Annotated in this window: 48 protein-coding genes, 3 pseudogenes and 2 riboswitches (2 of these 53 cut by a window edge); of the genes and pseudogenes, 22 read left to right on the top strand and 29 right to left on the bottom strand. The window is 71.1% G+C overall.

All coding sequences use genetic code 11. The features are described 5' to 3' along the window. Positions 1 to 145 carry the start of an SDR family NAD(P)-dependent oxidoreductase gene (locus tag ACZ58V_RS08010; RefSeq protein WP_471288960.1) on the bottom strand. 515 nt of this gene lie to the left of the window's left edge, so the window shows 145 of its 660 coding nt (coding positions 1–145); it begins with the start codon at positions 143 to 145; the stop codon falls past the left edge of the window. A 167-nt stretch (positions 146 to 312) separates the two neighbouring features. Here ACZ58V_RS08010 and ACZ58V_RS08005 point away from each other — a divergent pair, with 167 nt between their 5' ends. From ACZ58V_RS08005 to ACZ58V_RS07995, 3 genes and pseudogenes are all read left to right on the top strand, one after another. Further along, complete coding sequence (locus tag ACZ58V_RS08005; protein ID WP_471288958.1) at positions 313 to 1,662, top strand: MFS transporter; 1,350 nt, start codon at positions 313 to 315, stop codon at positions 1,660 to 1,662. A 24-nt stretch (positions 1,663 to 1,686) separates the two neighbouring features. Next, a complete protein-coding gene (locus ACZ58V_RS08000; protein ID WP_471288957.1) occupies positions 1,687 to 3,270 on the top strand; it encodes a PucR family transcriptional regulator in 1,584 nt (527 codons plus the stop codon). Between the two features lie 561 nt (positions 3,271 to 3,831). Further along, positions 3,832 to 4,464: pseudogene (locus ACZ58V_RS07995) on the top strand (acyl-CoA dehydrogenase family protein); the annotation flags it as partial. A 9-nt stretch (positions 4,465 to 4,473) separates the two neighbouring features. Here the strand turns inward: ACZ58V_RS07995 and ACZ58V_RS07990 are convergent. Continuing rightward, positions 4,474 to 5,472, bottom strand: coding sequence for a 2-hydroxyacid dehydrogenase (locus ACZ58V_RS07990; RefSeq protein ID WP_471288956.1), 999 nt, complete (start codon positions 5,470 to 5,472; stop codon positions 4,474 to 4,476). A gap of 110 nt (positions 5,473 to 5,582) precedes the next feature. After that, a complete protein-coding gene (gene nac, locus ACZ58V_RS07985; protein ID WP_471288955.1) occupies positions 5,583 to 6,530 on the bottom strand; it encodes a nitrogen assimilation transcriptional regulator NAC in 948 nt (315 codons plus the stop codon). A gap of 256 nt (positions 6,531 to 6,786) precedes the next feature. Between nac and ACZ58V_RS07980 the strand changes: the two genes are divergently transcribed. The 7 genes from ACZ58V_RS07980 (at position 6,787) to ACZ58V_RS07950 (ending at position 13,374) form a co-directional block, all read left to right on the top strand. Next, on the top strand, positions 6,787 to 7,569 hold the full coding sequence (locus ACZ58V_RS07980; RefSeq protein WP_468185589.1) for a LamB/YcsF family protein: 783 nt from the start codon (positions 6,787 to 6,789) through the stop codon (positions 7,567 to 7,569). A 1-nt stretch (position 7,570) separates the two neighbouring features. Next, positions 7,571 to 8,284 (top strand): 5-oxoprolinase subunit B family protein, encoded by a 714-nt coding sequence (locus tag ACZ58V_RS07975; protein ID WP_468185591.1) that lies wholly within the window; start codon positions 7,571 to 7,573, stop codon positions 8,282 to 8,284. Next, complete coding sequence (locus tag ACZ58V_RS07970; protein ID WP_468185594.1) at positions 8,277 to 9,263, top strand: 5-oxoprolinase subunit C family protein; 987 nt, start codon at positions 8,277 to 8,279, stop codon at positions 9,261 to 9,263. The genes ACZ58V_RS07975 and ACZ58V_RS07970 overlap by 8 nt, the downstream gene beginning before the upstream one ends. 95 nt (positions 9,264 to 9,358) lie before the next feature. Next, positions 9,359 to 10,669 (top strand): MFS transporter, encoded by a 1,311-nt coding sequence (locus tag ACZ58V_RS07965; RefSeq protein ID WP_193481380.1) that lies wholly within the window; start codon positions 9,359 to 9,361, stop codon positions 10,667 to 10,669. 46 nt (positions 10,670 to 10,715) lie between these two features. Beyond that, positions 10,716 to 11,459 (top strand): SDR family oxidoreductase, encoded by a 744-nt coding sequence (locus ACZ58V_RS07960; protein ID WP_471288953.1) that lies wholly within the window; start codon positions 10,716 to 10,718, stop codon positions 11,457 to 11,459. A 4-nt stretch (positions 11,460 to 11,463) separates the two neighbouring features. Beyond that, positions 11,464 to 12,690 carry an aspartate transaminase gene (locus ACZ58V_RS07955; RefSeq protein ID WP_471288952.1) on the top strand — a complete coding sequence of 409 codons (1,227 nt, stop codon included), beginning with the start codon at positions 11,464 to 11,466 and terminating at the stop codon, positions 12,688 to 12,690. A gap of 9 nt (positions 12,691 to 12,699) precedes the next feature. After that, complete coding sequence (locus ACZ58V_RS07950) at positions 12,700 to 13,374, top strand: 4-carboxy-4-hydroxy-2-oxoadipate aldolase/oxaloacetate decarboxylase (RefSeq protein WP_471288951.1); 675 nt, start codon at positions 12,700 to 12,702, stop codon at positions 13,372 to 13,374. Positions 13,375 to 13,393: 19 nt separating this feature from the next. Here ACZ58V_RS07950 and ACZ58V_RS07945 read toward each other — a convergent pair whose 3' ends face one another. Continuing rightward, positions 13,394 to 13,843 carry an ATP-binding protein gene (locus ACZ58V_RS07945; RefSeq protein ID WP_471288949.1) on the bottom strand — a complete coding sequence of 150 codons (450 nt, stop codon included), beginning with the start codon at positions 13,841 to 13,843 and terminating at the stop codon, positions 13,394 to 13,396. A gap of 173 nt (positions 13,844 to 14,016) precedes the next feature. On the opposite strand from ACZ58V_RS07945, the gene ACZ58V_RS07940 reads away from it, so the two are divergent. From ACZ58V_RS07940 to ACZ58V_RS07925, 4 genes are all read left to right on the top strand, one after another. Continuing rightward, positions 14,017 to 14,382 (top strand): STAS domain-containing protein, encoded by a 366-nt coding sequence (locus tag ACZ58V_RS07940; protein WP_468185609.1) that lies wholly within the window; start codon positions 14,017 to 14,019, stop codon positions 14,380 to 14,382. After that, complete coding sequence (locus ACZ58V_RS07935; RefSeq protein ID WP_471288948.1) at positions 14,379 to 15,257, top strand: alpha/beta fold hydrolase; 879 nt, start codon at positions 14,379 to 14,381, stop codon at positions 15,255 to 15,257. Before ACZ58V_RS07940 ends, ACZ58V_RS07935 begins: the two co-directional genes overlap by 4 nt. A 69-nt stretch (positions 15,258 to 15,326) precedes the next feature. Then, entirely contained in the window at positions 15,327 to 15,974 is a 648-nt protein-coding gene (locus ACZ58V_RS07930; protein WP_471288946.1) for a hypothetical protein, read from the top strand. Between the two features lie 102 nt (positions 15,975 to 16,076). Continuing rightward, complete coding sequence (locus tag ACZ58V_RS07925) at positions 16,077 to 17,258, top strand: Rieske 2Fe-2S domain-containing protein (RefSeq protein WP_471288944.1); 1,182 nt, start codon at positions 16,077 to 16,079, stop codon at positions 17,256 to 17,258. A gap of 68 nt (positions 17,259 to 17,326) precedes the next feature. On the opposite strand, the pseudogene ACZ58V_RS07920 reads toward ACZ58V_RS07925, so the two are convergent. From ACZ58V_RS07920 to ACZ58V_RS07910, 3 genes and pseudogenes are all read right to left on the bottom strand, one after another. Further along, a pseudogene (locus ACZ58V_RS07920) lies at positions 17,327 to 17,542 on the bottom strand (hypothetical protein); the annotation flags it as partial. Between the two features lie 79 nt (positions 17,543 to 17,621). Then, complete coding sequence (locus ACZ58V_RS07915) at positions 17,622 to 18,035, bottom strand: SRPBCC family protein (protein ID WP_468185619.1); 414 nt, start codon at positions 18,033 to 18,035, stop codon at positions 17,622 to 17,624. Between the two features lie 114 nt (positions 18,036 to 18,149). After that, on the bottom strand, positions 18,150 to 19,646 hold the full coding sequence (locus ACZ58V_RS07910; protein ID WP_468185621.1) for an MFS transporter: 1,497 nt from the start codon (positions 19,644 to 19,646) through the stop codon (positions 18,150 to 18,152). Between the two features lie 284 nt (positions 19,647 to 19,930). On the opposite strand from ACZ58V_RS07910, the gene ACZ58V_RS07905 reads away from it, so the two are divergent. Next, on the top strand, positions 19,931 to 21,334 hold the full coding sequence (locus ACZ58V_RS07905) for an MFS transporter (RefSeq protein ID WP_468186199.1): 1,404 nt from the start codon (positions 19,931 to 19,933) through the stop codon (positions 21,332 to 21,334). Positions 21,335 to 21,353: 19 nt separating this feature from the next. Here the strand turns inward: ACZ58V_RS07905 and ACZ58V_RS07900 are convergent, their stop codons facing one another. The 3 genes from ACZ58V_RS07900 to ACZ58V_RS07890 all read right to left on the bottom strand — a co-directional run bounded on the left by ACZ58V_RS07900 (position 21,354) and on the right by ACZ58V_RS07890 (position 25,365). Beyond that, positions 21,354 to 22,109: a hypothetical protein gene (locus tag ACZ58V_RS07900; protein ID WP_471288943.1), complete on the bottom strand. Its 756-nt coding sequence runs from the start codon at positions 22,107 to 22,109 to the stop codon at positions 21,354 to 21,356. Positions 22,110 to 22,181: 72 nt separating this feature from the next. Further along, positions 22,182 to 23,843 (bottom strand): amidohydrolase, encoded by a 1,662-nt coding sequence (locus ACZ58V_RS07895; RefSeq protein ID WP_468185627.1) that lies wholly within the window; start codon positions 23,841 to 23,843, stop codon positions 22,182 to 22,184. A gap of 25 nt (positions 23,844 to 23,868) precedes the next feature. Further along, a complete protein-coding gene (locus tag ACZ58V_RS07890) occupies positions 23,869 to 25,365 on the bottom strand; it encodes an APC family permease (RefSeq protein ID WP_471288940.1) in 1,497 nt (498 codons plus the stop codon). A 148-nt stretch (positions 25,366 to 25,513) separates the two neighbouring features. On the opposite strand from ACZ58V_RS07890, the gene ACZ58V_RS07885 reads away from it, so the two are divergent. Continuing rightward, the gene (locus ACZ58V_RS07885) at positions 25,514 to 26,221 is read left to right on the top strand and encodes a TetR/AcrR family transcriptional regulator (RefSeq protein ID WP_468185631.1); all 708 of its coding nucleotides are present in this window, start codon (positions 25,514 to 25,516) and stop codon (positions 26,219 to 26,221) included. Positions 26,222 to 26,442: 221 nt separating this feature from the next. Here the strand turns inward: ACZ58V_RS07885 and ACZ58V_RS07880 are convergent, their stop codons facing one another. Then, positions 26,443 to 26,625, bottom strand: coding sequence for a hypothetical protein (locus tag ACZ58V_RS07880; RefSeq protein ID WP_471288938.1), 183 nt, complete (start codon positions 26,623 to 26,625; stop codon positions 26,443 to 26,445). A gap of 987 nt (positions 26,626 to 27,612) precedes the next feature. Here ACZ58V_RS07880 and ACZ58V_RS07875 point away from each other — a divergent pair. Next, a complete protein-coding gene (locus ACZ58V_RS07875) occupies positions 27,613 to 29,556 on the top strand; it encodes a tetratricopeptide repeat protein (protein ID WP_471288937.1) in 1,944 nt (647 codons plus the stop codon). 361 nt (positions 29,557 to 29,917) lie between these two features. Further along, a pseudogene (locus tag ACZ58V_RS07870) lies at positions 29,918 to 30,342 on the top strand (MmyB family transcriptional regulator). A 324-nt stretch (positions 30,343 to 30,666) separates the two neighbouring features. Here the strand turns inward: ACZ58V_RS07870 and ACZ58V_RS07865 are convergent. The 7 genes from ACZ58V_RS07865 to ACZ58V_RS07835 all read right to left on the bottom strand — a co-directional run bounded on the left by ACZ58V_RS07865 (position 30,667) and on the right by ACZ58V_RS07835 (position 38,096). Further along, complete coding sequence (locus tag ACZ58V_RS07865; RefSeq protein WP_471288935.1) at positions 30,667 to 32,481, bottom strand: ABC transporter ATP-binding protein; 1,815 nt, start codon at positions 32,479 to 32,481, stop codon at positions 30,667 to 30,669. A gap of 204 nt (positions 32,482 to 32,685) precedes the next feature. Continuing rightward, complete coding sequence (locus ACZ58V_RS07860) at positions 32,686 to 33,438, bottom strand: hypothetical protein (RefSeq protein WP_471288934.1); 753 nt, start codon at positions 33,436 to 33,438, stop codon at positions 32,686 to 32,688. A 228-nt stretch (positions 33,439 to 33,666) separates the two neighbouring features. Next, positions 33,667 to 34,314 carry a dihydrofolate reductase family protein gene (locus ACZ58V_RS07855; RefSeq protein WP_471288932.1) on the bottom strand — a complete coding sequence of 216 codons (648 nt, stop codon included), beginning with the start codon at positions 34,312 to 34,314 and terminating at the stop codon, positions 33,667 to 33,669. A 133-nt stretch (positions 34,315 to 34,447) separates the two neighbouring features. After that, positions 34,448 to 34,780, bottom strand: coding sequence for an STAS domain-containing protein (locus tag ACZ58V_RS07850; protein WP_468185660.1), 333 nt, complete (start codon positions 34,778 to 34,780; stop codon positions 34,448 to 34,450). Further along, on the bottom strand, positions 34,777 to 36,099 hold the full coding sequence (locus tag ACZ58V_RS07845; RefSeq protein ID WP_471288931.1) for a PP2C family protein-serine/threonine phosphatase: 1,323 nt from the start codon (positions 36,097 to 36,099) through the stop codon (positions 34,777 to 34,779). The genes ACZ58V_RS07850 and ACZ58V_RS07845 overlap by 4 nt, the downstream gene beginning before the upstream one ends. After that, a complete protein-coding gene (locus ACZ58V_RS07840) occupies positions 36,099 to 36,902 on the bottom strand; it encodes an alpha/beta fold hydrolase (RefSeq protein WP_471288929.1) in 804 nt (267 codons plus the stop codon). The genes ACZ58V_RS07845 and ACZ58V_RS07840 overlap by 1 nt, the downstream gene beginning before the upstream one ends. A gap of 180 nt (positions 36,903 to 37,082) precedes the next feature. After that, positions 37,083 to 38,096, bottom strand: a complete 1,014-nt coding sequence (locus ACZ58V_RS07835; RefSeq protein WP_468185667.1) for a LacI family DNA-binding transcriptional regulator — start codon at positions 38,094 to 38,096, stop codon at positions 37,083 to 37,085. A 44-nt stretch (positions 38,097 to 38,140) separates the two neighbouring features. Between ACZ58V_RS07835 and ACZ58V_RS07830 the strand changes: the two genes are divergently transcribed. Both ACZ58V_RS07830 and ACZ58V_RS07825 read left to right on the top strand, forming a co-directional pair. Further along, a complete protein-coding gene (locus ACZ58V_RS07830) occupies positions 38,141 to 40,024 on the top strand; it encodes a glycoside hydrolase family 2 protein (protein WP_468185670.1) in 1,884 nt (627 codons plus the stop codon). Between the two features lie 117 nt (positions 40,025 to 40,141). After that, complete coding sequence (locus tag ACZ58V_RS07825) at positions 40,142 to 41,935, top strand: FAD-binding dehydrogenase (protein ID WP_471288927.1); 1,794 nt, start codon at positions 40,142 to 40,144, stop codon at positions 41,933 to 41,935. A gap of 214 nt (positions 41,936 to 42,149) precedes the next feature. Here ACZ58V_RS07825 and metE read toward each other — a convergent pair whose 3' ends face one another. The 10 genes from metE to ACZ58V_RS07775 all read right to left on the bottom strand — a co-directional run bounded on the left by metE (position 42,150) and on the right by ACZ58V_RS07775 (position 53,732). After that, positions 42,150 to 44,477: a 5-methyltetrahydropteroyltriglutamate--homocysteine S-methyltransferase gene (gene metE / locus ACZ58V_RS07820; protein WP_471288925.1), complete on the bottom strand. Its 2,328-nt coding sequence runs from the start codon at positions 44,475 to 44,477 to the stop codon at positions 42,150 to 42,152. A gap of 166 nt (positions 44,478 to 44,643) precedes the next feature. Beyond that, positions 44,644 to 44,863: riboswitch (cobalamin riboswitch) on the bottom strand. A gap of 27 nt (positions 44,864 to 44,890) precedes the next feature. Continuing rightward, positions 44,891 to 45,742, bottom strand: coding sequence for an energy-coupling factor ABC transporter ATP-binding protein (locus ACZ58V_RS07815; RefSeq protein ID WP_468185678.1), 852 nt, complete (start codon positions 45,740 to 45,742; stop codon positions 44,891 to 44,893). Then, entirely contained in the window at positions 45,739 to 46,488 is a 750-nt protein-coding gene (cbiQ, locus tag ACZ58V_RS07810) for a cobalt ECF transporter T component CbiQ (RefSeq protein ID WP_468185681.1), read from the bottom strand. Before cbiQ ends, ACZ58V_RS07815 begins: the two co-directional genes overlap by 4 nt. Before the next feature lie 3 nt (positions 46,489 to 46,491). Next, a complete protein-coding gene (locus tag ACZ58V_RS07805; RefSeq protein ID WP_468185684.1) occupies positions 46,492 to 46,836 on the bottom strand; it encodes an energy-coupling factor ABC transporter substrate-binding protein in 345 nt (114 codons plus the stop codon). Next, the gene (locus ACZ58V_RS07800; RefSeq protein WP_193481353.1) at positions 46,833 to 47,534 is read right to left on the bottom strand and encodes an energy-coupling factor ABC transporter permease; all 702 of its coding nucleotides are present in this window, start codon (positions 47,532 to 47,534) and stop codon (positions 46,833 to 46,835) included. The genes ACZ58V_RS07805 and ACZ58V_RS07800 overlap by 4 nt, the downstream gene beginning before the upstream one ends. Before the next feature lie 30 nt (positions 47,535 to 47,564). Then, positions 47,565 to 47,749: riboswitch (cobalamin riboswitch) on the bottom strand. 78 nt (positions 47,750 to 47,827) lie between these two features. Continuing rightward, positions 47,828 to 49,255 carry a serine/threonine-protein kinase gene (locus ACZ58V_RS07795; protein ID WP_471288924.1) on the bottom strand — a complete coding sequence of 476 codons (1,428 nt, stop codon included), beginning with the start codon at positions 49,253 to 49,255 and terminating at the stop codon, positions 47,828 to 47,830. Positions 49,256 to 49,516: 261 nt separating this feature from the next. After that, positions 49,517 to 50,815 (bottom strand): MDR family MFS transporter, encoded by a 1,299-nt coding sequence (locus tag ACZ58V_RS07790; protein WP_471288923.1) that lies wholly within the window; start codon positions 50,813 to 50,815, stop codon positions 49,517 to 49,519. Further along, positions 50,812 to 52,617: an ABC transporter permease subunit gene (locus ACZ58V_RS07785; RefSeq protein ID WP_471289924.1), complete on the bottom strand. Its 1,806-nt coding sequence runs from the start codon at positions 52,615 to 52,617 to the stop codon at positions 50,812 to 50,814. The genes ACZ58V_RS07790 and ACZ58V_RS07785 overlap by 4 nt, the downstream gene beginning before the upstream one ends. Positions 52,618 to 52,730: 113 nt before the next feature. Then, positions 52,731 to 53,267, bottom strand: coding sequence for a GNAT family N-acetyltransferase (locus tag ACZ58V_RS07780; protein WP_468185695.1), 537 nt, complete (start codon positions 53,265 to 53,267; stop codon positions 52,731 to 52,733). Positions 53,268 to 53,297: 30 nt separating this feature from the next. Beyond that, positions 53,298 to 53,732: a nuclear transport factor 2 family protein gene (locus ACZ58V_RS07775; protein WP_468185698.1), complete on the bottom strand. Its 435-nt coding sequence runs from the start codon at positions 53,730 to 53,732 to the stop codon at positions 53,298 to 53,300. A gap of 140 nt (positions 53,733 to 53,872) precedes the next feature. Here ACZ58V_RS07775 and ACZ58V_RS07770 point away from each other — a divergent pair, with 140 nt between their 5' ends. Further along, complete coding sequence (locus ACZ58V_RS07770) at positions 53,873 to 54,625, top strand: carbonic anhydrase family protein (RefSeq protein ID WP_471288922.1); 753 nt, start codon at positions 53,873 to 53,875, stop codon at positions 54,623 to 54,625. Between the two features lie 54 nt (positions 54,626 to 54,679). On the opposite strand, the gene ACZ58V_RS07765 is transcribed toward ACZ58V_RS07770, so the two are convergent. After that, positions 54,680 to 55,477 carry a VOC family protein gene (locus ACZ58V_RS07765; RefSeq protein WP_468185704.1) on the bottom strand — a complete coding sequence of 266 codons (798 nt, stop codon included), beginning with the start codon at positions 55,475 to 55,477 and terminating at the stop codon, positions 54,680 to 54,682. 245 nt (positions 55,478 to 55,722) lie between these two features. On the opposite strand from ACZ58V_RS07765, the gene ACZ58V_RS07760 reads away from it, so the two are divergent. Beyond that, on the top strand, positions 55,723 to 56,394 hold the 5' portion of the coding sequence (locus tag ACZ58V_RS07760; protein ID WP_471288920.1) for a class I SAM-dependent methyltransferase. Its footprint extends 177 nt past the window's final position; the window shows 672 of its 849 coding nt (coding positions 1–672); its start codon is at positions 55,723 to 55,725; the stop codon falls past the right edge of the window.

Raw genomic sequence — 56,394 nt, 5'->3', positions numbered from 1 at the left:
GTACGTCCAGCCGCACGTCGCGTGCCCTGCCCGCGCCCTCTCGTACGCCGCGCCACACGCGGATACCCTGTCCGGCCAGGCCGTCGGCGATGGCGGCACCCAGTCCTCGGTTCGCGCCCGTGACCAGCGCGGTTCTCTGTTCCATGGCGACCAGCTGTACCGCAGTCGACCGGCCGCACGGTACCGGCGGGCGAGGAACGGAACGCCGTGTCAACCGGGCCCGGGACGACCTGACAATCTGTATCTGTCGGCCCCGGGTGACCTGTCCCACAGTGTCTGCACCCGGCCCTTGCCGACGAAAGGCGCACCACCATGACAACCACCCTGGACGACGTTCCCGTCAATCGGTTCCATCGCCGCCTGGTCGCGGTGGCGATGGGCGGCCCGTTCTGCGACGGCTATCTGCTCGGCATCATCGCCATCGCACTGAGCCAGATCACCCCCCAGCTGCACCTGGGTTCCGTGTGGTCCGGACTGCTCGCCAGTTCCGCCCTGATCGGCGTGTTCGTCGGGGCGATGGTCTTCGGCGCGATCACCGACCGGGTCGGACGACGGCTGATGTACGTGCTCAACCTCGTCGTGTTCGTCGCCGCGTCGATCCCGCAGTTCTTCGTGAACGAGGCCTGGCAGCTCTTCGTACTGCGCCTGATCATCGGGATCGCCGTCGGCGCGGACTATCCGATCGCCTCGGCCCTCACCGCCGAACTGGTCCCCAGGAAACTCCGGGGCAGCGCGTTGTCCGGGCTGGTGCTGTCGTGGTGGATCGGCTACGGCGTGAGCTACTGGATCGGGCTGGCCCTGATGGGGGTCGGCGACGACGCGTGGCGCTGGATGCTGGCCTCGGGGGCCGTTCCGGCGGCGATCTTCCTTGCCATGCGGGCGGGGCTCCCGGAATCACCGCGGTGGCTGGCCAGCCGGGGCCGGGTGGACGAGGCGACCGCGATCGTACGGCGCTACATCGGTCCCGACGTCCGGGTCGACGAACTCGTCGAGGAGAGCAGGGTGCCGCGGCGCACCGGGTCGGGCCTGGGCAACATCGGCGAGGTGTTCCGCCGCGGCTACACGAAGCAGGTGGTGTTCTGCTCGACGTTCTTCCTGTGCCAGGTGGCGACGGGCTACGCGATCCGGACCTTCCAGCCGCAGATCCTCACGTCGATGGGTGTCGGCAACGCGACGACCAGCGCGGCGGTCATGATGCTGATCCCGATCCTGGGTGTGTCGACCGGTCTGTTCCTGGTCAACCGGGTCGGCAGGAGGCCGCTGCTGATCGGCAGTTTCGTCGCGATCTTCGTCGCGCTGTTCTGTCTGGCGGTGCTGCCGCTGCACCTCGCCCTGCCGATCATCGTGCTGTTCCTGGTGTTCCATTTCGCCGAGGCCGCCGGCAGCGCCCTGCAGTTCCTCTATCCCAGCGAGCTCTTCCCCACCGATCTGCGGGCGACCGGGGTCGGCTTCGCCTCCGCCATGAGTCGCATCGGATCAGCCGGCGGCACCTTCTGTCTGCCGCTGCTCATCGCCGGTGTGGGCAACTCCGGAACGCTGCTGATCGGAGCGGGCATCACGCTCGTCGGCCTGGTGGTCTCCCTGGCCCTGGCGCCGGAGACGAAGGACCGCCCCCTCACCTCCACGACCAAGACCGAAGCCGAGCCGGTCCGGCAGCCGTGACCCATTGCGTGGTGGCTCGAAAGCATGCAAGTTGTCAGAGTGAGCGACGGCGGGACAGTGACGGTGGCCGAGGTACTGGCCCTTCCCGTGCTGGTCCGCGGACTGCCGAAGGTCCTCGCGGGGCACGACCGACTGGACCGGCAGGTGCGCTGGGTGCATGTCACCGAGTGGGAGCACCCGGCGTCGGCCCTGCGGGGCGGCGAGCTGGTGCTGACCACCGGGTTCGGCTTTCCCAACCGGCTGGAGGAGTGGGCCGCCGAATTCGCGGACATCGGTGCCGCCGCCCTGGTGCTGGAACTCGGCCGCCGCTTCCAGGAAGCGCCTTATGAGCTGGTCGCCGCGTGCCGCGCGCGGGGCGTGCCGCTGATCGTGCTGCAGCGGGGGATCAAGTTCGTCGACGTGACCCAGGAGGTGCACGCGATGATCCTGACCGGCCAGGTCCGTACGCTCCGGGCCGCGCAGCACGTCCACGACACCTTCACCGCGCTCTCCCTGCGCGGAGCCGGGGCCGACGAGGTCGTCCGGGCCGCCGCGACGATGACCGGCCGTGCCGTCGTACTGGAGAACCTGGCCCACCAGGCCCTGATCTGCGCCCCCGGCGAAGCCATGGTGGAGGACGCGCTCAACCGGTGGGAGGAGCGGTCCCGGGCCACTCCCTCGCCCACCGAACGCACCGAGGTGTGCGGACAGGAGGGCTGGCTGGTCACCTCGGTGGAGTTCCGCGGGCAGCGGTGGGGACGGCTGGCCATGCTGCCGGGCAGCACCGCCGAGCAGCGGTTCCACACCGACCATGTGATGGTCCTGGAGCGGGCGGCCATCGCACTCACCCTGTCCCGGCTCACCCACGAGACGCGCTGGGAGGAACAGGCCCAACGGGACGCGCTGCTCGACGTCCTGGAGCAGCGGCACCTGTCCTGGCGCGACACCCGGACGAAGATCACCGCGCTCGGGGTGCCGACCCACGGGCGCAGACTCGCCGTCGTCCTGGTCCGCGCCGCCGACCGCGACGCGCTGCTCGACAAGCTGCGCGCACGGCTGGAGGGCAGCGCCCTCGTGGGAGACCTGGGCGAGCGCGGAATCGGCGTGCTCCTGGCCTACCGCGAGCCGGGTGGCTGGCGCCCGCTGGCCACCGACATCAGCGAACTGGCCGGCGCACCCGTCCATGTCGGTGCCGAGGTGGGCGAACTGTCCGAGGTGGCCCGCTCCGCCGCCGAGGCGGAACAGGTCGCCGACGCCGTTCCGCCCGTCGGTTCGGCGGCCGTCCACACCATCGCCGACATCGGCCTGCCCCAGCTGTTCTACTCGCTGCGCGACGACCCCCGGGTCCAGGCCTACGCCGAGCGTCAGCTGGCGGCACTGCTCGCCCACGACCAGGACCACGGCACGGACCTGCTGACCACCCTGCGCCACTACCTCGCGTCGGCGGGCAACAAGTCGATCGCGGCCCGGCGGAGCCACCTGTCACGGCAGGCGCTCTATCAACGCCTGCACCTCATCGAGGACATCCTGCGCGCGGACCTCGAGTCCGGCGACTGCCGGGCGCAGCTGCATGTCGCCATCGCGGCCCTGGACGCACAACGGGCACGACACCGCCCGGGCCGGGCGTGATCCCCACCGGTCGGGTCCAGGACCGTCAGCCCGGGTCGGCCGGGAACCGCAGGCTCGCCTCGTACCCCCCGTCGGAGGCAGGCCTCGATGCGAAGGTGCCGCCGAGGAGTTCCGCGCGCTCCCCGAGGCCGATGAGACCCTGACGGGATCCGGGAGGGAGGGTCGGGTCCGCAGGTCGTCAGGAGCTTGCGCAGGTCGGCGAGGGTGGGCTGCGGGGTGAGTTCGGTGGCGTGCCCCCGCTGCGCGAGCCCTCTGGAGTGGTTGCTCGGCAGCGCCACCAAGCCGACCGAACTGGTCCGGTGAGTCGGCCGGCGACTGTCCCGGACCTTTGGTACCTGGCGGTGTCAGGACGTGCCGGGCGCGTTCCAGGACCGGTTTGTCGACCAGCTGGCCGTCGACCGTGGTGACGGAGTCGCCCGCGCCGAGGACGGCCCGGGCCCAGCGCGGCTCCTGATCCGAGGGTGCGAATCCGTCGGCCACGCCTGCCAGTTGGGACGGATGGACACAGAGCTCGCCGGTGAAGCCCAGCCGCCGGGCGTGGGCGACGTCGGCGGTGAGGGCCCCGCCCACCAGGGCATTTCGATCCTCCTCGTCGAGCACGGCCCCGGCCTGACGGTCTCCCGCGATCTGCCCAAGCTCGGCTACAAGGGCGTCGAGAGCTGCGAGCTGTCCTTCGACGACCACCGGGCACCGGCCGACGCCGTCCTCGGCGGGACGGAGGGCAAGGGCTTCGCGCAGATGATGAAGGGCCTGGAGACGGGACGCCTCCAGGTCGCCGCCCGCGCCCTCGGAGTCGGCCGGGCCGCCTTCGAGGACGCGCTGGCCTACGCGCAGGAGCGCGAGTCGTACGGCAAGCCGATCTGGAAGCACCAGTCCATCGGCAACTACCTTGCCGACATGGCCACTTCGTTCACCACGGCCCACCAGCTCACGCTGTACGCGGCCCGCGAGGCGGACGCGGGCCGGCGCGTGGACATGGAGGCCGGGATGGCGAAGCTCTTCGCCTCCGAGACGGCCATGCGGATCGCCCTCGACGCCGTCCGCATCCACGGCGGATACGGCTACTCCACCGAGTTCGATGTCGAACGCTACTTCCGCGACGCCCCGTTGATGATCGTCGGCGAGGGCACCAACGAGATCCAGCGCAATGTCATCGCGGGGCAGCTCGTCAAGCGCGGCGGTCTGGAGGCGTGAGGATCCCGCTCACCGCGGTGCTGCCTCCGTCGGGGACGGCACCGCAGGGCTGCCCGGCAGAGGCGTCCGGGCGGGGCGTTCGGCCAGGACGTCCAGGATGTTGTCCACCGCCAGGTCGACCATGGCGGCCCGGGTGGCCTCGGTGGCCGAGCCGATGTGGGGCAGTGTGACCACGTTCGGTTCGGCTACCAGCGGTGACAACTCCGGTCCCATCGGCTCGCGTTCGAAGACGTCGAGCCCGGCGGAGTGCAGCCGCCCTTCCCGGACGGCGTGCAGCAGGGCCTCCTCGTCGACGACACCGCCGCGGGAGGTGCTGACCAGGGTGGCCGTGGGCTTCATCGTGGCCAGCTCGCGGGCGGAGATGAGGTGCCGCGTCTCCTCGGTGAGCGGCACGTGCAGCGACACGACGTCGGACTCGGCGAGCAGCGTGGCCAGATCGACCGAGGCGGAGAGGTCGTCGTCGGGCGCGTAGGGGTCGTGATGGAGCACGCGCATGCCGAACCCGTGGGCCCGGCGGGCCACCGCGCGGCCGATCTGGCCGTAGCCGACCAGGCCGAGGGTGGCTCCGTGGATGTCCAGACCGAGGTAGTCGTGCATCCGGAACAGACCCCAGGAGCCCGAGGCCAGGCTCGCTCCGGCGGCGCCGATCCGCCGGCGGGAGGCGAGGATCAGGGCGAACGTGAGGTCGGCGGTGGTCTCCGCGAGCACACGCGGGGTGTGGGTGACGACGATGCCGCGCTCGGCGGCGGCGGCCCGGTCGACGTTGTCGAAGCCCATGCTCGCCAGCGCGATCACCCGCAGAGAGGGGCCGGCGGCGTCCATCAGCGCGCCGTCCACCGGGTCGTTGCCCAGGGCGAGGATTCCGCTGACTCCGGGTGCGAGCGCAGCGAGGTCCGCGGGCCCGGGCTTGCCGTCACCCGGCCAGGCCACCCTTTCCGCCGCCTCGGACAAGCGGTCCAGGCCGTTGCCGGGCAGGTTTTCACGGGTGGTGAGCACACGCTTTTTCATCTGTGTCTCCGGTTTCGGGCTTCACATGTCGACCGTGCGGCGTTGTGAAAACGTAGCCTCGGCACCCACCGGGAACAAATAGATATTTCGTGTGACGCTATTGCGGCTCCTTATTCTTTGTGCGGGGAGTCGTCGTGCGGGGAGTCATCGTGGGGAGAGTTGTCGAAATCCGTGATGAGTTCCAGGAACAGGTCGTGCACCGCCAGGGCGGGTTCCGACAGGGGCTGGTTGTCCGAGGTGACCAGGGACAGCTTCACCTGGATCACGGGATGCACGATGCGGCGTACCGACAGGGAGCGGACGTCGAGGATGGCGCGCGCGGCCGACCAGGGCAGGACGGTGGCGCCGAGGCCCGCGTCGACGGCGTTGACGAGCGTCAGCGCGGACTCGACCTCACCCGCCACGTTCGGCAGGAGCGAGGCCTGCTGGAAGGCGGCGTCCACCACCTGCCGGATCGTGTGGATGCGGCTGGGCAGCAGCAGGGGCACGTCCTTGAGCTCGTCCAGATCCACCTCGCCCGCTCCGTACGGGGCCGTACCGCCGGGCGCGCCGATCAGGAACAGGTCCTCCGTCCGCAACGGCTCGAACTGCACACCCCGCAGGGGGCCGGCCCCGTAGATGAACGCCATGTCCATCCGCCCGGTCATGATGGCCTCGCTGATCACACCGCCGAAGTTCTCGTTGATGTGCAGCAGGATGTCCGGGTAGCGCTCGCGCACGCTCTTGAGCAGCGGCAGCGCGAGCGCCGCGCCCAGGCTGTACGGCGCGAGCCCCACGGACACGCTGCCGGCGGGAGCCCGGCCGGAGACCTCCACGGCGGCGTGCGCGAGGTCCACCTGCCTCAGGATCAGCTGGGCGTGCCGGTACAGCGCCCGGCCCGCCTCGGTCGGGGCCACCCCGCGTTTGCTGCGGATCAGCAGCTGCTGCCCGAACTGCGCTTCCAGCGCGGACAGCTGCTGGCTGAGCGCGGGCTGCGCGATGTGCAGGATGTCGGCCGCGCGCGTGATGCTCCCCGCGTCAATGATCTTGATGAACGAGTACAGACGCCTGGTGTCCATGCGGGGCCTTCCACGGGGAGCGGAGCCTCATCGTAGGGAGGGGCCACCCCGAAGCACACCCCCGAGAGGTGGCAGGGGTGTGAGGCGGGTCATAACCGTTCGCGATAACGCCAGACCGAACGCATATTGGCGGTCAAGCGAGCATGGGATTAAGTTGAGCGGAACATCCAGCCCGGATGATTCTCGGGAAATCACCAAGACGTGATGGCATTCCCTTCCTCGCATTGTCCTTCCCCATATTCTCCCGGAGGACGTCATGACCCCCACGGTTGATCTCGTCGCCGATCTCGGCGAGGGATTCGGCGCCTACACAATGGGCGACGACGAAGCCCTTCTGGAAATGCTGACGTCCGCCAATGTCGCCTGCGGATTCCACGCCGGTGATCCGCGCATCATGGACGCCACCGTCCGGACCTGCGTGGAGAACCGGGTCGCCGTGGGCGCCCACCCGAGCTTTCCCGACCTGGTCGGCTTCGGCCGCCGCGCCATGGACCTCACGCCCGAGGAGGTCCGCACCGACATGCTGTACCAGATCGGCGCCCTCCAGGCGTTCGCCGTCGCGCACGGCACCCGCGTGCAGCACGTCGCCCCGCACGGACGCCTGGGCAACCTGGTCGCGGTACGCGCCGACTACGCCCGTGCCGTCGTGGACGCCGTCGCCTCCCTGGACGAGTCGCTGATCGTCCTCGCGCAGGACGGGGAGCTCGCCGACGCCGCCCGGGCCCGCGGACTGCGCGTGGGCATCGTCGGCATCGCCGACCGCGCCTACCGCGACGACGGGACCCTCGTCCCCCGCTCAGAGCCCGGAGCGGTCATCCACGACCCGGACGAGGTGGCCCGGCGGACCCTGCGCATGGTCACCGAGGGAGTCATCCGCAGCGCCGACGGCAAGGACATCCCGGTCGCCTGCGACACCGTCCTGCTGCACGGCGACAGCCCCGGAGCGATCGCGCTGGCCGGCCGCATCCGCGAGGAACTCCTCGCCGCCGGTGTCGAGATCGCCTCGCTCGACAAGGTGCTGAGCGGGACGGGCGCCTGACATGAACGCCAACATCACGATCACGGACTGCGGTGACTCCGCCCTCACCGCCAGGGCCGTGGGCCTGGACGCCGAAGACGCCTGGCGGCTCGTCCACGCCCTGGCCGACGCCCTGGACGCGGTCCGGCTCCCCGGAGTCCACGACGTGGTGCCCACCTACGACGCCCTGCTCGTGGAGTTCGACTGCACCGGCACCGACCACGACACCGTCCGGCGGATCGTGGCGCACGAGGCCGCCCGCCTCGGACCGGACCCCGCGCCGGCAACACCGCCCCGACGCTTCGTCGTGCCCGTCGTCTACGGCGGCGAGCACGGGCCCGACCTGCCCGAGGTCGCCCGCCGACTCGACCTGACCGAGAGCGAGGTCGTCGCCCTCCACTCCGGGAGCGACCTCACCGTGCGCTGCCTCGGAGCGCCCGCCGGGGCGCCGATGACGGACGGCCCGCCCTTCCCGAAACCGGTGCCGCGGCTGGCGTCGCCCCGCACCCACGTCGACCCCGGCACGGTCGCCGTCGCCGGACGGCAGGCGGTCATCTGCCCGATGCCCTCGCCCGGCGGCTGGCCGCTCCTCGGACGCACCCCCGTGCGCGTCCTCGACCTGCACAGCGACCCGATCACCGCCTACCGGCCAGGGGACACCTTCCGCTTCGTCCCCATCACACCCGACGAGTGGGACGACCACGCCGGAACCTCCCTGGCGGCCTGCCATGGCTGACACCCTCACGATCCGCACCCCGGGCATCGCCACCGTGCAGGACCTCGGCCGGGTCGGCCGCTCCCGCTACGGTCTGCCCGCCGGCGGAGCCGCCGACCAGCACTCGGCGCGCGTCGCCAACGTCCTGTGCGGCAACGACGACCGCGCCCCGCTGCTGGAGATCACGGCGTTCGACTTCGCGTGCGTGCCCTCCGCCGACATCCTCGTCGCCGTGACCGGTGCCCCCGCCGACGTGACCGTCGAGGGCGGCGTCCGCCCCCAGTGGGAACCGGTCTCCGTGTGCGCGGGCGAGACCCTTCGCGTCACCGGCATCCGCCGGGGACTGCGCGTCTACCTGGCCATACTCGGCTCGTTCCAAGCCGACTACCTTCAAGGCAGCTGCGCCCCCGACACCATCCTGGGATTCGGCCCCGCCCTGAGCAGCGGCGACGAACTCGTGCTGCGCGCGGCCTGTCCGCCCCTCGACCACCCCTTCTCACGGATCCCGCTGTTCCGTCTGAACGCCCCCGTCCCCCCGTTCCCCACGACCTGGACGATCGATGTCACCGACGGCCCCGACCGGGCCGATTTCGGAGACACAGGAAGCCGGCTGTTCGAGGCTCCCTTCACCGTCAGCCCGCGCAGCAACCACATCGGCCTGCGACTGCAGGGCGACGTGCCCCGCCGCGTCACCCAGGGCGAGATCCTCTCCCGCGGCGTCCCCATCGGCGCCGTCGAGGTGCCGGCGGGGGACGAACTCCTCGTGCTGCACCGCGGCCGCGGCGTCACGGCCGGCTACCCCGTCCTCGCCGTCGTCACCGCCACCGGCCTGTCCGCCCTCGGGCAGGTGCGCCCCGGGCAGAGCATCCGCTTCCGCCAGCGCACCCTCGACCAGGCGGTCACCGCCCACCGCGCACAGCGGGGCGCCGTCGACGCCCTGCGCACCCGCGTCCGCACCGCCTTCGACGCCCTGCGCATCCGCGCTCCCGACACGGCCTGACGCCCAGCCACCTCCCCAACGCCCCCCCTCACCCGCCCGCACGGAGCCCCACGCCCCTCATCTCGTCCCCAGCCCGCCGCAAGACAGGAGACGCCATGACCACCATGGCCGCTCAGCCAGTCCCCAACACCGTCGACCCCAGAACAGCCCGGAAGGTCACCCTCGCGGGATGCGTCGGCATCTTCGCCGAGCTCTACGACAACGGCATCTTCGGCTTCATGGCCGGAACGCTCGCCGCCGTCTTCTTCCCCGGCTCCGACGACGCCATCATGCTCGTCTTCCTCGGGTACGCCGTCTCCTTCTTCTTCCGCCCCCTCGGCGGCATCATCTGCGGCCACCTCGGCGACCGCATGGGACGCCAGCGGATGCTGGTCTTCGTCATCATGCTCATCAGCGTCGCCACCGCGGCCATCGGCATCCTGCCCACCTACGCGAGCATCGGCATCGCGGCACCGGTCCTGCTGATCCTGCTGCGCGTCGCCCAGGGCTTCTCCGTCGGCGGCGAGGCGTCGGGCGCGATGAGCTTCCTCGCCGAGCACGCCCCGGAGGGCAAACGCGGCCTCTACACCAGCTACGCGCAGATCGCCTCCTTCCTCTCCCTGCTCACCGGCACACTGGTCGCCGCCGCCATGACCAGCGGACTCGGCGACGAGCGCATGGAGTCCTGGGGCTGGCGCATACCGTTCCTGCTCGCCGTCCCGCTCGGCATCACCGGCATCTACATCCGCAAGCGCATCAGCGACACCCCCAACTTCAACCGCCTGAAGGAACAGGGCGGCCTGTCCAAGAACCCCCTGAAGGAAGCGTTCACCTCCGCCGAGCACCGCCGCGCCATGCTGCTGGCCCTGTTCATCCCCCTGATGAACGGCTCCGGGTACTACGTCCTGTTCAGCTACATGCCCACCTTCATGAGCAGCGAGCTCGACTTCGGCAAGGTCCAGGGGCTGCTCGTCACCGCCTCCAGCCTGGTCGCGATCTGTATCGCCATCCCCTACATGGGCCGTCTCTCCGACCGGATCGGACGCAAGAAGGTCATCGCCGGCTCGGCGATCGCCATGGCCGTCGTCGGCATCCCCTGTTACCTCCTGATCGGTACCGGCAACCTCGCCCTCGCCGTCGTCGGCGCCTGTGTCATGGCCGTCGTGTTCGCCGGGCACACCGGCGTCATCCACATCCTGCTCGTCGAACTGTTCCCCACCCGCGTGCGCTACTCCGCCTACGGCCTGGGCTACAACGTCTCCTCCGCGCTCTTCGGCGGCACGGCCCCGCTGCTGATGACCTACCTCATCGCCCAGACGGGCAACGTCAACATGCCGGCCTTCTACGCCGTCGTCACCGCCCTCGGCACCCTCATCGCCGTGTCCCGGGTGAAGGACCGCGCCCACCTGCCCCTGCGCGACGCCTGACAGACCCACGCACCCGCACGCCCCCCACTCCAAGGAGCACAGCAGCATGCCCATCTCCGACTACAGGACGGCCCTCGTCACCGGAGCGTCGACCGGCATCGGAGCCGTGGTCGTCGAGCGACTCGCCAAGCACGGCCTCGAGGTCCACGCCGTGGCGCGCAACGCCGAACGGCTCGATGCCCTGGCCCGCGACACCGGTTGCATCCCGCACGCCGTCGACATCACCGACACCGAGGCGCTCACCGCCGAGCTGGACGGCCTGGAGATCGACATCCTCGTCAACAACGCCGGCGTCTCGCGCACCGGCAACATCCTGACCGCCGACGAGTTCGCCGTGGACGAGCAGGTCGCCGTCAACATCCAGGCCGTTCTGCACCTGGTGCGCCTGGTCATGCCCGGCATGGTCGAGCGCGACCTCGGCCACATCGTCAACATCAGCTCCATCGCCGGTGTCTACAACTTCGGCGGCAACACGATCTACCACGCCACCAAGGCCGCCGTGCACACCCTCTCCCGCCAGCTGCGGGTCGACGGCTACGGCCGCCGGGTCCGGGTCACCGAGATCTGCCCGGGGCGCGTGGAGACGGAGATCTTCGGCCGTCTGCTCGGCGACATGGAGGAGGCCCAGCGGCGGTTCTACGACGGCTACGAGTCCCTCAAGCCCGAGGACATCGCCGACTCCATCGAGTTCGCCGTCGACTCGCCCCGGCACGTCAACATCGGCCACATCGAGATCCTGCCCACCTTCCAGGTCCCCGGCGGCCTCAACTTCGAGCGCAGGGAGGGCTGATCGCATGAACACGGCAGAGCGGGTACGCCGTATCAAGCCCTCGCCGAGCACGGCCGCCGCCCAGCGCGTGCGCGAGCTGAAGAGCCAGGGCCACACCATCCTCGACCTGACCGTGGGCGAGCCCGACTTCGACACCCCCGACCACGTCAAGGCCGCCGCGATCGAGGCCATCGAGGCGGGCGAGACCAAGTACACCCCCGTGAACGGCACCCCGCGGCTGCGCTCGGCCATCGCCGGGAAACTCCGCGAGCGCCACGGGCTGGAGTGCGCCGACGAGCGGATCGCGGTCGGCGGCGGAGCCAAGCAGGTCATCTTCCTCGCCCTGATGGCCACCCTGGACGAAGGGGACGAGGTCATCGTCCCCGCGCCGTACTGGGTGTCCTATCCGGACATGGTCCGCGCCAACGACGGCACCCCGGTCGTCGTCGACTGCCCCGAGACGGACGGCTTCAAGCTCACTCCGGAGCGGCTCGGGGCGGCGATCACCGCGCGCACCCGCTGGGTCGTCCTCAACACCCCCGGCAACCCGACCGGCTCCGCGTACACCCCCGCCGAACTGCGGGCGCTCGCCCACGTGTTGCTGGACCATCCGCAGGTGCGCGTCCTCACCGACGAGATCTACGACGAGATCTGGTACCGCGAGGAGGACGCCCCGTCCCTGGCCGCCGTCGAACCCCGCCTGGCCGAGCGGGTGTTCCTCACCAACGGCGTCTCCAAGACGTACGCGATGACCGGCTGGCGCATCGGCTACGGCGTGGGCCCGGCGGACCTGGTGACCGCGATCAACACACTGCAGTCCCAGACCTCCTCCTGCCCCTCCTCCGTGAGCCAGGCCGCCGCCGCTGCCGCGCTCACCGGACCGCAGGACTTCGTCCGGGAGACCGTGCGCGTCTACCGCGCACGCCGCGACGCCACCGTGAAGCTCGTCAACGACATTCCCGGTCTCAGCTGCACCGTCCCCGACGGCGGCTTCTACCTCCTGGTCAACTGCCGAGGCACGATCGGGAAGTTCACCCCGTCGGGAAGCCGGATCGAGAGCGACGAGGACTTCGCCCGCCACCTCCTCGACAGCGGGCAGGTGGCGGTCATCCACGGAGCCGCGTACGGCGCGCCCGGCTACTTCCGCATCTCCTTCGCCACGTCGACGGACGTGCTCACCGAGGCCTGCGCGCGCATCGCGACGGCGTGCGCCGACCTGTCCGCCGCCCCCTCCACCGTTCCCTCCGTCTGAAAGGCCGTCATGATCCGCGTCAGCACGAAGTTCGATCGGCCGGACGCAGCTCTGGTCGAGCAACTGCGGGCCTTCTCCTCGGCCACCATCCACGAGGCGCAGGGCCGGCTCGGCGCGCTGGACTCGGTCATCAAGCCCGTCGACCACCGCATGTCCCTCTGCGGCCCCGCCTTCACGGTCCAGTGCGCACCCCGCGACAACCTGATGCTGCAGACCGCCATCGCCTACGCCCGCCCGGGGGATGTCATCGTCGTCTCCGCCGGAGCCTACGAGGAGGCCGGCTCCTTCGGGGACGTCCTCGCCAACGCCTGCCGGTCCAAGGGGCTCGGCGGCCTGATCACCGACACGGGCGTGAGGGACACCGAGGACCTTCGCGCCCTGGGATTCCCCGTCTTCTCCCGCAGCATCTCCATCAAGGGCACGGTCAAGGAGACCGTCGGGCCGATGTGTGAGCCCGTCACCGTCGGCGGCGTGCTCGTCCGACCCGGTGATGTGATGCGGGCCGACGCCGACGGCGTGGTCCTCGTCCGCCGCGAGGACGCGGCCGAGGTGGCCGCCGCCTCACAGGAGCGGGTCGACACCGAGGCGGACTACATCGCCGCGTACCGCGCGGGCCGGACCGTCATCGACATCTGCGATCTCGAGCCGCTGCTCGCGGCGAAGGGACTGGTGATCGAGGAGTAGCGGGCGAAGGGCGTGCCGGTCAGGGCCTCGTGTCGGTCAGGGAGATGCGGGCGGTGATGCGCTTGCCGACCGGCTGCCGCTCGATGTCGAGGTCCTGGGCGACGGCCTTGACGATCTCCAGGCCGTGCTGGCCGACGCGGTCCGGGTCGGCGGCCCGGGCCGCGGGCACGGCGGGGTCGCTGTCCCACACAGCGACCTCCACCGCGGCGCCCGCGACGCGCAGTTCCATGAGAACGGGACCGGGCGCGTACTTACGGGAGTTGGTGACCAGCTCACTGACGACCAGCTGGGTCAGGTCCATGGCACGCGGGGAGACGTCCAGGCCCTGCTCCTCCCGGAGCCGGGTGAGGAAGTCGGCCGCGTGATGACGGGCCTGGGCGATGCAGCCGTCGTCCCCGCCCAAGGCGTAGCCGACCTGCGCCGGGCGGGCGCCGGGCTCAGTACGGTCCCCGTCGGGTTGCGGCTCCAACAGCATCGTCCTTCTACTCCCCGTTCACGCACGTGCGTGTACCCCTCACTTTGTCATGCATGCCACGGGCGTGTTGTTCGGCACAGTCGATCGGATGCGTCCGGCCGGGAGAGTGCGGCACAATCGTCGGCACAGACGTTGCACGGGGCAGCCCAGGCGCAGTTGAGGAGACGGTGACCGACAACCAGGGGACGAGCCGGCCGGACCGGCTGTCCATCGAACACTCCACCGTCGACGGCATCCGCGTCGTGACCCTGCGCGGCGAGATCGACCACGGAGTCAAGGACGCACTGCAGCAAGCCCTGTCGCCCTGGGACGGCGATGGCGGGGCGCCCCGGATCGTGGCGGATCTCAGCGGCGTGACCTTCATCGACTCCAGCGGCATCAACGTCTTCATCCACACCCATCAGCGTGCCGACGCCGCACAGGGGTGGCTGCGTCTGGCCGGGATCCGGGGATCGGTGATGCGGGTGGTCCAGCTCGTCGGCCTGGACGCCGTCGTCGCCTGCCACGCCACGGTCGAGGAGGCTCTGGCGTGAGCGGACAGCGGCAGCCGACGTTCGTGCTGGTGCACGGAGCCTTCGCGAACTCCTTCTCCTTCGCACCGCTCCAGGCCGAACTCGGCCTCCTCGGGCACCGTTCGGTCGCCGTCGACCTGCCCGGTCACGGATTCGGGGCGACCTACACCCGCGCCTATCAGGCGCCGCAGGATCTCGAAGGGCTCGCCGGAGCGCCCGGCTCGATCAAGGGTGTGACGCTCGCCGACAACGCCGCGCACCTCATCGGGATCCTGGAACGGGCCAAGCACCACGGCCCTGTGATCCTCGTCGCCCACAGCCGCGGCGGCATCACGGCCACGGCGGCGGCCAACGCGCGGCCGGACCTGATCGACCGCATCGTCTACGTCGCGGCCTGGTGCCCGGTCGATCTCGACGTCGGCGCCTACTACGCCGAGCCGGAGATGGCCACGGTCGACGTCGCCGCGCTGGGTGCGGCGATGGCCGGTGACCCCGCCGAACTCGGCCTGCTCCGCGTCAACTTCCGCACCGCCGACCCGGACGCCCTCGCGGCGTTCAAGGCGGCCTTCCTCGCCGACGGCACCGACGAGGAGTTCCTGGCCTTCCTGAACACCTTCCAGCCCGACGAGAACCTGGACGCCGGTGCCTCGACGGACCGGGCGCGGGCCGCGACCTGGGGCCGTGTCCCGAAGACCTTCGTCCGCCTGGCCGGCGACGCGAGCATGCCTCTCGCCCTGCAGGACCGGCTGATCCGTGAGGGCGACCGGCTGACGCCGGACAACCCGTACGACGTCCGCACCCTTGACGGCAGCCACCTGAAGTGGCTGGTCGACCCGGCGCCGGCGGCCCGGCTCCTGGGGGAACTCGCCAAGCTTCTCGACGCCCCGCCGTCATGAGTACGCGTACTCGGTGAGGCCCGCGAAAACACCGATCCGGTCGGCCGGTCGCGATGAGAGGGTCGCCGCATGTCCGCCCCAACCTCCGCCCGCCGGGCCCCTGTTGCCGCTGTCGGGCTTGTCCTCGTCGCGATCCTGACCCTCACCGCCTGCGGTGATCTGCACGCCTCGGGCGCGACGGCCGGGGCCACTCCCAGCAGGTCCGCCGGGTCCTCGCCCAGTACTGCCGGGCCTTCGCCCAGTACCACCGGAGCCTCGCCCAGTGCCGTCGGAGCCTCGCCGTACGTGGAGCCCGGGGCCGGTGACGGGGCCCCGCACTACAACGAGAACAACGGCCACCGCCGTCCCGGAGAGATGTCCCCGGCCCACGCGAAGGATGCCGAGCGGGAGGCCGATCGCATCAGGCCGGTACTCGAAAGGCTCTGGAAGCGGCGGACGTGGGACCCCGCGACGGTGCGCGAGGCCCTGCTCCGGCTCGGCTACGAGGAGGAGCGCGTCACACGGGACGGCAAACGGCTCGGCGGGACGCTCACCGTCACCGGGATGTCCTCACGCTGGAGGGACGACGGATACGTGACGCCCGAGGGGGCGCAAGTCGCCCTGCGCGTTCACGACGACGCCTGCGTCATGGCGTTCGTCCAGAAGACGAACTTCTCGGCGGTGGCGGGCGGCCCGTACCCGGAGAGCGGCTGCTTCTCGCCGCCCTTCGCCCACTGAACGCGCGACTCACCCGTCCGCACGCGCTGGGCAAGGCGTGGCCGGGAGGCGCCCTTCAGGATGGAGGAGCCCGGGACAGCCGTGCGCGTGCGAGGGAGAGGTATGTCCGAGACCGACAGGGCCAGGACCTTCCCTGCCGAGGACGGAAGCCGGCCCTCGCCGCACCCCGGCCCGGGTACCGGCAAGGCCGACCTCCGGCGCGTCGGCGCGCACCCCGATTTCTGGTACCCGGTCGCGTTGTCCCGGAGCGTCCGGAACAAGCGGGTGATCGCGACCGCCTTCGCGGGTGAGCGCATCGCGCTCTACCGCGGGGAGAGCGGCACCGTGCACGCGCTGGAGGACCGGTGCGCGCACCGGCAGGTGCCGCTCAGCATGGGCGTAGTGGAGGGCGACACCCTCCGCTGCTGCTATCACGCCTGGGCCTATCGCGGCGACGGCCGCATCTCGCAGATCCCGTACCTGTCCCGCGACGACGGCCGGCCGCCGCGCGGCGTGCGCGGCTACCCCGTCCGCGAGGCCTACGGCTTGGTGTTCGTGTTCCCCGGCGACCCGGACAAGGCGGCCGGCACAGCCCTGCCCGAACTGCCGGCCTTCGGCTCACCGCGGTACAGGACCATGACCTACTCCCGGACCGTGCGCTGCCACTACTCGTTCATGCACGAGAACCTGCTCGACATGAACCACCAGTTCCTCCACCGGGGCGTCGTCGGCAGGCTCCACCCCGAACTGCTGGAACACCGGACCGACGCGCGGTCGGTGGAGGCCCGCTACCTGTTCACCCACGCCGGGGGAAAGCGGAACCGAGGCGCCAGCCTGCTGGCCGCCGAGGGCATCAGGGGCAGCGACTCCAGCGACGTCATGACCATCCGCACCGCGTACCCGTACCAGACACTCGACCTGGTCCCCGAGAACGCCGAGCGTCCGGCCTTCCGTCTCTGGGCCGCCTATGTGCCCGAGGACGCCGAGCAGCGCGTCTGCCGCACCTACGGTCTGCTGATGATCGAGAAGCCCCGGGTTCCCGGCGCGCTCCAGCTGGCCTGGCCGTTCATCAGGCGCTTCACCGAACGCGTCTTCGCCGAGGACCGCATGGCCGTCGAAGCCGAGCAGCGGGCCTGGGACGAGCAGGGCGAGGACCGCAATCACGAGGTGTTCTCCCTGATCCTGGACGTCCGAGAGCTGCTGCGCTCCAACGGCGTCCCCATCCGGGCCCGGACGGCGGCGTGTAGCACGGCCCCGGTGTGCGACGGCCCGGGATCCGCGTTCGGCGAGCCCTCGACGGGTTGACGCCGGCCGTCTGGCCGGGCACGGCTTCGGCAGCCCCCGGCATCGGCGGGACACCACTCACGGCCGAGGTTGGTGCGGTGCCACGGTGGGCGGGCGTCGTCGCCACGGCGTCCGGCGGCCGAGGCGCGGCGCGGGCACGGGCGCTGTACCGCGCCGCCGGACTCCGGGAAGGTTTCCATCCAGCCAACGTGCGGGAAGCGGATCAGCCGGGAACGGCTGAGGGACAGCCCGCAGACGGTCTCGTCGCGGCCCGGCTCCCAGGCGTACACCTCGCCGGAGGGCAGACGGTGCCGGCTCTCCTCCTCGTCGGTCCGCTGTCCGGACGCGGTGACGGCGTACTGCGACCCACAGCGCGTGTCGCAGTCAGCCGGCCGCGTGGTCGACGCGCAGCCGCACCTGCTCCTCCAGCCGCTCGAGGCTGGTGTCCAGCGCGTCGCCGACGGCCCGCTCGCCGGGATCGTGGCCGGTGTCGAAGAACGACAGGTGCACCGTCACCTCACTGGCTCCGCTGCCGAGGCCGGCGACCTGGAGCCATCCCGCGTAGCCGCCCTGGTCCCGGGTGCCCCACTCGATCCGCATCTGATCGCGGCGGGCGCGCAGCAGGGCGGAGGTGTCCTCGTCCGTGCGGTCCTCGTGCACGGTGACGGCGGGCAGTTCCTCGGCCCGCACATGCAGGGCTTCCGGCAGCCAGGTGTCCAGCCGGCCGACGTTCGCGGCCTCGTCGAAGACATGCTCGGGCTGTGCGGGCATCGTGCGTGAACGTTCGTACTCGGTCATCGCGGTACCTGCCTCGCTTCGGGGGCGTACAGCGCACCGCGTTCCCGGGCTGCCAGGACCCAACCGTGAAAGGCCCCGCCCGCACCCTGCGGACGGGGCCTTTCACGTCGGTCCTCAGAACTTGGGCTGGGGCGACTGCGCCTGAACGAGTTCCGTCGCCTCCGCCTCCGTCTCCACGGACGGCGGCGAGCCCGCCAGCGGCTTGTTGGCGGTCTCCCGCATGCACAGGACGGCGATGACGCCGATCACGGCTGCGCCCGTGGCGTAGTACGCCGGCATGAGGGTCGAGTCGAAGGCGCTGATCAGAGCGGTGATCACCAGAGGCGTCGTGCCGCCGAAGAGCGAGGTGGCCAGGTTGTAGGCGACCGAGAGGGAGCCGTAGCGGACGTGGGTCGGGAAGATCGCCGGGAGCGCCGCCGACATCGTGCCGAGCATCATCACCAGGGACAGCCCCATCAGCAGCAGTCCCAGGGCGATGAGGACGACACTGCCCTGCCGGATGAGCAGGAACGACGGCACGGAGAGGAACAGGAAGCCCAGCATCCCCGTCATCAGCAGCGGCTTGCGCCCGAAGCGGTCGGAGAGCCGTCCGACGTAGTTGATGACGCACATCTGCAGGACCATCACGAGGAGCAGGATCAGCAGCCCGTGATTGGTGCCGTAGCCCAGCTCGTCGGACAGGTACGTCGGCATGTACGACAGCAGCATGTAGTCGTTGATGTTGTACGCCGCCACGAGCGCCAGGCACAGCAGCAGCGGCCGCCAGTACCGGGTGAAGATCCTGCCGAGGTCACCGGTGGCCGAGGTCTCCACGGAATCGGCGGCCTCGCTCGCCTTGACCTGGCCTCCCTCCAGCTTCTGGAAGGCGGGCGTCTCGTCCAGCTTCAGCCGCAGATAGAGGCCGATGAACCCGAGCGGCGCCGCCACCAGGAAGGGGATGCGCCAGCCCCACGCCAGCATCTCGTCCGCGCTGAGCACGCTGTTGAGGACGACGACGAGACCGGAGGCCCCGACATAGCCGCCGAGTGTGCCCAGCTCCAGGAAGCTGCCGAAGAAGCCGCGCCTCTTGTCGGGCGCGTACTCCGCGATGAACGTCGAGGCGCCCCCGTACTCCCCGCCGGTCGAGAAGCCCTGCACCAGCCGGAAGAAGATCAGCAGGGCCGGAGCCCACAGGCCGATGACGTCGTGCGAGGGGACGAGGCCGATCGCGAAGGTCCCCACCGCCATCATGATCATGGTGAGGGAGAGGATGCGCTTACGGCCGACCTTGTCGCCCAGCGGCCCGAAGACCATGCCGCCGAGCGGGCGCACCAGGAAGGCCACCGCGAACGTCGCGAAGGAGCTGAGCAGCTGGGCCGTGTCGTTCCCGGACGGGAAGAAGACCTTTCCGATGGTCACGGCCAGATAGCTGTAGATGCCGAAGTCGTACCACTCCATCGCGTTGCCGAGAGCGGCGGCCTTCGTGGCGCGCTTGACCGCCGCGTCGTCGGTCACGGTGATGTCGCTGCGGCGCAGCTTCGGGTGGCGGCGCTTCTCGATCGCCCGGAACAGCATCCGGTGTCGTCTCACAGCCGCGGGATCCACCGACTCGTCATTGTCGGTCGCCGCCATTACGTCGTTCCTTTCGCCGGTCGTTTTCCCAAGCACAACGCCTGCACAGTTCTCGCGCGCTCAAACGCCCGTCCACGTCACAGACGATCTTCCTGGCGTACGGCCTGTTCCGCTTGCGGGCTGTGACGTGTGCCCGTCCCCTGGTGGGGGAACGTGATTCCCCGGGTGAAGGTGGGGCCCCGGTGAGAGGAGCCCAGGTGACAGCGTCGGCACAGGAGGCTGCCGGGTACGAGCCGGATCCGCGCCGGTGGCGGGCCCTGTGGGTCACACTGGTGGCCGGCTTCATGAGCCTGCTGGACGTCTCGATCGTGGTGGTCGCCCTGCCCTCCGTCCAGCGCGGCCTGCACGCCTCTCCCGCCCAGGTGCAGTGGGTGGTCTCCGGATACGCCCTCGCCTTCGCTCTCGCGCTCGTCACCGCGGGCCGCCTCGGTGACGCGCTGGACCGCCGCCGCATCTTCCTGCTGGCCCTCGGTGGCTTCGTGGTCTTCAGCGCGGCCTGCGGTGCGGCCCCCAGCATCACGCTGCTGGTGGCGGCCCGGCTCGCCCAGGGCCTGGCCGCCGGTTTCATGGCTCCCCAGAACTCCGCGCTCATCCAGCAGATGTTCCGCGGCGCCGAACGCGGTCGCGCCTTCGGGTTCTTCGGCGCCACCGTCGGCATCTCCTCCGCCGTCGGGCCCCTCGTCGGCGGCATGATCCTCGCCCTGGCCGACGGAGCCCAGGGCTGGCGGTGGATCTTCTACGTCAACGTCCCCATCGGCATCCTGGCCGTCCTGCTCGGCCGCCGCCTGCTGCCCCGCACCCAGCGGTCCGGCCGGGGCCATGTGGACCTGCCCGGGGTCCTGCTCCTCGGCCTCGGCGTCCTCGCGCTGATGTTTCCACTGGTCCAGGCGGGCTCCGGCGGCTTCGGACGGCTGTGGTGGCTGTTCCCCGCCGGTGCCGCGCTTCTCGTCGCCTTCGCCCGACGGCAGCGCCGACTGGTGGCCCGCGGCACCCAGCCGCTGCTCGATCCGCGCCTGTTCACCACCGTGCGCGGCTACGCCGTCGGTGCCGGCGTCGGCACGCTCTACTTCGTCGGCTTCAGCGGCGTCTGGCTGGTCTTCGCGCTCTTCTACCAGGACGGTCTGGGCTTCTCCCCGCTCCGGTCCGGCCTCGCCGTGACCCCCTTCGCCCTCGGCTCGGCCTGCGCGGCCGCGATCGCCGGGCGGCTGGTGGACCGGCTGGGGCGCATGCTCACCGTGGGCGGGCTCGCGGCGGTGATCGTCGGCCTGGGCGGCACCGCGCTGCTGCTGCGCTTCGCACCTGTCGGCATCGCGCCGTGGCTGGCCGCCCCGGCGCTGTTCCTCGGCGGCGCCGGCAGCGGCTGCGTGATCTCCCCGAACATCACCATGACACTGCGCGATGTGCCCGTGCGCATGGCGGGTGCGGCGGGCGGCGCTCTGCAGACCGGGCAGCGGCTCGGCGCCGCCGTGGGCACCGCCGCCCTGCCCGGCCTCTTCTATCTGGTGCTCGGCGGGAGCGACGACTACCGGGGCGCCCTCGTCATCGCGCTGGGCGCCGCACTCGCCGGCATGGCGGCCGCCCTGGCCCTCGCGACGTTCGACTGGCGCCGTGACCGGCGGAGCCGGCAGGGGCACGGGACCTGCCCGGAGGACGTCGCCAACAGTCCGGTGCACGCCCGGCAGACGTGAGGGTGCATGCGGCCGGGCCTCACGTGGTCTGCGGTTGAGTTTGGCGCGGCGCGTCGTCGTCCAGGTCGCCGCGTACGGCAGCGAGCGCGAAGGCCGTCATGGAGGCAAGGACGAGCAGCGCGAGCGGCCCCCAGATCGCCGGTATCGCCCACATCGGCCAGTCATTGGCCGACTGGGCCCAGAGGGTCAGGATCGCGGTGGCGCCCAGGCCGACGCCGTGCCACCGCACCACGGTCCCCGCCTTCGCATGACGCCGGTCGCCCCGCGCGAGGAGCGGCCACAGCCCTCCCACGAGGGCCGTCAGGCCGAACGAGACACAGGCCAGCGCGCCGCCCAGACGGTCCTCGGGCCACCCCACCGGCCCGGAGGACGTCTGCTGCCGCCGCCCGTCGGAGTCCCGCACCTCGACGACCCGCCCGTGCCAGATCAGGCCGACTACCCTGTCGTCCGGCTCCAGTTCGGAGACCACGGGACCGGCCCGAAGGAACGTCACCTTCCACGGCTTGCCGGACGGCAGGACCAGCTCCGCCTCCGGGGAGGCGTTCCGCTCACCACGGTTCGTGTCGGCCTCGCGGACCGTGAACTCCTGCGCCCACACGCACCCCGACGCCCGCACCGGAACAGAAGCGCAGGCCGGCGCGGCACGGAACTCCCGCTCCCGCTCCAGCGCTCCCCGGACCTCGAGGGCCGACGCCACTCCGAACACGAGAGCCGCGACAGCGATCACCAGCCAGAGAACGGACCGCAGCGCCTCGCGTCCCGGCGACTCCACCATGTCTCGTCCCCCCGTTTCACGCGGAACCCGCAGGTGCATTGGAACACGCCTACGGGTCCGCCCCCAGGCCCTTTACCCGGCGGTGTGGACGCGCCGGCCCTCGACGAAGGTCTCCAGGACCCGGGTCGCGGCGATCTCCTCGGGTGGGCCCGCGAACGGATCGCGGTCGAGGACGACCAGGTCGGCCGACTTCCCGGCGGTGATGCTGCCGGTGGTGTCGTCGAGGTGGTTCACAGAGGCGCTGCCCGCCGTGTAGGCGGCGATGGCCGTGCCCAGGTCGAGGCGCTGCTCCGGCAGGAAGGCCGGGGTACCCCCGGGTGCTTCGGGCGAGATCCGGTTGACGGCGACATGGATGGCCTGGAGCGGATCCGGGCTGCTGACCGGCCAGTCGCTGCCCGCTGCGAGGGTCGCGCCGGCGCGCAGCAGATCACCGAAGGGGTACTGCCACGCGCCGCGCTCCGCGCCGAGGAAGGGCAACGTCAGTTCGTCCATCTGCGGTTCGTGCGCGGCCCACAGCATCTGCAGGTTGGCGCTCGCGCCCAGGGCGCGGAAACGCGACAGGTCGTGGGGGTGGACGACCTGGAGGTGTGCGAGGTGGTGCCGTGTGTCGCGATGGCCGTTGGCAGCCCGGGCGGCCTCCACCGCGTCGAGGGCCTCACGCACCGCGCGGTCGCCGAGCGCGTGGAAGTGGACCTGGAAGCCGAGCGCGTCCAGCTCCGTGACGTACTTCCGCAGCTCTCCGGGCTCCACGAAGCTGATCCCGCTGTTGTCCGAGGAGCAGCCGCAGCCGGTCAGGTAGGGGTCGAGCATCGCGGCGGTGTGGTTCTCGGCGATGCCGTCCTGCATGATCTTCACCGTCCCGGCGCGGAACCGGTCCCGGCTCAACTCGTCCCGTGCAGCCGCCAGTTCGGCGATCTGCTCGGCGCCGCGCTCGCGGTCCCACCACAGCGCGCCGACCACCCGGGCGGTGAGCAGGCCCCGGGCCATGGCCGCCTGGTAGGCGGGCGCCGGGTCGGTCATGTTGGCGTACGTGCCGATGATGGCGTCCTGCCAGGCGGTGACGCCGTGGGAGTGCAGCACGGTCTGGGCGCGCAGCAGCGCGGCGAGCTTCTCCTCGGGCGTGGGGTCCGGCAGCAGCCGGCCCACCAGGTGGACCGCGCCCTCCTGGAGCATCCCGGTGGGGTTTCCCCCGGCGTCGCGCTCGATACGGCCGTCGGCGGGGTCGGGCGTACGGGCGTCGATGCCCGCGCGCTCCAGGGCCCGGCTGTTGACCCAGGCGCCGTGGTGGTCGCGGTTGGGCAGGAAGACGGGGCGGTCCGGGACGATCGCGTCGAGGGCGGCGGCGGTGGGGGAGCCGCCGGGGAACGCCTCCAGGGACCAGCCGCCTCCGGTGATCCACTCGGCGTCCGGGTGCTCGTCCGCGTACGCCCTGATCCTGCGCAGGTACTCGGCCGGGTCGACGGTGTCGCCGAGATGGCACTGGCCGAGTTCGATGCCCGCGCCCAGCGGATGCACGTGGGCGTCCTGGAAGCCGGGCAGCAGCAGCTTCCCCGCGAGGTCGACGACCTCGGTGCGCGGCCCGATCAGCTCGCGCACCTCGTCGTGGCCGACGGCGGCGATCCGCCCGCCGCGCACGGCCACGGTGGTGGCGCTGCCGCGGGCGGGATCGACGGTGTGCACGGGGCCGCCCGTGAAGACGAGGTCGGCCGGTCCCGTGGCGTGGGGGTGCGACATGAGGGTGAACTCCATGGGGGAGGGTTCAGACCGCCGTGCGGTCCATCGGGAGGGTGAGGGCATCGGCGTCGGTGCCGTGCCCCGTCGTGAAGTACGGCGAGCGCCGGACGTACTTGGCCACGGCCGCCATGCCCAGCCCGGCGAGCACGATCACTGCGGGCAGCGAGAACATGAACCAGCCGTTGTCCGGGCTCAGTTCGAAGTGATCGCTCATGGTCAGGTAGGAGTATCCGAGGTAGCCGCCGAGGCCCAGCAGGACCAGCCCGGCCACGGCGGGCACACCGACGGCGAGCAGCGCCTCGCGCGGTCCGTCGTGACGCGCCGAGCGGAAGCGCACGGCGCAGGCGAGCGCGGTGAGGCCGTAGTAGAGGGCGACGATCAGACCGATGGCGTTGACGGCGGCCAGCAGCATGTCGCTCAGCTTGGGGATCGCGAAGGCGAGCAGGGCGATCACGGTGGCGACGGTCATCACGACGGCCGTGCCGAGGGCGGGCGTGCCGTACCGCGGGTGGATCCGGGTCCACAGCGGCCCCATGGTGCGGTCGCGGCCCATGGCGAGCAGTCCGCGTGCCGTGGGGATCAGGGTGGCCTGCACGGAGGCGACGGCGGAGAACATCAGCGCGACCAGGGGCAGGGTGGCCCAGGGTTCGGCGGCCAGCTTCGACCCGAGGTAGGGGAGGGCCTGGGGGCCGTTGCGGACGAGTTCGGCCAGGCTCATCTCCCGCTGGAAGGCGACCGAGGCGAAGAGGAACAGGCCGAGCATGGCGAAGAGGGCGATGAGACCGCCGCGGGCCGAGTCGTCCGGGCGCTTGGTCTCCTCGGTGACGCTGAAGGCCGCGTCCCAGCCCCAGAAGAAGAACACCGCGAGGACCATGCCCTGGGCGAAGCTGGTGCCGCTGGAGATCTCGAAGGGGTTGAACCAGGAGAGGGAGAAGACGTGGTCGCCGGTGACCAGGGCCCAGCCGCAGAAGCCCAGCAGCACCGCGTACTCGAAGACCAGCAGGACGAACTGGAACCGGGTGGCGGCCCGCATCCCGGTGACGGCCAGGGCCGTGAGGGCGAGGAGGATCACCAGCCCGACCGCCGTGCTGACGCCGGTGGACGTCGGATCGAGGGCGATGCCGGCGAGGCTGGTCAGGCCGGCCTTGTTGGCGAAGAGCAGGACGACCGAGCCCATGATCGCGCTGGTGTAGGCGCAGAAGATGACCGAGCCGACCAGCGTCACCCAGCCGGTCAGGAAGCCGGGCCAGGGACCGAGGGATCTGCCGACCCAGACGTAGCCGTTGCCGCAGTTGGGCTCGGAGCGGTTGAGACGGGCGTAGGCGGTGGCGATGCCGAGCACCGGCAGGAACGCCAGGAGCAGCAGCGCCGGGGCCTGGAGGCCCACGACCGTCGCGATCGTGCCCATGCCGATGGCGATGCTGGTGGTGGCCGCGGTACTGGACGCGGCGATGGCGACGCCGTCGACGACACCGAGGGATCGGCGCAGCGTGGTGGTCGGACTCGGAGGGGCGGACGACATGGAGGGCTCCTCGGGGGAAGGATCGGGAAGAGCCGCGCGGGAATGCGATGGAACAACCGGCGTCCACATTGGGTCAACCCTGTTGACGTAAGGCGGGCCGGAGCCGTTCACTGCGTTGCACATGCGTGCGACGAGAGGAGTCCGGGGCATGACCACCCGCGTCCCGCAGGAGCGCCGGCGTCGGCGGCCCACCCGTTCCGGTGTCGTGCTCTCGGAGCAGTTGATCGTCGAGACCGCCCTGCGCCTGATCGGGGAGCACGGCCCCGAGGCGCTGAGCGTGCGCCGGCTCGGCGCGGCACTGGGCTGCGACCCGACCGCGCTGTACCGCTACTTCCACGGCACCGACGACCTGGTGCTGGCCATCGCCGACCGGATCATCGGCGACGCGATGGCCGGCTTCGTCCCCGGAGACGACTGGGTGGCCTCGCTGCGCGAGATGGCGACGAGGGTCCGTGCGGGATACCTCGCCCATCCCCGGGCGGCCGCCATGGCCGCGCACCGGGTGACCCGACGCCGGAACGAGATCCACGCCGTGGACACCGGGATCGGCCTCCTGCTGAACGCGGGCTTCGCACCGGCCGACGCCGCCCGGCTCTACCTGGCCTTCATCGACACCGTGCTCAGCCACGCCGCCGCGGAGGCGGCCTTCCACGCCCTCCCACGACAGCAGCGCGAGGCCGACCACCGGGCCTGGCGGGACGTCTACCAGGACCTGGACCCGCAGACCTACCCGTCCCTCACCGCGGTCCGCCCCGAGCTGCCCGGCATGGCGGACAGCTCCTTCGAACAGGCGGTGGATCTCCTGCTGGAGGCCTTGACGGCCCGGGCTCCGGCCGGACGTCGCGTTCGCCGGTGAGGTAGGTCCATGACGTCGACCGCGGGCCGCCGCCCGGGTCCGGGTGATGTCGAGGCCTTGGCCGCCGGTGAGTTCGGTGCGGTCCCGCCGAGCCTGTGCTGTTGTGTGCCCAGCTGGGCAGCAGGCTGGACGTCGTATCGCTGCGGTGGCCTGCCATTCCCGGCGCCACCACTCCATCCGTGTCCAGAGGCCTGAAGACGACCACCAGAGAGCACCGGATCTCAACGGTACGCAGCCACGGCGGCGACGAACAGAGCCACTGCGGTGCCGCACGCGCTCACCCCGACCAGTGCTGCCTCATAGAGGTTCCTTCCGGATCGCAGGGACAGCAAACCGACGCCGTACCCGATGTTCACGGCGCTCAGAACCGCGAGAAGGAGGGAAACGATGTCCAGGCCAGTCATGTTGTTCTCCAGACGCAACCGTCGGGCCGACCATCGGCCACGCCAAGACGGTGGCTGTCCAGAGCGGTGTCCTGCGACAGTACGCTGGAAAGTGGACAAACACACCACGCTGACCTGGATCGAGACCGTACGCTGGTCGGTGTCCAGTTCGCCCACTGGACGGGCGCTGTGATGCGGCTGGGGGGGATGGTGAACGAGCCGGAGACACATACGGATCCCGCGATCAAGGCTGAACTTCAACGCCTCGGCGAGTGGAAACGCAAGAAACTGCCTGACGTACCGTCCGGTCGTCTTTTGGCAAAGAAACTGAAAGTCTCTCCTACAACGGTCAGCGAGTGGCTCCGTGGCAGGCGAACGCCGCAGACCTGCGACACCCTGTTGGCTTTGATCGGTGCGATACGTGCGGAGGCGCAACGCCGCGGTCTTCTCAACAGCCCTGTAGGGGGCAAGGATGGCGAAACCGTAGCTCAACTGCTGGACGAGGAGCGGTGGCGCGACATACATCAGCGGGACAGTCGCCGACGCAGCCAACTCGGTCGTTCGGCCGCAGAATCTTGGCGGGCGCGAACGTCTCTTGGAGAGGAATGGCGTCGAACTGAGCGCAGCGCTGCGTCGGCTCCCTCTCGCCCGGTTCGATCATGGACTGCCCGGCAGTTGGGCGTCCATGCAGCTATCGGCGCCGGCTCCACCCTGCCTCAGGATGGGGATTTCGTGTTGCCGACCTTTGTGCCGCGCCCCCACGACACGGCTCTTAAAGAGTTACTCTCGGCAGCTGTGGAATGTGGCCAAAGTAAGTTTTTCCTCATTCGCGGTGACTCGTGTACTGGAAAGACGCGCAGTGCGTACGAAGCTATTCGTGAAGTTGTCCCAGATTGGGGTCTCCTGCGTTTCGGTGCGGCAGGTTCCTTAGAATCATTCTTGCGGAACGATGAGATTCGGCCTTGCACTGTCTTGTGGCTCGACAACGGGCATCGGTATCTTTACGGGGTGACCGGAGAGGCGATTGCAGCAGCTTTACAGCAGGTCCTTGATCAAGACTATGGCCCCGTTTTCATCTTGATGACCATATGGCGTGAGGACGACCATGCACTTTCCTTGGAGCCGCTCCCCGGCCGAGAGGATAACCACCTGCAGGCCCGTCTCTTGCTGGCGCAATCTCATCGCGTCATCGTACCGTCCGAATTTGATCGAAAGCTGGACCTTATTCGCGAGGCATCCGCCGGCGACGCTTCTCTGGCTCAGGCGCTTGCAGCCGGAACGCCAGCGATCACTCAAACTCTTGCCGCAGCTCCGGCTCTCCTCGATCATTACAACAACCCTGCGGGGGTGCAGGGATTTCATGGCCGTGCATTGATCACCGCTGCTGCTGATGCTCGACGTTTGGGGGTCAATGGGCCCCTGTCGCTTGAGTTTCTTAGGGCGGCAGCTCCCGGATATCTGACCGATAGTCAGCGCGCCGAAGCGGACCCGGAAAGCTGGTTTGCTGTAGCTCTGGAATACGCCGAATTACCCATCAAGCGGGTAGTCTCTGCTTTGCACCGGCTCCCGAGTGCCAACGGTATGGGCCCTGAACCAGGAGTGGTCGGATTGGCCGACTACTTGGAACAGCATGAGAGATGCGTGCGCCGCTTCGTCTGCCCACCGGCGACGTTCTGGACAGCAGCCATTGATCACTCATGCGTTACCGACCTGCGGCGACTGGCGCGCGCTGCAGCTACCCGCGGCAGGTTCAGGCACGCTGCCTCGCTCTACCGTGCCGCGGCCGACCAGGGGGACACGACGGCACTGACTCTCCTCGGGCAACTGCGTGAGGCCGTCGGTGAGAGAGCCGATGCGGAACGAGCATACGAGCAAGCCGCTGATGGCGGTCACGCAGTCGCAATGATTCGTCTTGCCCTCCTGTACGAGAAGGCTGGCGAGTACCAAAGTGCGCAGGTGCTGTACGCGAGGGCAGCAGAGGCTGGTAACCCGGGGGCCATCATGCGCCTGGCTCGATTCCGAGAGATGCAGGGAGACCTTGCCGGTGCGGAGGGCCTTTACGCGCAGGCGTCCGATGCGGGACACATTCGTGCCATGATCCGGCTGGCATGCATACGAGATGAGCGAGAGGACTCCAGCGGCGCTGAGCGATTGTATAGGAAAGTGATAGCCGCAGGGGGCGAGAATATTCTTCTTCGAATGGCTCAGAAGCGAGAAAGGGACGGCGACAGGGCGAGTGCCGAGTATATCTATGATCTCGCAGCTCAGTGTGGTGTGACCTACGCGTTTGTGTTGCGGGCCAGATGTTGGCAAAGGGGAGGTGACTCGGAAGGAGCGGAACGTCTTTATCGAAAGGCGGCGGACGCCGGGAACACCGGTGCCATGGTGCATCTGGGGCAAATTTGCGAAAAAAATGACGACTGGATCAACGCCGAACAGTTGTACCACCAAGCGGCTGACGGAGGGAATGTTGGAGCCTTGCTTCATTTGGCCCGAATTAATATCAAGAAGGGAGATGAAAGTGGGGCTGAAAAATTCTGCAGAATGGCGGCAGATGCTGGCGAGCCGCAAGGGCTGATCATTCTGGCCCGTCTGTACAGCAGGCGCGGTAGCCATGCGGCTGCAACATCCCTGCATAGAGAGACAGTGCAACGCGGAGGAGACACGGCTCTCTTCCGAATGGCTCGTTTTCGGAATAGGGACGGAGACGACGAGAGCGCTGTCCTGCTATATCAGCAGGCGGCCGACGCGGGTAATCCAGCGGCTCTCATGCGTCTGGGACGCCTCATGGAGAAGACGGGAAATCTGGTACGGGCCGAGCTGCTGTACCAACAGGCCTGCGACGCTGGTGACTCCAACGCGGTGGCCGAGCTCATACGATTGCGTAAGCACAGCAATCAGCCCTTGACTTACGGTCTGGAGGCTGACGGCACCCCCAGCCTCCCCTGGTAACTGTTTGAGGGAACGGCACGCCCTTGCGGAACACGCTCGACGGATTTGCCGCGACGCCGCAGAACGCGGAGTAGCCGTAGTGCTTGCGGGGCCACCGCATGGAGTGCCTGCTCAGCATCATGGCTGCAAACGGCCCAAGGGCGTTGGCTCAAGATGAGGCCAGGCACAGCACGGCTGGGCGGGGATGCCGCCATGGATCCGGACGTCCTCGAACCACGCCGAATTCGGAGTTGAGGGTGCGTGAGCATCCATTCTCTCGCTGTGCCGTTGTCCGAACCCGCCGTATGCGCATACTTGCGACCGCAGATGCTGGACTTCTTAAACGGCGTCTCACCAGCCTTCGTCGCCAACCACCGCCAGGATGTGCTGGCCGCCAACCAAATTGGCCCGCGCCTTGATCACGGACTGGGACGAGGTCGCCGAGATCGGCGTTGCCGATCTGCGCCTGGAGGCCGGACGCCATCCCGACGACGCCCGGCTCAACGAACTGATGGGCGAAGCCGTCGTCAAGGTGCCGGAGTTCAGCCTCTGGTGGGACAGCCACCGAGTGGCCCAGTGCGTCTACGGGACACAGCACTTCCAGCACCCGTGGTCGGCGAGTTCACCCTGCACCACGAGACCCTGGCCTTTCTCGCCGACCCGGGCCAGACCGTGTGTGTCCACACCGCCGAACCGGGCTCCGCCTCCGCCTCCGCCCAGGCCCTCGCGCTCCTCGCCAGCTGGAGCGCCCCCGAGGCCCAGCGCGGCGACGGCACCTCACCCGCCTCCCGGGCAGGAGATCCATGAGATGAGAACCGTTGCGGGCGCCCTGTCGCATGGTGTCCGACAGTGCCGGTCAACTCCCTCAGCGGCGAGGCGATCGCCCATGGGCTCGACCTGCTGTGCCCCAACGGCCGCTTCGTCGAACTGGGGAAGCGGGACATCTTCGGCAACAACACGCTGCCGTTGCGTCCCTTCGACCGCTGGGCTTCGTCGGATGAGCAGCGACCGCACCCTGACTCACGTCGCGCAGCTGGTGCACAGCAGACTGGACCTCGCGTAGCGGCAACCCCGCAAGGGCGCCGCGGCGGCCGTCTCCGCAAGGGGAAACGGCCGCCGCGCCGCGTGCGTTCACGCCACCTCGGCCCGCCCCGGGTCGTCGTCCAGGAAGCCGCCCGACTGGTGCTGCCACAGCTTCGCGTAGGCGCCGTCGATCGCGAGCAACTCCTGGTGGGTGCCCTGTTCGACGATCCGGCCGCGGTCGAGGACGACGAGCTGGTCCATGGTGGCGACCGTGCTCAGCCGGTGTGCCACCACGAGCGCCGTCCGCCCCTCCATGAGCCGCCACAGCGCCTCCTGGACGAGCAGCTCGCTCTCGGAGTCCAGGGCGCTGGTCGCCTCGTCGAGCAGCAGGATCGGCGCGTCACGCAGGATCGCCCGGGCGAGGGCGACGCGCTGGCGCTGGCCACCGGACAGCTTGATGCCGCGCTCGCCCACCATGGTGTCGAATCCGTCCGGCAGCGCGTCGGCGAACTCGGTGACATGGGCCGCCTCGGCCGCCCGGCGGATCTCGGCGTCGGTGGCGTCCGGCCGGGCGAACGCGATGTTGTCCCGCAGGGTGCGGTGGAACATCGCCGGGTCCTGCGGCACATAGGCGATCAGACCGCGCAGATCGGTCTGGCGCAGCCGGCTGATGTCCTGACCGCCGATCAGGATGCGGCCGGCGTCGATGTCGGTCATCCGCAACAGCAGCCGGGTGAGCGAGGTCTTGCCGCCGCCGGACCGGCCGACCAGGCCGAGCTTCGCCCCGCTCGGCACGGCCAGGTCCAGCCCGTCGAACAGCGGTCGGCCGCCACGGTGTGCGAAAGTCACCTTCTCGAAGCGGACATCGGCCGCCCGAGGCAGCAGCGGCTCCGGCGACGCCGGGTCGAGCACCGTCGGCGGCGTCAGCAGCAGTTCGGTGAACTGCGCGGCCTCCGTCATCGAGCTCTCCAGCCGGCGGTATATCTGGTTGAACTCGAACATGATCCGGGTCGCGTTCCCGTAGTAGGCGAACGCGACCACGATCGCCTCCACGCCGTGCGCGCCCCCGGCGAGGGTGATCGCGAGCAGCAGGCCCATCGCGTTGGTGAGCACGGACATCGGCGCCACCAGTGTGTCGATGCGCAGGTTGCCGTAGTCCCACGACCGCACGGTGAGCCGGCGCGACACCGCGACCCGGGAGCGGTGCTCGGCCGCCTCACTCTCCTCCGCGGCGAACGCCCGTACGGTGTCCATGTTCATCAGGCTGTCGGCGACATGGCCCGACACCCGGGCGATCGCCTCCTCACGCTGGTCGACGATCCGCTGGCGGCGACGGATGAGCGGCACGACCAGCAGCGCCGTCAGCGCGATCATCACCAGCAGACCGGCGACGAGCAGCGGTTCGTAGCGCCACAGCACCACCGCGCCGAACGCCAGGGGCACGAAGCTCCCCACGATCTGGAACGTCACCGTGTCCACGAACTGCTCGAAACGCGAGGCGAAGCTCAGGACCCGCTTGGTCAGCGAACCGGCGAAGTTGTCGTGGAAGAACGCGGCGTCCTTGGCGAACAGCTCGTCCATCCCGATCATGTACAGATGCTCGATGCCGAGGGCTTCGAGACGGAAGAGGCAGTGCAGGGCGACGCGCCACAGTGCCTCCGCGAGCAGCAGGACACCGGCGAAGCCGAGGACGTACGGCAGTGCCGAGTCGACCGTGACGTCCCTGTCGCCGGCGATGTCGCCGACGAGCTTGGCGACGATCAGCGGCGCCACGTAGTTGATTCCGATGTTGCCCAGCGCCATGAGCAGCATCGCGGGTACCGTCAGCCGGCGCAGCCGCGCCAACTCCCGTCCGTAGTAACGAAGTGCGAGTAAGACCGAGCGCTTGCCCGGCTGAACCCCGCGAGATTCAGGCGTTTCCATCCCACCCCTGTGTCGTCCTGCGGCAGCCCGCCACGCGCTCACGCGGGCAGGGGCCATCGCCGCAACGAATGTGTGGATTTCGGTCGAGTCCGGCAGTGTCCCGCGACGGCGACCGCGCCGTCCAAGCGTTTTCCGGCCGGGCGGTGGTGCGCGGGGGAGCGCCAAGGGGTGCGGCGGGCGGGTCGGGAACCTGACTCGGTCAGTTCAAGGGGTGAGCGTACGGCGGACGACGTACGGCAGGATGCCGCCGCGGCGGAGGTAGGTCAGCTCCTGGCGACAGAAGATCCGCGGCCGCAGGACCGCCGTGGTGTCCGACCCCTGCTTCCGCCGGATCCCAGCGTGATCCGGTTCGTGCCGACGGACAGGCCGTCGAGCCCTTCGAAGGCCAGGTCCTCCGCGCCGGTGAAGGAGAACCCCGCACCGCTGTCGTCCTCGGCGAACTTCCAGGGGCAGGACGCCCATGCCGATCAGGTTGGAGCGGTGGACGCGTTCGTACGACTCGGCCACGACCGCCGGACCTCGGCTGGAGCCGGCGCCGTCGGCGGTGCGCGCGTGACCGCCGGGGCCGGCTGCTCGGCGAGGAGTCGGTTGGTGACGGCGGCGTTGGTGAAGGCGCCCCGAAGCATGACCTCGTGGTTGTTGCGGCGCGTGGAGTACTGGTTGAGGTCGCGGCGGGCGACCGAGCGGTCCGCCAGCCAGTGACCCGCGGCGCCGGCTGCGGGAATCGCGCCGGCCGGGGAGATGTGGTGGTGGTGACGTCGTCCCCGAGGTGCGGCAGCACCTTGGCCCGGTCGGGCCGCGGCCGGGCAGGGGGCTGAGGAGACAGGTCCGTCGGATGCGGGGGCGGCGGATGGACGTGGACGCCGGGTTCCAGGGGAAGCGGGTGCCGCCGGGCGCGTCGATCTCCTGCCAGGCCGGGGTGCCCTGCCGGATACGGGCGGCGTTGGCGCGGAACATCTCCGGGCGTACGGACTCCCCGACACGCGCGGCGACCTCCTCCTCGGAGGGCCACAGGTCCTCGAGGTGGACGGGACGCCCGTCGGGGGCGGTGCCCAGGGGCGTTCGGTCGAAGTCGTGCGGGACCGAGCCCGCCAGGGCGTAGGCGACGACCTGGGGAGGGGAGGCCAGGGTACGACAGGGAGATCCTCGGATTGACCCGGTCGCAGCGGGCCGCCCACGGGAAGCTCAGAGACCCGTACGGGTGAACGTCACATGGGTGACTCCGCCGGGCGAGGAGGTGGCCTCGACCTCGTAGTCCTTCTCCAGGTCCTCCAGTCCGTCCCAGTGGCGTACGCCGCGGCCGAGCAGGATCGGGACCACTGTGACGTGCAGGTGGTCGATGAGCCGTGCGGCGAGGAAGTCGCGGATCACGGTGGGGCCCCCGCCGATGCGTACGTCCTGGCCGCCCGCGGCCTCGCGGGCCGTCTGGAGCGCCTCGGCGGGCGGAACGTCGAGGAAGTGGAACGTCGTGCCGCCCTCCATCTCGATCGACGGGCGCGGGTGATGGGTGAGGACGAAGGCCGGTGTGTGGAACGGCGGGTTGGGCCCCCACCACCCCTTCCAGTCCGGGTCCTCGTGCCATCCGGGGTAGCCGAACTTCCCGGCGCCCATGATCTCGGCGCCGATCCCGGGCGTGAACTGCCGCGCGAAGGCGTCGTCGAGGCCGCCGCTCCCGCCGGGTCGGCCGGTCATCTCGTGCCAGAACCGGGTGGCGAACATCCACTCGTGCAGCCTCTCACCGGCATGGCCGAACGGCGCCTCACGGCTCAGACCCTCACCGGTCGCGAAGCCGTCGAGTGAAAGGGAGAAGTTGTGCACGCGAGCGAGTGGCATGGCAGGCGACTCCTGTCCTTGGCTTCTCAAGACGTCCCGTGCTTCGCAAGACGTCCCGCCCGTCCCGCCCCATTCTTCCCGGACATCGGCGACCACCGCAGAGCCGGAGCGGCGCGCGCCGTCCGCACCCAGGTCATGACGCGGGGCTGCCGTCCTGGCGCAGAGTGAAGACCCGGTCGAGACCCACGAGGGTGAGGACCCGCAGCAGGTTCGCCGGTACGCCGGCCAGGACGATGTCGGCATCGGCGGCCAGGGCGTGCTGGCGGGCGGCGAGCAGGGCGGTGATGCCGGTGGAGTCGCAGAACGCGAGGCCGGAGAGGTCGAGGACCAGGCACTGCCCCGGGGTCAGGGTCACCTGGTCGACCTGGCGGCGCAGTTCGGGGGCCTGGGCGTAGTCCAGGTCGCCGGCCACGTCCAGAACGGGGCCGGTCGCGGTGTCGCGGTAATCGATGGTCAGCGTCTTCATGAGGGGAAACCCGTTGCGGGGCGTATGAGGGAGGAGTCGGCGGGGACGCCGAGGGCGAGCAGGGCGGTGTCGTCGTCGAGTCCGTCGCCGAAGCTGTCCAGCAGCCCGGTGAGTGCGGTGATCACCTCGCCCGGGGCGGCGGGAGCGAGGTCGGTGCCGAAGGCCAGCAGGGCGTCCTCGCCGTACAGGTCGTCGCGGCCGGGGCCGGTGCGGGCCTCGGTGAGTCCGTCGGTGTACAGCACGATCGTGTCGCCGGCGGCCAGGACCGTCTCCACGGTGCTGATCGGTGCGTCGGGCAGCACGCCGACGAGCAGGCCGCCGGGGGTGTGCAGGAACTCGGCGCCACCGTCGGACCGCAGGACGAGCGCCGGCGGGTGACCGCCGGAGGCGAGGCGCACGACCGTCGGACCGTGCTCCCCGCCGGGCTCGACGATCCCGAAGACACAGGTGCAGTAGCGGGGGTCGCCGCCGGCCGTGTACCGCTCGTGCAGGACGGCGTTCAGCGTGGCCAGGGCCGCGGCCGGATCGGGGTCGTGGTGTGCGGCGGCCCGGAGGGCGTAGCGGGTCAGCGAGGTGAGGGAGGCGGCCTCGGGGCCCTTGCCGCACACGTCGCCGAGGAAGAACGCCCACCGGTCGCCGGCGACGGGGAACAGGTCGTAGAAGTCGCCGCCGAGCTGGTCCGGAGCGGCCGTGTGGTAGTGGACGGCCGTCTCGAGACCCGGCACGGCGGGCAGCGAGTCCGGCACGAGGGACCGCTGCAGCACGGCCAGCGCGTCGGCCAGCCGGGCCCGGTCGGCCTCGGCCTGCCGCCGGGCCTCGTCCGCCTCGGCGCGGGCCCGCTCGGCTTCCTTGCGGCGGCGCAGGAGTTCCGTTTCGTAGGACCGGCGGTCGGAGGCGTCGAAGACGGTGACCCGGATCAGCAGGGGTTCGCCCTCGGTGCCGTACTTGACCACGGCGGAGACCAGCACCGGCAGCCGGCCGCCGCCCCGGCGCCTCAGGTCCAGGGCGATGCCGCGCAGCTCGCCCTGCATGCGCAAGAGCGGCGCGAAGTGCGTCTCGTGGTACAGCTTCCCGCCGACGGTGAGCAGATCCGTGAAGCGCTTGTGGCCCACCACGGCCTCACGCTCCAGACCGAGCCACTCCAGCAGCGTGGTGTTGATCTTGGCGATGGTGCCGTCCATCAGCGTGGACAGATAGCCGCACGGTGCCGACTCGTACAGGTCCTCCGCGCTGTCCTCCAGCAGCGCGGTGAACGCCGCGTCCGTGCCTGCCGTGCCTCCGGTCCCGGCCGGCTCGGGCGCGCCGTTCGCGCGGCACATCACTTCAGGGACTCCAGGAAGTCGAGGATCGCCTCGGCGGTGGCTTCCGGAGCGCTCAGCTGCGGACAGTGCCCGGTGGCGTCGAGGGTGACCAGACGGGAGGAGGGGATCGTCGTGTGCACATAGGCGCCGACCTCGCGGGGCGCGATGGCGTCCTGCTCGCACTCCAGTACCAGGGTCGGTATGGACACGCCCTTGAGGTCCTCGCGGCTGTCGGTCAGGAAGGTCGTGCGGGCGAAGACCCGGGCGATGTCGGGGTCGGTGGCGCAGAAGCTGTTGGTCAGCTCCTGGCCCAGCTCCGGCCGCTCCGGATTCCCCATGATCACCGGGGCCATCGCGGACGACCAGCCCAGGTAGTTCGCCTCCAGGGAGTCCAGCAGCTCGTCGATGTCCTCGGTGCTGAAGCCGCCGCGGTACCCCTCGTCGTCGATGTAGCGGGGCGAGGGCGTCACCATCACGAGCGCCCCGATCCGCTCCGGCGCGGCCTGCGCCGCCAGCACCCCGACCATGGAGCTGACCGAGTGCCCCACGAACACCGCCTGGCGAAGGTCCAGCTCCTCGCACACGTCGACGATGTCGGCGGCGTAGCCGTGCAGCGAGGAGTACCGCTCCTCGCTCCAGGCCGACAGATCCGACCCGCCGGAACCCACGTAGTCGAACAGCACCACCCGGTACCGCTCCGCCAGAGCCGGCACCACCAGGCGCCACATGTTCTGGTCGCAGCCGAACCCGTGTGCCAGGACCAGCACCGGCGCGTCGTCTCGGCCGATGATGTTCACGTTGTTCCTGCGGCGGATGTCCATGTCGCCATGCTCCCACCTTGACCAGCACGGTTCGACGGCGGGCCGGGCAGCGCCATGGTCGTCTTCGCCGGGCGTGGACGCCGTCGGATGCCGTGACCGGGCCGGCATCGGCCATCCGAAGGGGTGATGCGGCCGGTTGGGCGTGTCTTGCCCGGGCGTGGAAGGCCGACCTTCCTCGCCTCAGCCCCCCGAGCTCTCCCGCAGGATGAGCCGGTGCCCGGCCACATGGTCGCCGGGCGGCGCGGTGTCCGGGGCGTCGATCCGGGCCAGCAGCTGGGCGACGGCGGCCCGGGCGATCTCCTGCTTGTCGGGGGCGACGGTCGTCAGGGTGGGGACGCTGAAGCGGGAGGCCTCGATGTCGTCGAAGCCGACCACGTCGAGCTCGCCCGGCACGGAGCGGCCCAGCTCGTGCAGGGCCCGCAGCGCGCCCAGGGCGAGATGGTCGTTCAGGCACAGCAGCGCGTCCGGGCGGGGATCGCGATCCATCAGCGCGACGGCGGCCCGTGCGCCGTCCTGCCAGTGATAGGCGTCCACCCGCACCACCAGGCCGGACTCGAAGGGCAGCCCCGCCGCTTCGAGGGCCTCGCGGTAGCCGTCGGTGCGCAGCCGGTCGGTGCCCTGGCGGCCGTGCGGGGCGCCGCCGACCACCGCGATGCGCCGGCGGCCCCGGGACAGGAGATGCTCGGTGGCCTCGCGCGCCGCGCGCACGTTGTCGATGCCGACATGGTCGGTGCCGCCCTCGGCGGAACGTTCGCCGAGCAGGACCACGGGCAGGCGCCGGTCGCGGACGGCGAGATCGCGCGGCTGCAGGGACAGCGGACTGAGGATGACGCCGTCGGAGAACTGCGCGTCGAAACCGTGCAGTGCCGCCAGCTCCCGCTCGCGCACCGCACCGGTCTGGTGCAGCAGCACGGTGTGCCCGCGCCGGTCCGCCTCGGCCATGACGTGCTTGGCCAGCTCGGCGAAGTAGGCGACGTCCAGCTCCGGGACCGCCAGGGTGATCATGCCGGTGCGGCCCTGGCGCAGTTGCCGCCCGGCGATGTTGACGCGGTAGCCCAGGGCCTCGATGGCCTCCTGGACGGCGGCGCGGGTCCGCTCCGAGACATGCTCGAAGTTGTTGATCACGTTGGAGACGGTCTTGGGGGAGACGCCGGCGTACTCCGCCACGTCCTTGATCCTGGGTCTGGCCGCCACGCTGTCCCGTCCTTCCGACTGCCGAGATCGTACCGACTGCGCTCATGAGCCGTCCGACGGGTTTACATCGATGTAAACCCATCAACGGCGCGTGGCAGTTCGAGATCGACCGGTCGGACAGCGGCCTGGAACGCGGACTGGCGGCGCGCGAACTGACCGGCACGATCGTCGTCCCGTTCTGCCCGGAGTCGGAGCTCTCCGGGGTCGGGGACACGGACTTCATGGAAGCGGTCTGGTACCGGCGGACCGTGACCGTGCCCGCGGACTGGGCCGGTTCCCGGGTGCTGCTGCACTTCGGGGCCGTGGACCACGACACCACCGTCTGGGCCGGCGGCCGAGAAGTCGCCCGGCACCGCGGCGGCTTCACGCCGTTCACCGCCGACCTCGGCGAAGTCGCCGTCCCTGGCGAGGAACTGACCATCGTCGTACGAGCCCGGGACAGCCGCCACGGCGTCCAGGCGCGCGGCAAGCAGGCGACCTGGTACGCCAACTCCCACTGCCACTACACCCGGACGACCGGCATCTGGCAGACCGTGTGGCTGGAGCCGGTCCCGCGCACCGTCGCCCTCCGGCGCCCCCGCATCACGCCCGACCTGGCCTCGGGCTCCTTCTACCTGGAACTCCCGCTCTCCGCCAACGCGCCCGGCCACCGCGTCCGTGTCACGCTCGCCGACGGCCACGGGGACGTCGTCGCCGCCGAGACACGCGCCGACCTCGACCTGTGCCCCCGGCTCGTCCTGCCCGTGCCCGCCGACCGTCTGCGCGTGTGGTCACCGCGGGACCCGCACCTGTACGACCTGACCCTGGAGGTGCTCGACGCGTCCGGCGCGGTCGTCGACACGGCACACTCCTACGCCGGTCTGCGCTCGGTCGCCGTCCACGGCAAGCGGCTGCTGCTCAACGGCGAACCCGTCTTCCAGCGGCTCGTCCTCGACCAGGGCTACTACCGGGACGGCCTGATGACCGCCCCGACCGACGCCGACCTCGTCCGGGACATCGAACTGGGCCTGCGGGCGGGCTTCAACGGCGCCCGTCTGCACCAGAAGGTCTTCGAGGAGCGCTACCTCCACCACGCCGACCGGCTCGGCTATCTGGTCTGGGGCGAGTTCGGCGACTGGGGCTGCGAGACCGGCGCACGCGACGACAACCAGCGCCCCGACGCCTCCTACGTCACCCAGTGGCTGGAGGCCCTGGAGCGCGACCACTCCCACCCCTCGATCGTCGGCTGGTGCCCGCTGAACGAGACGTACCAGCCGCTGCACGACCGCGTCACCGGGCTCGACGACGTCACCCGGGCGATGTTCCTGGCCACCAAGCAGGCCGACCCCACCCGCCCGGTGATCGACGCGTCCGGCTACGCCCACCGGGTGCCGGAGACCGACGTCTACGACTCGCACTGCTACGAGCAGGACCCCGACGCCTTCGCCAAGACGATGGAGGGTCTGGCGCAGGACCGGCCGTACGTCAACCAGGCGCCGGACGGACGGCCGTGGTCGGTGCCCTACCGTGGACAGCCGTACTTCTGCAGCGAGTTCGGCGGTATCTGGTGGGACCCGGACGCGGCGGCCGGCACGGATGGCGACGACCAGGACACCTCCTGGGGCTACGGGCAACGGCCGCGCAGTGCCGAGGAGTTCATCGCGCGCTTCACCGGCCTGACCGGCGTACTGCTCCACGACCCGGACATGTTCGGCTACTGCTACACCCAGCTCACCGACGTCTTCCAGGAACGCAACGGCGTCTACCGCTTCGACCGCTCCGAGAAGGTCGACACCACACTCCTGCGCGACGCCCAGGCCCGCCCGTCCGCCTTCGAGGACACGCCACGGCATCCACCTCGGCACCGTGGTGGGGTGCGTCGCGGGCGGACAAACGCATTTCGGGCGGCCGGGTACGCCTCCTTGCCAACTCCCGAACCGTGCCCTTGAGTTCATCGGCGCAGGGCTCTGGCGGCCTCCAGAACTCCTGGGCTACCGTCGGTAACACCCCTTGGTTGTCACAGGGGCCTCTCCCGACCCCTGCGCACCTCCTCCGGAAGGCGGCCCATGGAACACCCGTCAGAACCCGCCGCGTTCACCCGCCGCCGTGCCCTGACCGTGGCGGGCGGTGTGCTCGCCGGTGCCGCGCTCGCGCAGGCGACGTTCCCGGCCTTCGCGGCCGGCGCCGGATCGTCGGACGCGGACGCCATCGTCATCGGCCACGGCCTCGCCGGGCTCGTCGCCACCGCCGAACTGGCCGCCGCCGGACGCAAGGTGCTGCTGCTCGACCAGGAGCCGGAGGCCAGCCTGGGCGGGCAGGCCTTCTGGTCCTTCGGCGGGCTGTTCTTCGTCGACTCCCCCGAGCAGCGCCTGATGGGCATCAAGGACTCGCAGGAACTGGCCTGGCAGGACTGGCTGGGCACGGCCGGCTTCGACCGCGGCATCACCGACCCGTCGGGCCAGGACCACTGGGCTCACAAGTGGGCCGAGGCGTACGTGGACTTCGCCTCGGGGGAGAAGCACTCCTGGCTCGCGGGGCTCGGTATGCAGTGGTTCCCGATCGTCGGCTGGGCCGAGCGCGGCGGCGGCCTCGCGGACGGGCACGGCAACTCCGTACCCCGCTTCCACGTCACCTGGGGCACCGGTCCTGCCGTGGTCGAGCCCTTCGAGAAGAAGGTGCGCGCGGCCGTGGAGGACGGCAAGGTGACGTTCAGGTTCCGCCACCGGGTGGACGACCTGATCGTCACGAACGGCGCCGTCACCGGGGTACGCGGAAAGGTCCTGGAGCCCAGCAGCGCGGCACGCGGCAAGCCCAGCTCCCGCAAGGTCGTCGGCGACTTCGAACTGAGCGCCCCCGTCGTGATCGTCACCTCGGGCGGCATCGGCGCCAACCACGACCTCGTCCGGCAGAACTGGCCCGCGCGCCTCGGTACGCCCCCGAAGTCCATGATCACGGGTGTGCCCGCGCACGTGGACGGCCGGATGCTCGCGATCACCGAGAAGGCGGGCGGACGGATCGTCAACCCCGACCGCATGTGGCACTACACCGAGGGCCTGAAGAACTACGACCCGATCTGGCCCGACCACGGCATCCGCATCCTGCCCGGCCCGTCCTCCATGTGGTTCGACGCCACGGGCAAGCGCTTCTCCAGCCCCGACATCCCGGGCTACGACACACTCCACACCCTCAAGTCGATCACCGACACCGGATACGACTACTCCTGGTTCGTCACGACCCAGAAGATCATCGCCAAGGAGTTCGCGCTCTCCGGCTCGGAGCAGAACCCGGACCTCACCGAGAAGAACGTCTGGAAGCTGCTGTCGCGCATCTGGCAGACCCCCGAGCCGATCGAGCGGTTCAAGGAGAAGGGCGAGGACTTCGTCGTCGCCACGACCCTGCCCGAACTCGTCGCCGGCATGAACAAACTGACGGGGGACGACCTGATCGACCTGGCCGGTCTGCAGCGGCAGATCGAGGCCCGCGACCGCGAGATCGCCAACCCGTACACCAAGGACGCCCAGGTCATGGGCATCCGCAACGCCCTCGCCTACCCCGGCGACACCCTCAGCCGCACCGCCTCCGCCCACCGGATCCTGGACGCCGGCGCGGGCCCGCTGATCGCCGTACGCCTCAACATCCTCACCCGCAAGACCCTCGGCGGCCTGCAGACCGACCTCGCCGGCCGCGTCCTGAACGCCTCCGGCAAGCCGATCAACGGTCTGTACGCGGCCGGCGAGGTCGCAGGCTTCGGCGGAGGCGGCGTCCACGGCTACCGCTCCCTCGAAGGCACCTTCCTCGGCGGCTGCCTCTTCTCGGGCCGAGCGGCGGGCCGGGCGGCGGCGGCCGCGACCGCGAGCTGAACGGCTCGGCGGACCTGAGGCGGCGGCCGGGCGGCCGTACACGGCGCTCGCCTGCCGTCCGCCGTGCCTGAAGCGCCCGGCGGCACCAGGTCCGGCGAGCGGGCCGGCGCCGAAGCAACTGCCGCCGCAGGCTCCTACGGCCCCGGCCGGGGGCGAGCCCGTGTGCGGGCCCGCCCCCGGCCCCTTGCTTCAGGACGTCACACCGGCCGGTCCCTCACCGCCCCGGTGTCTGACCGAGTTCGGCCCGGACGGTCCGGGCCGCCGTGACCAGGTTCTCCAGGGAGGCGCGGGTTTCGGTCCAGCCGCGTGTCTTCAGGCCGCAGTCGGGGTTGACCCACAGCCGTTCGGCGGGGATGGCCTTCAGGCCGGTGCGCAGCAGGTCGGCCGCCTCCTCCGCACCGGGAACCCGCGGGGAGTGGATGTCGTAGACACCCGGCCCCGCCTCGCGCGGATAGCCGTGCGAGGCGAGCTCGTGGGCGACCTGCATATGAGAGCGGGCGGCCTCCAGGCTGATGACGTCCGCGTCGAGGTCGTCGATGGCCTGCACGATGTCGCCGAACTCGGCGTAGCACATGTGCGTGTGGATCTGCGTGTCCGGCCGCACGCCGCCCGTGCTGAGCCGGAAGGCCTCCGTGGCCCACCCCAGATACTCCGGCCGGTCGGCGGCACGCAGCGGCAGGGTCTCGCGCAGGGCGGGCTCGTCGACCTGGATGACCGACGTCCCGGCCGCCTCCAGGTCCCTCACCTCGTCGCGCAGGGCGAGGGCGACCTGCCGGGCCGTCTCGGCACGCGGCTGGTCGTCACGGACGAAGGACCAGGCGAGCATGGTGACCGGGCCGGTGAGCATGCCCTTGACCGGACGGTCCGTGAGGGACTGCGCGTACGTCGTCCAGCGCACGGTCATCGGCTCGGGCCGGGAGATGTCGCCGGCCAGGATCGGCGGACGGACGTAGCGGGTGCCGTAGGACTGGACCCAGCCGTGCTGCGTGGCGAGACAGCCGGTGAGCTGCTCCGCGAAGTACTGGACCATGTCGTTGCGTTCGGCCTCGCCGTGCACCAGTACATCCAGTCCGGCCTTCTCCTGGAAGGAGATCACCTCCTGGATCTCGGCCTTGATGCGCTCCTCGTAGCCGGCCGTGCCGATACGGCCCGCGCGCAGGTCCGCCCGGGCGGTACGTACCTCACCGGTCTGCGGGAAGGAGCCGATCGTGGTGGTCGGCAGCAGGGGCAGCCCGAGCCGGGCGCGCTGGGCGGCGGTCCGCTCGGCGTACGGCAGCGAGCGGCGGGCGTCCGCCTCGGACACCGCGGCCGTGCGGGCACGGACGGCCGGGTCACGGGTGATCGGGGAGTTCGCCCGGGAGAACAGGTCCGCCCGGTTCGCGGCGAGTTGCGCGCCGATCGTGTCCGTGCCCCGCGCGAGACCGCGCGCGAGGGTGACGATCTCGGCGGTCTTCTGCTGAGCGAAGGCGAGCCAGCGCAGGACCTGTGGCTCGATGTCCCGCTCCGCCCCCGTGTCCAGCGGCACGTGCAGGAGGGAGCAGGAGGCCGAGACGTCGACCCGGTCGGCGAGGCCCAGGAGCGTGCCGAGCCGGGAGAGCGAGGCCGCCAGGTCATTGATCCAGATGTTGCGGCCGTTGACGACACCGGCGACCAGCCGCTTGCCCGGCAGACCGCCGACCGCGGCCAGATCGTCCAGGTTGGCCGCCGCCGACTCCGTGAAGTCCACCGCGAGTCCCTCGACCGGCGCCTTCGCCAGCACCGGCAGGGCGTTCCCGAGCCGGTCGAAGTACGAGGCGACCAGCAGTTTCGACCGGTCGGTGAGGGCTCCGAGGTCGCGATAGGCGCGCTCGGCGGCGTTCAGCTCGGCCGGGGTCCGGTCCTGGACCAGGGCCGGCTCGTCCAGCTGGACCCACTCGGCGCCCGCCGCGCGCAGGTCGGCGAGGACCTCGGAGTACACGGGCAGCAGCCGGTCCAGGAGCGTGAGCGGCTCGAAGTCCGCGGGCACCCCCGGAGCGGGCTTGGCGAGGAGCAGATACGTGACGGGGCCGACGAGGACGGGGCGCGCGGTGTGGCCGAGCGCCAGCGCTTCGCGCAGCTCGGCGACCTGCTGGGACGAGTCGGCGGTGAACACCGTGTCCGGACCCAGCTCGGGCACCAGGTAGTGGTAGTTCGTGTCGAACCACTTGGTCATCTCCAGCGGCGCCACGTCCTGCGTGCCACGCGCCATGGCGAAGTAGCCGTCCAGGGCGTCCGCCTCGACGGCGTCCCGGTGGCGGCCGGGGATCGCGCCGACCATGACGGTGGTGTCCAGGACGTGGTCGTAGAGCGAGAAGTCGCCCGTCGGGACCTCGTCGATGCCGGCGTCGGCCAGCTGCCGCCAGTTCGAGGCACGCAGGTCGGCGGCGGTGGCCCGGAGGGCGTCGGCGGTGACGCGGCCCTTCCAGTAGCCCTCGATCGCCTTCTTCAGCTCCCGGTTCCGTCCCTGGCGGGGGTAGCCGTACACGGTGGCCCGTGCTGCCGCGGCTGCGGGCTTGGTGGTCACGGAGATCTCCTTCGCGAGACGAATCCCTGAGATCCCGGCGACGGGACGAGAGCGCGAAGGGGTGACGAACCGGACGGAGACGACCTCGCGCGACACAGCGCGGACGTCCGCCTGGTAGGTACGCCGACCCGCCCTCGAGGTCACCGGAATGTCCGCGCACGGATCGTCCGCGCGCGGGCAGTTGGCAGGTCTTCGGACTCGCGGGCACGTCTCACCGTGTGAGAACACCTACTGGCCGTCGCTTCCCGGGCCCCTCGTGGGCCCAGTGCGTATGACGGCGGTCGTTCCCGCTCACCGCTGCGGGGCAGTCCCGGATTCCCACCGGGTTCCCTCTTGCGACGCATCCCGCCTGGCGGACGGGGCGAACCAGCTGCACCGCCAGCCTATACACGGGAAGGCCGCGGAAGCGACCCTCAGCCGCCGCTCACCGGCCGCCCCGCCGCCAGCGCGGCCAGCTCGTCCGGGGTGCGCGGGCCGGGCGCCGAACCGGTCAACAGCCCTTGCGCGCGCAGAAGGTCCGCGGCGGCGGCACCCCACGGCAACCGCAGTCCCGCCTGCCGGAGGAGGTCGGTCCGGGCCAGTGCCGTCGGCGCCGGAGCGAGGTGCACACCGTCCGGGGTGAGGAGCGCCGCGTCGTCGGCCCAGCGCAGGGCGAGATCGACGTCGTGAGTGGCCATCACCACCGTGGTGCCGTTCGCACGCAGCCCGTCGAGCGTGGCCAGGAGCCGTTCCTGGCCGTCGGGGTCGAGTCCGGCCGTCGGCTCGTCGAGGACCAGGACACGCGGCCGCATGGCGACCGCGCCCGCGATGGCGGTCCGCTTGCGCTGCCCGTAGGAGAGCAGATGGGTGGGCCGGTCGGCCAGGGCGGTGATGTCCAGGGCGGCGAGCGCCTCCGCCACCCGCGCCCTTACCTCCGTATCGGACAGCCCGAGGTTCAGCGGCCCGAACGACACGTCCTGCTCGACGGACGCCGCGAACAGCTGGTCGTCCGGGTCCTGGACCACGAGCTGGACGGTCGTCCGCAGCCGGGTCAGGCCCTTGCGGTCGTACGTCACCGGCTGCCCGTCGACCGTCAACCGCCCCTCGTGCGGCCGCAGCCCGCCGCTGAGCAGCCGCATCAGCGTGGTCTTGCCGCTGCCGTTGCGGCCGAGCAGCGCGAGCGCGCGCCCCTCGCGGATCTCGAAGTCGAGGCCGCTGAGCACGGCCGGGCCGTCCTCGTAGGCGAAGGACGCGCCCCGCAGGGCGACGAGGGCGGGCTCGCTCATGTCAGCGGCCTTTCCAGTACGAAGGTGAGGACGGCCAGTGCCGCGAGGAGCGCACAACTGGCGACCGTGAAGCGGACGGAGACGCGGGCCTCGGGCACCAGGACCCGCAGGGTCCCGTCGTAGCCGCGCCCGGCGAGCCCGGCCTGGAGGCGGGCCGCCCGGTCGAAGGCCCGGACGAACGCGGTGGCGCCGAGTCCGCCCAGCGAACGCCAGGCGGCGGCCCGCGTGGTGTGCCCGAGCCGGGCGGCCTGCGCGTCGCGGATCCGGCGCACGGAGTCCAGCAGCAGAAAGCTCATGCGGTACGTCACGAGCGCGACATCGACGACCGGCGCCGGGACGCCGGCCCGGACCAGGCGCGGCAGCAGATCGGACATGGGTGTGGTGAAGGCGAACAGCAGCACCCCCAGGGAGGCCGCCGAGGTGCGCAGCAGCAACTCCCCGGCCCGCAGGGGCCCGTCGTCCGCGAGGGAGACGAAGCCCTCCGGCCCGCCGACCTGCACGAGCAGCGTGACCGCGCCGGTCACGCAGAAGCCCAGCGGCACGCGGTAGGCCCGCCACAGCCGGCGGCCGGGCACCCCGGCCGGCCCCAACAGCACGGACACGGCTGTCACGAGCACCAGGGCCGCGCCCGGCCAGGGCGGCAGCGAGATGGCCAGCACGGTGAGTCCCAGACCGAGCACGGCCTTGTCCACGGGATGGCGGCGGCGCCAGCGACTGCTGTGCGCCGCCGCGTCGATCGGCAGCACGGCTCAGGCCCTTTCGGCCGTGGACTCCTCGGCATCGCGCTCCCGCGCCTGCCGCTCACCCTGCCGCCGGCCCCGGCGCAGACCGAAGTAGTAGGCGAGGACACCGGCGCCGAGCGCGGCCTGGAGGGAGAACAGGGCCGACTCGATCTCACCGGACGGCGGTTCGTACAGCGGCGAGAACCAGGGCTTGTAGTCCGGCTCGATCTCGGTGATCGCCGTCTCCGCCTCACCGTCGGCGCCCGTGAACGGCTCCTCCTTGTGGTCGCCGAGGCCGAGCGCGAGCGGCAGTACGGCGAGCGCTACCACCGCGAGCAGCAGCAGGAGGTTGATCTTCGTGTTCTTCTTCATCGGGCCGCCGCCTCGGTCTCGGTCACGGACTGCTTCTTGGCGAGGAGTACGCCCAGCCGGGTCAGTTCGCCCTTGCTGGACTGCACCAGCAGCCGCATCACGAGCACCGTCAGCAGCCCCTCGCTGACCGCGAGCGGGATCTGGGTGACGGCGAAGATGGTGCCGAACTTTCCGAGCGCGCCCACGAATCCGCTGCCCGGGTCGGGGAAGGCGAGCGCCAGCTGCACGCTGGTGACGCAGTACGTGGACAGGTCGGCGAAGAACGCCCCGAAGAAGACCGCGACCATCAGCGGCACGTCGTACCGCCGCAGCAGTTTGTACACGGCGTATCCGGCCCAGGGCCCGACGATCGCCATGGAGAACACGTTGGCGCCGAGCGTGGTCAGACCGCCGTGTGCGAGCAGCAGCGCCTGGAAGAGCAGGGTGATGGTGCCCAGCACCGCCATGATGGGTGGCCGGAAGAGGATGGCTCCCAGGCCCGTTCCGGTGGGGTGGGAGCAACTGCCGGTGACCGACGGCAGTTTCAGAGCGGACAGGACGAACGTGAAGGCACCGGAGGCACCGAGGAGCAGGGTGCTCTCTGGGTGCTCGCGCACTTCACGGGTGAGCGACCGGACCCCGTGGACGACGAACGGCGCCGACGCGACGCCCCAGGCGACCGCGTGTGCCGGCGGCAGAAATCCCTCGGCTATGTGCATGGCTCAGCAGACCCTCTCCAGCACCTCGTGGATGGTTGACGCGCCTTGGCCGGTCTCCTGGCTTACGGGTACCACCGCCCGTACTCCGCCTTCCCGGGTCACAAGGACCCAGTGGCTGCCCGTGAGGGCCGGAGCCGGACTTCCCGATTCACAGTGGCGAGGGCCGCACCGGCATCACACCGGCTTTCCCGTTCACCAAGGCGTGGTGACAGTAATGCCGAGATAAGGACGATGACAAGCCACCCGAGGGGGCGCGCGAGGGGGCGACCGCTCGCACACCGGCGCAGGGCCGCTCAGTCGTCGCCCCCGTCGTCATCGTCGTCGCCGTTCTCCCAGGTCTGACGGGGCTTCTCCTGCTGGGGTTTGTCCGCCATTCGCGGCGGGTCGGCCGTCTCCTGCGCCGGAGTCGTGGGGCTGGGCGTCTCTTCGACGGGGGTCGGGGGAGGAGGCGCGGTGGTGGACGGGGTGATATCGGCCACTGTGCCGACGGCCGGAGCAGTGGCGTCCGGAGCCGTGTCCGCCCCCGGAGCGGAGGAAAGGGGCGAGGCGGAGCCGGCGGACGGCGTGGCGGCGGGGCTGCTCGCGGAGGGGGACGCGTCGGGTTCCGTGCCCTGCGTCGCGGTGTCGTCGGGCGAGAACCACAGCATGCCGGCGAGCATCGCGGCGGCGAAGAGCGCCGCCGCGGCGACCGTCGCCGCCGCTCTGCGCCGGTTGTCGTTGCCGCCCCGGGGTGCGGCGCGACGCGAACGACCGGCCTGGGGCGTGCGGCCGGTGCGCAGACCCGGGGCGCCGGGCAGCGCGTACGTGGCCGGGTCGCGGGTCTCGGTGGCCGGATACGGCCTCGGCGTGGCGGACGTCACCGGGGGCGCGGCCTCCGGCAGCGGCTCGGGCAGTCCTCGCCAGGCACCGCCGGCGAACCACTCGGCGGTCCGCTGGGCGGTGGGCCGGTCCTCGGGCTGCTTGGCGAGCAGGCCGAGCAGGTAGTTCTCGAAGGCCGGCGGGAGTCCGGCGACACCGAGCTCGCGGGGCGGTACGGGTGCGGAATCGAGGTGCTGGTGGAGGAGCGCGACGGCGGTGTCGGCCTGGAACGGCGGCCGTCCGCTGAGGAGTTGGTAGAGCAGACACCCCAGGGAGTACATGTCGGAGGCGGGACCGGCGGGCTGGCCCAGGGCGCGTTCGGGCGCGAGGTAGAGGCCGGTACCGACGATCTGGCCGGTGGCGGTGAGCGCGGCGCCGGGATCGTCGAGGAAGCGGGCGATGCCGAAGTCGCCGATCTTCAGGGTGCCGTGGGCGTCCAGCAGGAGGTTGGCGGGTTTGACGTCACGGTGGACGATGCCCTGCGCGTGTGCGGCGGCGAGCCCGGCGGCGGCCTGCGCGGCGAGATCGGCCACCCGCTCGGCGGGAAGCGCGCCGGAGACGGCCAGCACCCCGGCGAGGCTGTCTCCTTCGACCAGTTCCATCACCAGGTACAGCCGGTTGTCGTACTCGCCGAAGTCCAGGACACCGACCAGATTGGGGTGGTTGAGACGCCCGGCGGTCTGGGCCTCCAGACGGAACCGTGAGGCCGCCGTGACGTCGGTGTCCTGGGGCAGCAGCAGCTTGACGGCCACCGCTCTGGCGAGCGTCTCGTCGTACGCGCGCCAGACCTCTCCCATTCCACCGCGCCCGATCTCAACATCCAGCCGGTAGCGGCCCGCTAGCAGCACTCGTCCTCGTCTCATGCGTGGGGGAAGGTACGTCGCCGCATGCCGAACTCCCCGTTTTGACGCGGGGGTTGGTGGGGAACATCGCAGCCGACCCAGGATACTGGCGCCGCGTGGCCAATGATCTCCGCAGCGGGGGAGAGGGACGGTACGGTCCCGGAAATCCGGGAGCGGAGGAGTCGCCCGGCTGGGTGACGGTGCGGTGCGCGCGGTTGCCGGGGGTGTCCTTCGCGCGCCTCGGGGCGCCGGGGTCGTCTTCTGGTGCCCGGGTGTGCCGGATCAGGCCGTCTCGTCCGCCCCCTCTGCCCGCTCCTCCCGGCGCGGCAGCAGAGCCACCGTCAGGGCCGGTACGGCCGCGAGGACCAGCCAGGGCACGGCGGCCGGGAGGCCGAGGTCGAGCAGGGAGCCGGTGGCCGCGCTGCCGGCCAGGACGATCAGTCCGGAGACGGAGGACAGCGCGCCCATGTAGAGGCCGATCCGGCCCTCCTCGGCCAGGTCGGGCACCCAGGCGCGGGCGGCGGGCACGACCAGCATCTGTCCCACGGTGAGCAGCACGACGAAGCCCGCGGCGGGCAGCAGTCCGGTGACTCCCGTCCAGCCGGCGGGGCGCGCCGCGGCCACCACCGCGAAACCGGCCGCGATCAGCAGCAGCCCGGCCGTCATGGAGCGGCGCAGGTCCAGCCGGTCGCCCGCCCAGCGGGTCACCGGCAGCTGGGTGAACACCACCAGCACCGAGGACAGGGCGAACAGCCAGGACAGCGGCGCCTGGGAGCCCGCCGCGCGCTGCACCTCGTCCGGCAGGGCCAGATACAGCTGGTTGTAGGCGAGCAGGTACGAGCCGTACGCCCCGCACAGGGCCAGGAAGCGGCGGTTGCGCAGCAGCACGCGCGCCCCGCCCCCCTCCCGGGTACGGACCCGGCCCGGGATGTGCTGCGGCATCAGCCACAGATGCCCGGCCAGGACGAGCACGAAGACCGCCGCACCGGCGAGGCACGCGGTGCGGAAGTCGACGGCGAGCAGCAACCCGCCGAGCAGCGGTCCGACGAAGGCCCCGGCCTGGCCCGCGACGCTGAACAGGGCCAGGAGACGCGTGCGCGAGCCGTGTCCCTCCTCCTCCCAGACCACCGCCTGGCGGGCCACCTCGGACTCCACGGCGGGAGAGAACAGCGCCGCGGCGAAACCGATCACCAGGACGGCGCCGATCACGGCCCAGCTCGCCTCCGCGTACCCGAGCCACGCGAACCCGGCGATCCGCAGCACACAGCCGGCCAGCACGACCGGCCGCACCCCGAACCGGTCGACGAGCCAGCCGCCGACCACGAACAGCCCCTGCTGGCTGAAGGTGCGCAGCCCGAGCACGAATCCGACCAGCCAGCCCGCCATGCCGATCGCGGTGCCGAGATGCTCGGCGAGGAACGGCAGGACCGCGTAGAAGCCGACGTTGAAGGCGAGCTGGGTCAGGATCAGCAGCCGCAGCAGCGGCGACAGCTCCGTCCAGAGCCGCCAGGCGCTCTCGCGCGGGGTCTTGGACGTACGGGCGGCCCGGCGGGCCAGCACGCGGGAGATGAGGTCGGTCATCGTTCTTCTGCCGGTGAGGTGGACGTGGACACAGAGGCCAGGAAGGCGCCGGGGCTGTTCCGCTGCCGCTGCGGGGGCATGGCCCGTTCCCCGGGCGGCCCGGCCGGGCCCTCGGGCTTCCTGCGCCGCCGGGGCAGCCGTACGCCGTCCGCGGCCGTCACCGCGAGCGCCCCGAGCAGGGCGAGTACGGCGGCGGGGAAGAGGACGGCCCACGGGGCGCGCTCGGCGTACGGCTGGTTCTCGGCGAGCAGCAGGCCCCACTCGGGGGACGGCGGCTGGGCGCCCAGGCCGAGGAAGCCGAGCGCGGCGAGGCTCAGCGCGATGCCGGGCAGCCGGAGCAGGGCGTGCCGGGCCACCGGCGACAGCACGGCCGGCAGCAGTTCGTGCCAGAGCAGGTACCAGCGGCCGGCGCCCAGCGCGCGGGTCGCGGCCAGGTGGGTGGTCGCGCGTTCCTGCCGCAGCAGGGAGGACGTGTGGGCGGCCAGCGGGGACCAGGCCACGACGCTCACGGCGAACGCCGGCGTCCAGGGCCCGCTGCCCGCGATGCCGGCGACGAGGAGTCCGGCCAGGACGGGCGGCACGGCGGCGACGGTGTCGACCAGCGGCCCCGACAGCCTCGGCAGCAGGCCCAGCAGCAGCCCGGCGACGAGGGCGGCGGCGCTCACCGCGAGGGCGATGCCGAGGGTGGTCAGCGCGCCGTGGGAGACCCGGGCCAGGACGTCCCGGCCCAGCGCGTCCGTCCCGAACGGGTGCGCCAGGGAGGGGGGCCGCAGCCTGGCGAGGGTGTCCAGGGCGAGCGCGTCGCGGGGCAGGCCGAACCCGATGACGACGGCGAGCAGTGCCCCGTAGAGCAGGGGCAGGGCGCGGGGCGCGGACGGGCCGGGCCGGTGCAGGGAGTGCAGGGCGCCGTCGCGCAGCGCGGGCCCGATGAGCAGCCGGGCCGACAGCCGGGCGAGGACCCCGGCGAGGGCCGCGACCAGGACGAGGGCGAGGGTGCCGGTCTGCAGGACGGGCAGGTCCTGGGCGAGGGCGGCGTGCAGGGTGAGCCGGCCCAGGCCCGGGATGTCGAAGATCTGCTCTACGGCGACCGAGCCGCCCGTCAGGCCGACCACGAACAGGCCCAGATTGGGCAGCAGTCCGGGCACGCAGCGGCGCACCGCCTGCCGTGCCACGGACCTCGGCGGGACGCCGCGTGCCGCGGCCGCCAGGGCCCACGGTTCGGCGAACGCGCCGGGCAGCAGGTCGTCCAGCATCCGTCCGAGGATCGCCCCGGCGGGCAGACCGAGGGCCAGCGACGGCAGCACCATCCACTGCGGCCCGTACCAGCCGAGGGCGGGCAGCCAGCCCAGCTGGACGCCGATCACCGAGGCCAGCACGGAGGCGACGAGGAACTCGGGCAGCGCGGCCGGCACCGCCGACGCCGTGCCGCCGGGGCCGCGTGCGGCGAGTCGCCCCCGCGAGCCGACCCGGAGTGTGCGGGCGCACACCGCCGCCACGGTGCCCGCCGCGACCACGAGCGCCCCGGACATCAGCAGCAGCGACGCGCCGAGCGCCTGCACCACGCCGGGCAGCACCTGGCCGCCGGACACCCACGACGTGCCCGCGTCCCCGTGCAGCAGCCCGCCCAGCCAGCGGCCGAGCAGTGCCGGCGGGCCGTCGTCCAGGCCGAGCTGGTCGCGGATGGCGCGCAGGGTCTCGGGCGTCGGATCGCGGTCCGCCGAGCGAGCCTTGAGCACGGTCAGCGCCGGGTCGGTGCGCGACAGCCACGGCAGCAGCCCGATCGCGCTCACCAGGGCGGTCATGAGCACGGCCCGCCACAGCAGCGTCGGGGCGCCGCCCCGAGCGAGGACGCGCAGGGCGGCGAGGCCCTTGGCCAGGGGTGAGGTCGAGGTGTTCAGCGTCGTCCCCGTGGTGCTCAAGCGAAGGGAATCTCGAAGTGCACCACGCCGGTGCCTCCGCCGGGCACTTCCTCCCGCTCGTCGCACACCACCTTGCCCAGCGTCCGCCACAGGCCCATCGCACCGGGCGAGTGCGGGTATGTGTGCAGATACACGGAGCGGTAACCACCGTCGGCCCGGGCGAAGTCGACCAGGCCTGCCACCAGCCGCCGGGCCAGTCCGCGCCGCCGGTGTGCGGGGCCGACGTACAACCGCCGCAGCTGCGCGGTCTCGCCCGAGGGGTACCGCTCGGCCAGCCAGCGCGGGTTCGGCGGATGCGCCGGCCCGCGCGCGTCCAGCGCCCCCGTGGCCGCCACCGTCCCGTCCCGCTCGTCCACGGCCACCAGGAGGGTGTGCCGCGGCGGTTCGACGTAGAACGGCACCGGGTCGATGATGTCGGCGTGCCAGCCCGGCACATAGCCGGTGTCGAAGTCGCGGTACACGGCGTCCAGCATCACCACCCGCGCCCCGTCGATGTCCGCAGGCGTGGCTTCCCTGATGCTGTAGTCGTGCATTTGCGCATCATATGCAAATCACATGAACGCTCATTCAGGGGCCGCTGATGTGGTTCCGGGGGCCGCCGACGTGATCTGGCTCAGCACGCACCGCCAGCGCCCGTCCCGCTTCACGAACACGTCCGTCGTCCACTCGTCGGCGTCGTAGCGCTCGCCCTGGTAGTGGGCCGTGTTGGTGACCCGTCCGGTGACCACGGCAATGTCGCCGTAGACGCGGACCCTGGGCCGGGACCTGAGGTCCATCGCGGAGTGGGTGAGCTCCCCGGACTCGACGAGGGAGAGGAACCTCTCCTTCGGATCGATCCCCGACGCGGAGACGATCACCCACTCGTCCGCCATGAAGCCCGCGATGCGTGCGGGGTCGTTGGAGACGATCGCCGCCGCCCAGTCCCGCGCCAGACCGGCGAACGCGCGGACGGTGTCCTCGCCGGGTTCCTCAGGCGCCGCGTCGGGATCTTGGTTCATGCCGCGACCGTAGCGCGTCTGGGCCGCGATCCGGGGTGTTCAGCAGTCCGGGTGACCTCGCGCGTCCCGGGCGGCGTCGGGGGAAAAGGATGCGGTCGTCGTTGCCCGGCCGTCCGCCCGCCGCCCGAAGGTGATCCCCCGTGTCCCTGACCGCTCCCGCCCACTCCGCCGTCGGCACCGCGCTGCAGTCCCAGAGCCCGGTCGACATCCGTCCGCAGGCCACCGACGTCTCGGCCCTGCCACCCCTGCGCCTGCGCCATCCGGCGCGGCTCACGATGTGTCTGCGCTTCGAGCGTCCGAAGCGGCACCGGCCCGACTGCGTCCGGGCCGAGGAGGGCTCGGTGAAGGCCGAGCCGCCGCGCGGACAGGACTGCCTGATGAGCGTCGGCGACGCCACCTACCACCTGGAGGACATCCACTGGCACACGCCGTCCGAGCACACCGTCGGCGGGGTGGCGTTCCCGATGGAACAGCACCTGAAGTACGCACGGACGATCGAGGGCGGGCACGGGCACGGGCACGGGGACGGAGACGCGAGCGCGGCCGGTGCGAAGGAGTACGCGGTGCTCGCCGTCTTCGTCCACCCGGGCGACCCCAACGGCTCCCTGGACCGGCTGCTGGAATCCGCCCGCCGGAACGAAGACCCCTGGGACGTGCCCGACGTGGACATCGACACCCTGCTGCCGCCCTGCACCGAGTCCTACCGCTACCTCGGGTCCACCACGACCTGCCCCTACACCACCGGGGTGCGCTGGACGGTCCTGACCCATCCGGTCCAGGCGTCCGCCGCCGCGCTGGCGCACTACAGGAGCCTGTTCCCCGAGGGCAACGCCCGCGAGGTGCAGCCGCTCGGGAAGCGGCGTATCGCCGGGGACAGTCATCGCTGGTGGTGAATCGCCCGGCTGCGGGCCGGCCGCACCCCCCCGTTCACCGGGCGGCGGGCCGGTTCAGCCCTGGGCCGGGGTGAGCACCACGAAGTCCGCGTTGGCCGGGTCGAGGCAGACGGCCAGCCGGCCGACACCCTCCGCGTCCTCGGGGCCCATCTGCACGCTGCCGCCGTTCTCCCTGACCTTGGCCACCGCCGCGTCACAGTCGTCGACGGCGAAGACCGGGTGCCAGTACGGCCGCCCGTTCGCCAGCGACAGGTCCGTCTTGCCGACCTCCATGAGCCCGCCGTGCATCCGCTCCTCGGGCAGTCCGGCGGGGGTGATGAGGGTGTACGTGCCTCCGCCGCCCGGCAGCGGCATGTCACTGAACTGCCAGTCGAAGAGCCCGCCGTAGAACTCCTTCGCGGCCGCCGCGTCGCTCGTGTACAGCTCGGTCCAGGACAGCGAGCCCGGCTGGTCGACCAGATCGAGGCCCTTGGTCGTCCCCGGCTGCCAGACGGCGAACTGGCCTCCCTGCGGGTCGGTGTACTGCGCCATCCGGCCCCATTCCTCGAGGTCCATCGGCGCGACGCGCACGCTGCCGCCCGACTGCTCCACGGCCTTCGTCGTGGCGTCTGCGTCGGCGACGCTGTAGTAGAGCATCCAGGCCGAGCGTGCTCCCTCCTCGGTGAGCTTGCCGAGCCCGGCGACGATCTTGCCGTCCTTCCGGAACATCCCGCCCTCGAAGTCCTCGCTCTCGCCCATGGACTCGTAGTCCCACCCGAGCACGGCGCCGTAGAAGGCAGCGGCGGTCCGGACGTCCGGAGTGCCGAGGTCGAGCCAACAGGGGGAACCGGGGGCGAACTCCGTGGTGATCATGGCGATGCTTCCCTTTCGCAGGTCCAGTGTGCCCAGCGTGACACCGGGCACTGACAAGCGCCCGTCGGCCGCTCTCCGATGGGGGAGCCTCCGGTCGGTGCTGCCCGGTGCTGCCCGGTGCTGCCCGGTGACGGCCGGGGCGCCCGGTGGTGATCCCCGGCGGGTGGTCCGGCCGTGGAATCATCGGGGGTCGTCGACCGGTCGGGTGGTCGCGGAGTTCTGTGCTGTGAGGGTGGTGGGCGGGCGTGGTGGTCGGCTGGGAGTGGGACGACACGTTGTTCTCGGGGACCGCCGCCTACTACGAGCGGGGGCGGCTGCCGTACGCCGCCGGGCTGGCGGACGCGCTCGCCGAGGAGTTGCGGCTCGACGGGGAGGGGCGCCTCCTGGACGTGGGCTGCGGGCCCGGGACCATCGCCCTGAGCCTCGCGCATCTGTTCGGCGAGATCGTCGGGGTGGATCCCGACAGCGGGATGATCGCCGCAGCCGGGCGCGGGGCCGTCGGCCGGGGAGTGGGCGCCAAGACCCGGTGGGTGCGGGCGCGGGCCGAAGACCTGCCGGCGGGGCTCGGCACGTTCGCCGTCGCCACCTTCGGTCAGTCCTTCCACTGGATGGACCGCGACCTGGTGGCCGCGACCGTCCGGGACATGCTCCGGCCCGGCGGGGCCCTGGTGCACATCGCCGACCTGAAGACGGAGCCCCGGACCGTCGACGGCATGCCGCACCCGGCCGTCCCCTACGCCGGGGTCGACGACCTGGTGAAGCGGTACCTCGGGCCCGTGCGACGAGCGGGTCGCGGGGTGCTGGCCCAAGGGACACCGGGCGCTGAGGACGAGGTGTTCGCCCGGGCGGGCTTCTCCGGCCCCCGGCGTCTCGTCGTGCCCGGCGGGCAGGTGCTGGAGCGGACCTTCGACGACATC

The organism is Streptomyces sp. NPDC040589, assembly GCF_055594445.1.
This window is presented reverse-complemented; position numbering and strand designations above follow the sequence as displayed.

Bases quoted from the DNA above. Each gene is read 5' to 3' on its own strand.
- ACZ58V_RS08005 (WP_471288958.1), top strand. From the start codon at position 313: ATGACAACCACCCTGGACGACGTTCCCGTCAATCGGTTCCATCGCCGC.
- ACZ58V_RS08000 (WP_471288957.1), top strand. From the start codon at position 1,687: ATGCAAGTTGTCAGAGTGAGCGACGGCGGGACAGTGACGGTGGCCGAG.
- ACZ58V_RS07990 (WP_471288956.1), bottom strand. From the start codon at position 5,472: ATGAAAAAGCGTGTGCTCACCACCCGTGAAAACCTGCCCGGCAACGGC.
- nac (WP_471288955.1), bottom strand. From the start codon at position 6,530: ATGGACACCAGGCGTCTGTACTCGTTCATCAAGATCATTGACGCGGGG.
- ACZ58V_RS07980 (WP_468185589.1), top strand. From the start codon at position 6,787: ATGACCCCCACGGTTGATCTCGTCGCCGATCTCGGCGAGGGATTCGGC.
- ACZ58V_RS07975 (WP_468185591.1), top strand. From the start codon at position 7,571: ATGAACGCCAACATCACGATCACGGACTGCGGTGACTCCGCCCTCACC.
- ACZ58V_RS07970 (WP_468185594.1), top strand. From the start codon at position 8,277: ATGGCTGACACCCTCACGATCCGCACCCCGGGCATCGCCACCGTGCAG.
- ACZ58V_RS07965 (WP_193481380.1), top strand. From the start codon at position 9,359: ATGACCACCATGGCCGCTCAGCCAGTCCCCAACACCGTCGACCCCAGA.
- ACZ58V_RS07960 (WP_471288953.1), top strand. From the start codon at position 10,716: ATGCCCATCTCCGACTACAGGACGGCCCTCGTCACCGGAGCGTCGACC.
- ACZ58V_RS07955 (WP_471288952.1), top strand. From the start codon at position 11,464: ATGAACACGGCAGAGCGGGTACGCCGTATCAAGCCCTCGCCGAGCACG.
- ACZ58V_RS07950 (WP_471288951.1), top strand. From the start codon at position 12,700: ATGATCCGCGTCAGCACGAAGTTCGATCGGCCGGACGCAGCTCTGGTC.
- ACZ58V_RS07930 (WP_471288946.1), top strand. From the start codon at position 15,327: ATGTCCGCCCCAACCTCCGCCCGCCGGGCCCCTGTTGCCGCTGTCGGG.
- ACZ58V_RS07925 (WP_471288944.1), top strand. From the start codon at position 16,077: ATGTCCGAGACCGACAGGGCCAGGACCTTCCCTGCCGAGGACGGAAGC.
- ACZ58V_RS07915 (WP_468185619.1), bottom strand. From the start codon at position 18,035: ATGACCGAGTACGAACGTTCACGCACGATGCCCGCACAGCCCGAGCAT.
- ACZ58V_RS07910 (WP_468185621.1), bottom strand. From the start codon at position 19,646: ATGGCGGCGACCGACAATGACGAGTCGGTGGATCCCGCGGCTGTGAGA.
- ACZ58V_RS07905 (WP_468186199.1), top strand. From the start codon at position 19,931: ATGAGCCTGCTGGACGTCTCGATCGTGGTGGTCGCCCTGCCCTCCGTC.
- ACZ58V_RS07900 (WP_471288943.1), bottom strand. From the start codon at position 22,109: ATGGTGGAGTCGCCGGGACGCGAGGCGCTGCGGTCCGTTCTCTGGCTG.
- ACZ58V_RS07895 (WP_468185627.1), bottom strand. From the start codon at position 23,843: ATGTCGCACCCCCACGCCACGGGACCGGCCGACCTCGTCTTCACGGGC.
- ACZ58V_RS07890 (WP_471288940.1), bottom strand. From the start codon at position 25,365: ATGTCGTCCGCCCCTCCGAGTCCGACCACCACGCTGCGCCGATCCCTC.
- ACZ58V_RS07885 (WP_468185631.1), top strand. From the start codon at position 25,514: ATGACCACCCGCGTCCCGCAGGAGCGCCGGCGTCGGCGGCCCACCCGT.
- ACZ58V_RS07880 (WP_471288938.1), bottom strand. From the start codon at position 26,625: ATGACTGGCCTGGACATCGTTTCCCTCCTTCTCGCGGTTCTGAGCGCC.
- ACZ58V_RS07865 (WP_471288935.1), bottom strand. From the start codon at position 32,481: ATGGAAACGCCTGAATCTCGCGGGGTTCAGCCGGGCAAGCGCTCGGTC.
- ACZ58V_RS07860 (WP_471288934.1), bottom strand. From the start codon at position 33,438: ATGTTCCGCGCCAACGCCGCCCGTATCCGGCAGGGCACCCCGGCCTGG.
- ACZ58V_RS07855 (WP_471288932.1), bottom strand. From the start codon at position 34,314: ATGCCACTCGCTCGCGTGCACAACTTCTCCCTTTCACTCGACGGCTTC.
- ACZ58V_RS07850 (WP_468185660.1), bottom strand. From the start codon at position 34,780: ATGAAGACGCTGACCATCGATTACCGCGACACCGCGACCGGCCCCGTT.
- ACZ58V_RS07845 (WP_471288931.1), bottom strand. From the start codon at position 36,099: ATGTGCCGCGCGAACGGCGCGCCCGAGCCGGCCGGGACCGGAGGCACG.
- ACZ58V_RS07840 (WP_471288929.1), bottom strand. From the start codon at position 36,902: ATGGACATCCGCCGCAGGAACAACGTGAACATCATCGGCCGAGACGAC.
- ACZ58V_RS07830 (WP_468185670.1), top strand. From the start codon at position 38,141: ATGAGCCGTCCGACGGGTTTACATCGATGTAAACCCATCAACGGCGCG.
- ACZ58V_RS07825 (WP_471288927.1), top strand. From the start codon at position 40,142: ATGGAACACCCGTCAGAACCCGCCGCGTTCACCCGCCGCCGTGCCCTG.
- ACZ58V_RS07815 (WP_468185678.1), bottom strand. From the start codon at position 45,742: ATGAGCGAGCCCGCCCTCGTCGCCCTGCGGGGCGCGTCCTTCGCCTAC.
- ACZ58V_RS07805 (WP_468185684.1), bottom strand. From the start codon at position 46,836: ATGAAGAAGAACACGAAGATCAACCTCCTGCTGCTGCTCGCGGTGGTA.
- ACZ58V_RS07800 (WP_193481353.1), bottom strand. From the start codon at position 47,534: ATGCACATAGCCGAGGGATTTCTGCCGCCGGCACACGCGGTCGCCTGG.
- ACZ58V_RS07795 (WP_471288924.1), bottom strand. From the start codon at position 49,255: ATGAGACGAGGACGAGTGCTGCTAGCGGGCCGCTACCGGCTGGATGTT.
- ACZ58V_RS07790 (WP_471288923.1), bottom strand. From the start codon at position 50,815: ATGACCGACCTCATCTCCCGCGTGCTGGCCCGCCGGGCCGCCCGTACG.
- ACZ58V_RS07785 (WP_471289924.1), bottom strand. From the start codon at position 52,617: ATGACCGCCCTGGTGAGCGCGATCGGGCTGCTGCCGTGGCTGTCGCGC.
- ACZ58V_RS07780 (WP_468185695.1), bottom strand. From the start codon at position 53,267: ATGCACGACTACAGCATCAGGGAAGCCACGCCTGCGGACATCGACGGG.
- ACZ58V_RS07775 (WP_468185698.1), bottom strand. From the start codon at position 53,732: ATGAACCAAGATCCCGACGCGGCGCCTGAGGAACCCGGCGAGGACACC.
- ACZ58V_RS07765 (WP_468185704.1), bottom strand. From the start codon at position 55,477: ATGATCACCACGGAGTTCGCCCCCGGTTCCCCCTGTTGGCTCGACCTC.